Consider the following 57,671-nt stretch of genomic DNA (forward strand, 5'->3'; position numbering starts at 1 on the left):
AAGGTCAATTAGACGACCAGGCGTCGCTACCAAGATATCAACGTATTGACGTTCCAGCTCGTGCTGCTGAGTTTCATAGTTAGTACCGCCCATAATACAGACGCTATGTAGCGAGGTATATTTGGTTAATGCAATACAGTCATCAAATATTTGCTGAGCCAGTTCGCGAGTTGGCGCCATGACCACAGCGCGCGGCTCACCAAGATAGCGCTCTTCGTCATTGGTAAATGGACGCTTAAGTAAGGCTTCCATAATAGTCAGTAGAAAAGTCGCTGTTTTCCCTGTGCCCGTTTGTGCTTGTCCAATAGCATCTTGATGTGCCAATGTATGCGGTAGTATCTTTGCTTGAATGGGCGTCAATTCAGTAAAGCCTAGATCACTTACTGCGCGCAGGGTCGCTGTTGAAAGTGGCAAATCAGTAAACGTTGTAAAATTGCTCAAAAAAATATCCTTTTAAATGAATTGCTTGTATTTTATTAATTATAAATAGGCTCACAATGAACCTCTATAGTGTCAAATGTAGCGTTTGAACCGTAATCAGTAAAAGTAGCCTTATCGAGTCTGCGGAAAACCATCAGACATATAGGCATAAAAAAAGCCAAGCCCAAATCCAATCCTACCAAATATGCTGCAGTTCACTCAACATAGGTAAGATAAGAGGGGCTTGACTCAGTAGTATATCAGTAGTTTGTACAGACATTATAACTAAACCGCTTTAATGTCTGAGTAAATTACTCTTCTATCTTTCTGACTTCTTCAGCTTGCAGACCTTTGTCACCTTCTACTACGCTGAACTCAACTTTTTCGCCATCTTTTAGAGAACGATAGCCATCACCCTGAATCGCGCGGAAATGGACAAAAATATCTTCTCCGCTGTCACGTTGAATGAAACCAAAGCCTTTTGAGTCATTAAACCACTTAACGATACCTTGCTCACGAGCTGACATAATATTACTTCCTAAAAAAGTCCGCTTAGCCCTAGCTTCCTTTGCGACATTGCATATAAACAGGGTCTAAGATTATGAAATCAAAAATTAAGAGTATTACTACTCTACTTACCATCATCTATGTAGTGCTTTAATTACCTACATAGTGTGTCCATAACGAATTCGCCAAACGCACTTATCGTCATGAAATTCGATGATAGCAACAAACTTGCAATATTTATTGCATAAAAAATATCATAGCACGGGTTTTTAGCAACATAAAGACTTTTAATATGCTTTTTGATATCTAGATAATTTTTTAGACAAATTTTTATAACCTAGCTGGCAAGCTGTTATGATAAAGAGCAAAATGCGTTGAAGCCAATTTAGCTTGGCAGCTCGCGCCTTAAATTATTCATATATTATTATAAATTATTAACATCGCTCAATAGTTACCGAGACCATTATGACCTCCTCTACTCCGTCAAAAACAGCCGAACAATCGACTAACGAAAATTCAAATCAAATACTGACTCATAAATTACTACTGGTAAACGGCGTAAATCTGAATTTATTAGGCAAGCGAGAACCGCACATTTATGGTCATACGACACTTGCTGATATAGAAAAGCAACTAGTTGAGCACGCCGCTCGCCACGGTGTAGAGTTAATATGTATACAGTCCAACCATGAAGGTAAGCTAGTAGACGACATTCAGCATCATGGATTATTGGCGGATAAATCTGCGCAAGTTGATGCTATCATCATCAATCCAGCTGCATTTACGCATACTTCAGTGGCTCTGCGCGATGCGCTATTGGCCACCCAAAAACCATTTATAGAAGTACATTTATCCAATGTTCATGCCCGTGAGCCTTTCCGTCATCATTCATATCTAAGTGACGTTGCGGTCGGAGTCATTTGCGGCTTAGGACAATTGGGTTATCAAATGGCGCTTGATTACTGGTTGAGCAATATGTATGCAGTTGACACAAACAAATGATATGACTGTGCTTACTTTTTTGTAAATGATTACTCGCGTCTTCACACATTAGTCAAACAGTAATCTTGCAATTAAAATAATAGAATTACGACTGAGCAAACAACCCATTATACGGTGACATGAATGGCAAAATCGTCCGGAAAACGCTTTATGAAACTCGCTGGCATGACAGCGAGTATTGCTGGCAAAGCCGCTAAAAACTCATTTAAGCATCTCTCAAGTGACGAAGAAAAGCGTCTGCAAGCTCGCTCAGATCTGATGCAAGACGTGGGTGTTCAAATTGCCGAAACGTTGGGCGAGATGAAAGGCGCAGTAATGAAGGTCGGACAGATTGCTTCACAATATAAGGATGTGTTCCCGCCTGAGGTTGCGTCAGCGCTCGAAAAGCTACAGAAAGATGCGCCGCCAATGCCGTATGCGCAGATACAAGCTCAAGTTGAACGCGAGCTAAAAGCGCCTATCTTAGAATTGTTCAGCGAGTTTGAAGAGACACCTTTTGCGGCAGCATCCATTGGGCAAGTGCACAAAGCGACTTTGCCATCGGGTCAAAAAGTGGTAGTTAAAGTCCAGTATCCTGATGTCGATGAAAACTGTGATAGCGATCTCAAACAAGTGCGTATGGCATTAAAAATCGCTGGCGTGCTCAATATGAGTAAGCAATTACAAGAGCAGCTTTTCAATGAGATTCGCCAGAGTCTGCACGATGAATTGGACTATGTCAAAGAAGCTCATAACTTACGCGTTTTTGGTGCTTTTCATGCAGAAGATGAAGGCCTTATTATTCCAAAAGTGATTAGCAGCCATTCTTCTAGACGGATTTTAACGCTGACCGAAGAGATGGGAGAAACATTGACTGTCGCTGCGACGTGGGACAATGACGTCAAACAAAAAATAGCAGAGCGTCTGTTTCATTTTACCGCAGGTCAGCTGTTTGGGTTGTACCGTATGCACTGCGATCCTCATCCAGGTAACTTTGCGTTCCGTCATGATGGCAGTGTCGTGGCTTATGACTTTGGGGGTATCCGCAGTTACAGTGATAGCGAAGTGCAATTATTCAAACGCTTTGTCAAACATGCACTAAAAGGTGACGTCACTGCACTTGAACAAGATTTGATTGCGCTAGATATTCGCCGCGAAGATGACAAGAACATCCCTGGTGAGTTTTATGAAAAGTGGCTATCAATCGGACTCAAACCTTTATCCATTAGCCCGTATCAAGAAGGAAATTTTGATTTTGGTAGTAGCCAAGTCCATCATGAGGCAATCGCACAGATGCGTACGTCTTTGAAGTACTTCGGTCAGTTTCAACCCTCAGCCACCACTATGATGCTAGACCGTACTGTATCAGGACAATACTGGAATCTGGTCAATCTAGGCGTCGAGATCGACCTGTCACCACTGGTTGATGAATACATTGATGCGTAGATGCGTAGTAGGTATGTTGACTGCCACGATTAAATCTATCTCTAGATATGTAGCGCGTGCCCACAACGATCGCAAAAGTCTGCCCCTACTGCATGGCCGAACTTACCACAGTTGGGGCAAGTCACTGGGTTAAGTTGTGGACGCATGTTACGTGCTAGCTCTGACGTAAAAATACCTGTTGGTACAGCAATAATCGAATAACCCGTGATCATGACCATGGTTGCAATTGCTTGGCCGAGTGGTGTTTTGGGTGACATATCACCGTAGCCAACCGTCGTCATCGTGACAACTGCCCAGTAGATAGACAATGGAATACTGGTAAATCCATTTTCCGGCCCTTCTACCACATAAATAATTGAACCAAAGATGGTTACTAACAATACAAGCGATAGGAAGAAAACCGTAATTTTCTGCTGACTGGTTTTTAATGCGGATGCCAAAAACCCAGCCTGTTGCATATAAGCTTTGAGCTTAAGAACACGGAACACACGTAAAATACGTAATACCCGTATCACGAGTAGATACTGCACGCCTACAAACATTAGGCTCAAATAACTTGGCAATACAGACAGTAAGTCTACTATCCCAAAGAAACTAAAAGCATAGCGTAAGCGGTTGGGTGCTGAAAACAGCCTTAACGCATACTCAATGGTAAACAAAATGGTAAAAAACCACTCTGCATAAAAGAACAACGTGCCATACTGCAAACGCATATATAGCACACTATCAAGCATGACGACGGCCACACTGGCTAAAATTGCAATCAGCAATACAATATCAAAGAGCTTACCCAGACGAGTATCTGTGCCTTCAATAATGATATGCGTACGGTTACGCAAGTGTGTAAGAGCTTCGGCGGTTGGTTGCTTCATAGAATCAGTACTTTATAAAATCAATGGCTTGATAGCACGCAATGACTTAAAATGTGATGGATAAGGGCAAGTTGGTCAAAATAGCTAAAACTGGTTTATAATATCGCTCACCTATCACAGTGAATACAATCTATAAGTTGCCACAGTGTAGCAAAAAAGCACTCTCAACAACATACAAATCGTTAACGTGCCAGTAGCGCTACTACCTCAAATAGACAAAGTAATGATAGTATAAAATCAGGCAATCAGATACCGAAGGTTGTTATTGATCACTCTTTTTACCCATAAAAATAGTACGTAGAACTTAAGGATGTTATATGGCAGGCCATTCAAAATGGGCAAATATTAAACACCGTAAAGCCCGTCAGGATGCAGTAAGGGGTAAGATATTTACCAAAATTATTCGTGAAATCGTTTCAGCTGCCAAACAAGGCGATCCCGATCCTGACAAAAACCCACGCTTACGTGCCGTTATCGAAAAAGCCCTATCAGTCAACATGACGCGCGACACGATTAATCGTGCTGTGGACCGTGGTACAGGCGGCGGCGATAACGAGAATATGGAAGAAGTCAGTTACGAAGGCTACGGTGTTGGTGGTGTGGCTGTACTGGTCGAAACCATGACGGATAACCTTAACCGTACGGTCAGCGAAGTACGTCATGCTTTTACCAAGAATGATGGTAATCTTGGCACATCAGGCTCAGTGGCGTATCTATTTACTAAACGTGGTGAGATCACTTTTAACGATGTCAGCTTAGAAGATGAAGTCATGCTCGTTGCACTAGATGCGGGCGCCGTTGATATTGAAAATGATGGTGAAAGCTTACTCGTTATTACTGAATGGGAAAGTTTCGGTCAAGTCCAAGATGCCCTTAATGCGGCTGGTCTTATTTCTGACAATGCCGAGGTCACTATGTCACCATCTACCACGGCTGAGATCGACAATGTCGATGATGCTGAAAAGATTATAAAGATGATCGATATGTTAGAAGATGCTGATGATGTGCAAGAAGTTTATACTAACGTGAACTTCTCTGCTGACGTCATGGCTCAGCTTGAAGCATAAACTTATTAATTGTTCAGTAAAAAGGGCCAGATGCTAAAAGTATTTGGCCCTTTTTTATTAAGATAGATTTAGTTTTACATCCAACTTCCTTCTAGTGCTAGTAAATACTCTTTTTTATCTAGCCCGCCTGTATAGCCACCAAGCTTACCGTCGCTCGCAATCACTCGATGACAAGGCACGATAATGCTAAAAGGATTTTTGCCATTGGCCTGCGCAACCGCACGGAATCCCTTTGGACTGTTGACACGCTGCGCGAGTGTGGCATAGCTGATGGTTTCGCCGTACTCAATACCTTGTAGTGCCTGCCATACTCTTTGCTGGAACTCAGTACCCATAGAGAAGTCTAAAGGCAAATCCAATGTCTTACGTTTACCATCAGCATAGTCTTTGAGTTGGAAAATCGTTTCCATTAATAATGCTTGAGCAGGCTCACTCATGCTTAGGCTATTTTTATCTATAAAGGTAAAGTCTTCATCTGTCAGGCCATAGTACTTTTTAATTTTGGGTACAGATTTTGAACTATGCCATGAGTTACCTGCCAGCAGCCAGTTTGCTTCAACAAGCATAGGCTGACCATGCTCATTGACACGAGCAATCAGTGTTAATCGATGTGACCCAAAGGCTGCTGTGGTAACTATCATAGCGTCTACTTCCCTATTCTTCTAAAAATGATTTACCAGATAAAACTGGCCCTCTTATTCTTTATCATCGGTCTCGAACAAAGCGGCGACAAATTGCTTCGGACTAAAAGAACGCAAGTCATCGATCGACTCACCCACACCAATATAACGGATAGGCACATCTGTCGTTTCGGCAATATTAAACACCACACCACCTTTAGCAGTACCGTCTAGTTTGGTGATAGTAATGCCTGTCAGTGGCACAACTTTATTAAACAGTTCGACTTGGTTGATAGCATTTTGACCCGTGCCAGCATCCAGCACAATCATACCTTCATGCGGGGCACTTGGATCCGCTTTACGCATGACACGTACGACTTTCTCCAACTCTGCCATCAAATGTGTCTTGTTTTGCAGACGTCCCGCAGTATCGGCAATGAGTACATCAATATTTTTTGCTTTGGCTGACTGCATCGCATCAAAAATGACAGAAGCGCTGTCAGAACCATGACCTTGCGCTACCACTGGAATATGATTGCGCTCGCCCCAAATCTGTAGCTGCTCAGTAGCTGCCGCACGGAACGTATCACCCGCTGCCAGCATGACTGATTTGCCTTCACCTTGTAGACGCTTGGCAAGCTTACCAATCGTTGTGGTTTTCCCTACGCCATTGACACCTACTACTAATATAACGAATGGCTTTTTGCTAGTATCAATCACCAATGGCTCAACTTTTGGTGTGAGGATATCAACCAATTCACTTTGCAATGCTTTATATAAAGAATGTGCATAGATCAAGTCACCACGATCTGTTTGCTCGGTGAGGCTCTTGATGATACGGTTCGTCGCGTTGACGCCAATATCGGCTACCAATAGCTGATCTTCGACTTCTTCTAATAGCTCGTCATCAATCTCTTTACCACCGATTAAGATACTGACCATGCCTTCAGCTAAGTTTTTGCGTGACTTACTGAGGCCCGTTTTCATACGGTTAAACCAGCTGCCCTTTTTCTTATTTTCTTTAGTCTCTTGTGACTCTGTAGTAGGCTCTTTAGTAGTAGCTACCTGTGCGTCATTGTCAGCCACTGGGTTTACACTTGGTGTATCGCCCAATTGCTCTTGCAACGGCATAGCAGGAATGGTTGACGCAGTATTAGTTTGACTTGTAGCGGCTGTCTCTGTAGCGCTTGAAAAGCTTTCAGAATTACCTTTAGGGACGTTATGCTCTTCTGTCATAACAATTGGCGTCGCCAAAGCAATATTGTCCGCAGCAACATTACTAGAGACGTCTTGGTTTACCGTACTATCCTTTTGTGGAGCAACACTCTCTGTTTCATCAATAATGGGCACAGATTGCACCGGTAGACTGGGTAAGGTAATATCATCGTCATCTAAGTCATCAAGACCAGCATCAAGGTTAATGACTACGCGGTTGCTATTGTTTGGGTTGTTCATAAGTTTGCCCTAAAAGTTATCACGATCAATTATTTGTTTATTGTTAATGGATTTATAGGTTGTCATCTGGCTACGAGCGACATGACGCTTAATTTTGACCTATTTTAGCATAATTCAAGTCATGCTCAGCCCTTACCCTATTAGACTATCGTCAAAATTTATCTGTTTAAAAAATCACTTAATGATTTGAGAAAGTTTTGCTTAAGGTTTGGACACAAAATTCTGACCTGTTACTTGTCAGACTTCGCCTACTCTACCAAGACTTATTCGATAAATACTTATTAGGAATCCGTTATGTCATTATTCTCTAAGCACTACAAAAAAATCAGCAGCATCAGTGTGGCTGTTTTATTAGCGACGACTATATTGGTGACGGGTTGCACCACGACGCAAGAGTTTAGACCGACTGCTAGTGTTATGGTTGGTGCTCAGACCTCTTTGTAATGCCATTTATTACTATGATTAGCATTTAATTCTTCAGTTATTATTTTATATAAGTAGACCATACCATGTCATTGTCTTTACCTCTAGCAGCTGCGCCATTACGCATTGCTTGTGCCTTAGCAGTAGCAGCGTCACTTGCTGCATGTCAAACCAATACGATACCTACTAACTCTGCAACTGCGACAAGCTCAATCGCAACCGATAGCTTGGCTCAAAATATGTCAGATGAAAATAAAACGAGCAAAGACACACAGCCGTCTGAATTGACAATGGACATGTCAGGTCGACATGAATATCAGTTAGAAAACGGTCTAAAAGTCGTTATAAAAGAAGACCACCGTGCCCCAGTCGCTATGACACAAATCTGGTACCGAGTGGGCTCGGCAGATGAGCCTCTTGATAAAGGTGGTATCTCTCACTTGCTTGAGCACATGATGTTTAAGGGCACGACCAATGTCTCTAGTGATGATTATGAGCGGCTAATTGCTAAGTTTGGCGGCGTCAACAATGCCTTTACCAGCTATGACTATACCGGATACTACGAGCTGTTCCCTGCCAATCGTATGCCATTAGCGTTAGAGCTTGAAGCAGATCGCATGAAAAACCTTATATTTGATGACAAAGAATTTGCCAAAGAGCATCAAGTGGTCATGGAAGAGCGTCGCCAACGTACTGATGACAATCCCCTTGCCAAAGCGTATGAGTCATTTCGTCTGCTGGCCTTACCTGACAGCCCAAAAGGCGAATCTATCATTGGACCTATGAGCGAGCTAGAATCGATCAAACTTTCAGATTTAAAAGACTGGTATAAGACATGGTATGCACCAAATAATGCAACGTTAGTCATCGTCGGCGACGTGCAACCACAAGAAGTACTTACTCAAGTCAAACGTTACTTTGGTGATTTAGAAAAAAGCAACCTACCCAAACGTACCTCTGTGACTCAAAAAGGCTTCCGTGGTTATCAAAAGGTAGACTCTGAGCAAGCCGTTCAAGTGCCCGTTCTACTGATGGGTTACAACGTACCAAGCCTTGCCACGGCAGGCACCAACAATGAAAAACAAGCTTATGCCCTGTCACTTGCGCAAGATGTGCTCGATGGCGGCTTATCTGCACGCTTAGAGAGTCGACTGATACGTGAGCAAGGTCTGCTTACCACGGTTGGTACTTCTTACGACTTGTTAGATCGCGGAGATGGGCTGTTTTTAATACAAGCAACACCTCGTGAAGGCGTCAGCTTAGAGCAAGCACAACAAGCTATAACTTCGGAAATAGAAAAGCTAAAAACCGATCCTATTGCCGATGACGAGATCAGTCGCGCCAAGACCAATACGGTTACTGGTTTGATTTATGCGCAAGACAGCATGGAAGGACAGGCACGTATGATTGGCTCGTTACAATCTATCGGTCTAGATGACAGACTGCTTGCTAAGTTACCAGCTAAGCTCGACGGTATCAGTGTGGCTGACATTCAGGCTGCCAGCAAAAAATATTTGGTCAAAGACAACTTGACGGTGATGCATGTCGTGCCACCTAAAGACAGTAAAACCCCAGCGAAATAGTCGCTGCCTATTATCAAATGTCTCATAAAAATGGCCATAGCACCGTATTCTTAATAAGAAGAAACTCATGATTCAGAATAAATACGACTCTAAAGCAAAACCAAAATCTTTTAAAACTGCTTCAGCCTCTATAAGAAGCACTATCGCATCTAAAAAGGGATCTTATCTCAGTGCTAGCGTAATTTTTGCTTTTAGCATCTTGGCTACTACTGCTCAAGCTGATACAACAGCTGCTGAAGATTACCGCTCACCTGCTGCAGTCGATGCAAGTGCGCCAATTGCTGCTCTATCTAAACTGACCAGCTTAGCCGATGACAAACCTTTAAAAGTCACCGTACCGACCATTCAACAGTTTAAGACCAAGTCTGGCGTACCTGTTATGTTTGTACAAACGACCACCTTGCCAATTGTCGATGTTGATTTGCGTTTTAATGCTGGTAGCGCGCGTGATGGTAGTATCAAAAAGGATGGTTTTGGTATTGCGAATATGACAGCGACGATGCTCGAACAGGGCTCAAAAAGCCTAGATGAAAATGCATTTACTCGTGCAGTGGAAACGTTGGGCATCAATCTAAGCAGTAGCGCCTATAAGGATATGTTTATTGTTTCACTGCGTAGCCTATCTGATGATAAGCATCTCCTGCCAGCCATTGACCTAATGACACAGATGGTGAGTGAACCTACCTTTGACGAGCAAGTTCTAGCTCGCAATAAAGCAAGACTGTTGGTAGGCCTGCAGCAACAAAAACAAGATCCTAATAGCTTAGCAAGTATCGCTTTCAACGAGGCTCTATATGGTACTCACCCTTACGCGCATCCATCAGTCGGCACGCTAGAAAGCGTTCCTACGATTGAGAAGCAACAACTGATAGACTTTAAAAATAAATATCTAGTTGCAGCAAACGCGTCTGTTGCTATGACCGGCAACCTGACATTAAAACAAGCCAAAAAACTGGCAGAAGACATCACTGCTAAATTGCCTACTGGCCAAGCTGCCACTGATTTACCTGAGCCGAAACCGCTTACCAAAGCGCAGCACGTTCATATTCCATTTCCAAGCACTCAAACCACTGTACTCATGGGACAGCTGGGTAGCAAACGGGCAACCGACCCAATAGCACAGCAGCAGCAGACCAACTTTGCTGTTGGAAATGAAGTCATGGCAGGCAGTGACTTTAATGCGCGGCTAATGACTGAGGTGAGACAAAACCTTGGCTATACTTATGGAATCTCAGGATCGATGAATCCAATGCTCTCTCGGGGTCCCTACCAGATTGGTTTTTCAACACGTAATGACAAGGCGCGTGCGGCTATTGATGCAAGCTTAGCGGTTATCAATGAGACGCTAGACAAGGGTATCACCAATGAGGAGATGCGCTTAACTACAGATAATTTGAAAAACAGCTTCCCGATGGGGTTTGCGAGCAATGCTGGTATTAATAGCTTACTTGGAATGATGAATTTTTACCAATTGCCGAATAATTACTTAGCTGACTATACCAATCGCATTGATCAAGTCACACTTTCAGAGGTCAATCAAACCATGCGAGATACGCTAAAGCCTGATAACTTTTTAATAGTTACGGTTGGGCAAGAAGATCCTTGGAAAGAAAAGAAAGTGGTAGAAAAAACCAGTAAGAAATAAATCGCTAGGAAGCAATATTAGAAATAAGCGTTATCAATCCAATGGACGTATTATAAATGGTAAAAAATACTACTCATAATATGTCCATTAATATTTGAACGGCTATAATCTTTAAGTAAGAAGTGAAATATTAGGAATGCTTAGTATTAAGAATACTTGGCATCAGAAATTTTTAGCGCAACATCATAGACAAAATGCTCAGGCTTATGGGTAGCCCCGTTATAGCTCAAACGGATAACATGCTTATCATAAGACGTCACTTTATAATTACCATTGGCAAAGTTATGTAGCGTCGGCACAATTAATAGCGCTTCTATTTGACGGTTATCTACTTTAACATTGAGGCGCTGACCCTCTCGCGGATATAAGAAATAATCACAGTAGTCATTTACCATGACCTCTGATATACGTTCGATAACCTGATTACCTGTTTCTTCTTGAATTAATTTTGGACAGACATCAGAGCGCTTAGATGCCAAACGAGCATAAGAGTTCTTGATACTATCTTCTATCTCTTTAGAGCTTTGTATATGTCTATCAGCTTTATCCGTCACTATCATATTGTTTTCAGAGGACATCTCTGTACTACACGCATTAATCAATAATACCGATATAAGTGCAGAAGTAAACAAAGCGCCATACTTATAGTTCGAGTGCAAAAAACTTTGCTTCTCGTTATTTAATTTATGATAGTTTTTCATTGTCGAGCGCTGATTTTTCATAGTTTTCGCTTAAAGTAAATTTGGTGGTTTTCTTTATAAGCCATGAAAATATAAAGGCGATTGATAACAGATATTATTAAAGCATAGTTTTTAAAGACCAAACAAATTTTTAATGAACTCATGCATCTGTCCTATGAATCCTACCAAATAATTACAAAATTATTATTTTTAGTAAACACCGGAATAGTATATATAAAAATGAATATATATCTAGCGTTATCTCGGCTAACTTTATAATTATTTGAATTCTCGATTCTTGATAAATCAATTAATAGCGGCAAGAAGAGGAACTACTAGCGTGATTGAACCCCCACTTACGATAACCATCAGTATCTAAATGAATAGCCCCTGTCGCATATAATCCTAAGCCAAAGTTATAAGGCTGTCCTTGATACTGCCAAAACTGGCATAAGCCATCATGCATGGTACTCAAGCGCCATAAATTGTCTTCGTACTCAGGTACCCAGATATCGATAGCACTTGCATTCATATGCTTACTACCATCTGCCCCGCCTGCACAATCGTTCAAACCTGGGTTACGATATACCGAACGTATCTCACTGCTGAGTGGTAAAATACCTTGGTTTTTCAACTCACTATAAAGACGCAATGTTGGTACAATGTTAGACCATAGCTCTTGAGGTGGCAATTGATACGGCTCATACCCGCATTTACTCCAACTACGGGCAGTCGTCAGCAGTTGAGACAATGGCGGTACATTCTGCGACCCGACTCTTGCGCTGAGATAGCGTTCGTACTCTGCTACTTGTCTGGCACGATAGCTATTGCTATTTAACCACGCGTTAAAGTCCATACTCATAGAATCGTTATAAGCACCATTATAGGTGTTGTTTGCTGTACTATAAGTAGTACCACGTCTCACTACATTCACACGTTTATTTTCTTCAATGGACAACCTAGCATCAATCTCGAAATCACGCTGTTTTTGTACAATCAAGTTTTGCATACTGTCGCTATTTGATGCATTCGCACCACTCAACATGGTGACACCAGGACGCTGATTTGAGCTGTTAGTAGATGGCGTTATATAAGCATTACTGTTATTGCTTGTACTGCTACTTTGACGTATTTGAATACGGCGTTCACTATCATCACTGATGATAACGGCATGAGCACTGACACTGCCAGCACATAGGATAAGGGTGATGATAGGTTGGCAAATTTGCCTATACGCATGGATTTTTGATTTTATCATTGCAAGAAACTACCGCTAAAAACGTTTTATCGATACTATCAAATTTTCAACAAGCAGGCTAAACTATCGCTTCTAATTTGAAGTCCAATATTGATAATTAACACTTATCCTTACAACTTTTATAATTGAGTGACTTTATTATTATTTGTGAATGATATAGCCATTGCTTGCTCGCATATTTTTATTAAAGTCGGTACTTTTAAGTACGTTTCTCATCATTATTTATAATGAGATAATTTAGTTAGTACTTCCCTCCTACACCAATTGTTAGCCAAATTCTGCCTATGTCTTCTAACCCGCAATATCGTTTTTCACGTCAGAGCCATCATTTGGGTCAAGGTCATGCACCGACGCTATGGCAACGTATTCATATCGACCCATGGTTAACTTTACTGTTATTGACGGTTTGTTGTATTGGTCTGACGATTCTATACAGCGCCGCCAGCCAAGATATTGGTATGGTTATTCGCCAAATGGTCAGTTATGGAGTGGCATTCGCGGTAATGTTTACCATGGCGCAGATACCGCCCAGTCTCTATCGTACTTTTACGCCCATATTTTATGTCTTAGGACTTATATTATTGGTATTGGTAGATATTATCGGTGAAGTACGTATGGGTGCTCAGCGCTGGATCAATTTGCCTGGGTTCGGTAGTGTGCAGCCTTCAGAGTTTATGAAGCTTGGTATGCCAATGATGTGTGCTTGGTTTTTGTCTAAGCGTGATTTGCCACCGTCAGCGTCTAGCATTGCTATTACCTTGGCATTAATCATTGTACCAGTGCTATTAATTGCCAAAGAGCCAGATCTTGGTACATCACTACTGGTCGCTGCTAGTGGCATATTTGTACTTTTCTTAGCGGGCCTTTCATGGCGATTGATTTCTGCTGCTGTAATTTTAGCTGTACCGTTTATTGCTTTTGCTTGGAATTTTTTACTCCACGACTATCAGCGTACGCGGGTATTAACACTCCTTAATCCTGAAGCAGATGTGCAAGGCGCTGGGTGGAACATCATTCAATCGAAGACAGCCATTGGTTCTGGTGGCCTGACTGGAAAAGGCTATCTAGAAGGCACACAATCACACTTACATTTCCTACCAGAAGGCCATACTGACTTTATTATTGCTGCCTTCTCCGAAGAGTTTGGTTTACTCGGTGTGATGCTACTGATGTTCATTTATTTCTGCCTTTTATCACGTGCCTTATATATCGCTTTTACTCATCCTGATGTTTATAGCAGATTGTTGGCTGGTGCTATCGCCATGTCTTTCTTTGTTTATATATTCGTCAATGTCGGTATGGTTGGCGGCATTTTGCCTGTCGTAGGTGTTCCACTACCATTCATTAGTTATGGTGGTACGGCTATCGTGACTCTGATGGCAGGATTTGGCTTACTCATGTCTATCCATACACATAAATCTGGCTAACTGGAATAAGATACTTTCTGTATAATTCGTCTTTCGAGTATAGTCACTGCACTACAAAAGAGTTATGTTTTGGATGAATATCATAAAACAATTTAGATAAGTCATTTTCCATCCAACCTTGGCGTAAAAACTTCACTTGAGCCCACTTTTTCTCGATGGGATTTAAGTCAGGACTATAAGGAGGTAAGAATAATAGCCTGTGACCATGCCTGTTAAGCAGCTTTTGAACGCGCTTATGAAAGGCTGCATTATCCATAACGATTACACATTTTCTCTTAAGCTTTGGTATCAGCGTGAACTTGCACCAGTGATAGAAAATCTTTTTATTAATGTTGGTCTTTAAGCAATTGAGTGCAAACAGCATTTTGCCATATAGTGCACCAATGACGTTGGTTCGATCTTTGGCTTGCCAATTGTAACTGCCAATGCAGGGGCTACCAATGGGTGCATAACCACAAGGACGCATCGTTTCACTCTCAAACCCACTTTCGTCCATATAGACAATAGCAAAGCCTTGAGCAATGTAGTGGTTAAGCTTGGCTAGATAAGTCGCTCTTTTCACAGGACAGGCTTTGGGATGCTCAAGTGTCTTTTTTTTTGCTAACACCAATACGCTTTAAGGCTTTACTGATGCCTGTTGGGCTACAATCAAAACGCTGTGCTCGCTCATAGTGATAATCGTCAGGGTGGTCTTTGACATCTTGAGCTAAGGCTTCATCCTCTATTTTGTAGGGCTTAATATATCGAGTGGTTTTACTATGAAGACGCTTTTTCCACTTCTGGATAGTCGTTGGACTGATATCATAGAAAACAGCAGCTTCAGCAAAGGTCATGCCCTCATCTAAGCTTTTTAAGACTTGTTTGCGATAATCTAGGGAGTAAGTCATGGTTATTTATTGTGGTAATCGTTTAGTTGATTTATTTTATAACATTTTTGTGGTCAGGTGACTATAAGTCGTTCTGATGATTATGGTAGTATCATTAAAATAAATTGTTTTGTACTACTAATGATTTGATAAAAGACAATGAGCCATAGCGCGAAGAAGAGTTTTATTCTTAGCGCTATGGCTTTTTACTTTAATGGTCTTTATATAATGTATGTTCGTATTAATCAATATAATAGTAACAAATCCGAAATAATTATTCGTTTTAGCGCCTCTTATTTTTAATAGTAAATAGGCATAACTTCTAATATAAGTTAACCACCTATAAGTTCAGAAAGATTTTATTCCTTGTTTTTTACAAAAAATTGCGTTAACCTCGTTTTACTGTACTCTGATACATAACCCGTACATAGCTACTAATAAACTTTGCATTTAAATATATTTAGGTTGTAGCGTAGCCGTATAGTTAGCATCTTGTAGATTCCAGACTTTCAAATACACTACTTAATTAACGGTTTGATAACAAAGCGATACGCGATGTCCTCTGAACCTTTTATTAACGTAGCATTCTAAAAGAGTTTGTATATCGCACATCATGTAAATACGACATATAGTGACATTGTCACTCAGTCCTGATTTTGGACTTTGTATTCAATGCTTATCGCTAACTATCATTTAAGCGTATCGTCAGTCGCTTTAGCTCTATTTCTGCTGAACACTGATGATAATGAAATGAAAAATTACCATATATTAATATCTATAAGAGCCACGCATTAATCAATATGAAAACAATAGATTAATGCCATGCTCAATCTAAAATATTTAGAGTTAGGTTTTGATGTATAAGTTATAGAGGTATTTATGAACAAGCGTTTATCTGGTTTACTTACAATGTCAGCAATGTTATTTGCTGGCTCTGCAGTCGCGACCAATGCAAATGCTGTAGAAACAAAGACCACACTTGCTATGATTTCGCAAGATAACGCCTCCCACATTGACCGTGTACTTGGTGAACTAAGCCGTCAGCATGATGGTGCATCAAGTTTGGTAAAGTCAGCTCGTCAGCCGACTTCATTGGCACTTAGCAGCTCATTGTTAGCCAATGATACGACACAAGTTACCAATGATGAAGACGTACTAGAGCGCCTAACAGCTGTTGCCTCTAACTCTGTCAGCAAATTTAAGCAGACTGGCCTCGCGTCTTGGTATGGTCGTAAGTTTCATGGTCGCAAGACTGCCAGTGGCGAAACTTTTGACATGAACGGTTTAACTGCAGCGCATCGCTCATTACCATTAAACTGCTATGTCAAAGTCACTAACAAGACCAATGGCAAAAGTGTCGTGGTAAAAGTGAACGATCGTGGCCCATTCCATGGTAATCGTGTGTTAGATTTATCTTATGGTGCTGCCAAAAAACTCGGTATTACGAGTAAAGGCGTGGGTAACGTTGCTATTGAGCGCGTTGCAGGACCTTAATTTTAAATATCGGTTTTAGATACCAATAATATTGCTAGCCTATATAGCAAAAAAAGCCTAACTAATCATTAGTTAGGCTTTTTTATGGTTTATATTTATCGCTCTAGGCTAATAGTAGCGAATAAGCTACTCAAAACGAAGTACTATTAGTCCTATATACCTTATAACTCAAATGCGCTTTCGATGGCATCATCAAGTCGTTCAACAGCAATCACATTGATACCTTTAAACTGAGGCGCATCCTTAGCAGGTGCATTGGCCTTTGGAATGATGGCATGCTTAAACCCGTGCTTCATCGCTTCCTTTAGGCGCTCTTGTCCATTAGGTACTGGGCGGATTTCGCCCGATAGACCAACTTCGCCGAATACTGCTAATGAAGATGGTAACGCCTTCTCTTTGATGCTTGAAGCACAAGCCAACAGTACGGCCAAATCAGATCCTGTCTCTATGACTTTGACGCCACCAACGACGTTGACATAGACATCTTGTCCACTGGTATGTATTCCGCCGTGGCGATGCATCACCGCTAGTAGCATGGATAAACGCTGGAAGTCTAAACCTAGCGCCATTCTTCTAGGCGAACCTTGTGAATCATCGACCAAGGCCTGCACTTCTACTAGTAACGGCCTTGTACCTTCACGGCTGACCATTACTACAGAGCCAGCAACAGGTTTATCGTAACGACTTAAAAATATCGCTGATGGATTAGCGACTTCTTTGAGCCCCATATCAGTCATACCAAAGATGCCCAATTCATTAACCGCACCAAAGCGATTCTTAACCGCACGAATCATACGAAAACGCGAGTCAGACTGGCCTTCAAAATAAAGTACGGTATCAACCATATGCTCCAATACTCGCGGACCCGCTAACGTACCTTCCTTGGTTACATGTCCTACTAAAAATAGCGCTGTACCTGTTTGCTTAGCATAGCGCGTCAAAATCGCTGCAGACTCTCTAATCTGACTGACACCACCTGGTGCAGAGTTAATAGCGTCCGTATAAATCGTCTGAATAGAATCAATAATAGCGATGGCTGGCTGCTCTTGCGTTAATGCAGCACAGATAGTTTCTACGTTAGTTTCGGCCAGTACACGCAGTCTATCAGCAGGCAAATCTAAGCGTTTGGCTCGCATGGCCACCTGTGCAAGTGATTCTTCACCCGTCACGTATAGTGCACTACCTGCCAATGAATCGGCTCGTGCCATGTTGGTCGCCGTTTGTAGTAGAATCGTTGATTTACCAATACCTGGATCACCACCGATTAACACTACGGAACCCGCCACTAACCCACCGCCCAGTACGCGATCGAACTCACTGATACCAGTTGGTAGGCGTGTGTCGAGCGTCACACTTACTGCATTAAGCGGCATGACAGCACTGTGAGTACCAGAGTAGTTACCAGCTGGCGCACTGGTGCCACGATTAGCAGCTCGTGCGTTATTGGGCTTCGTGGTGCTCTTATTGTGATGTGGCATGCTGACATTTGGGGCTTCGACCAAGCTATTCCATTCCCCGCAATCCGTACACTGTCCAGCCCATTTACCAAAATGCGCGCCACAATGCTGACAGACATAGCTGCTTTTATTTTTTGCCATAGCTTATAAGCCTTATTCAGAGGATCAATCGAGAATAATGAAGGTAATAATGTCACGCTTTATAAGCGCTGATTCAAAAATATTTGTCATGATAAGTCAGCCTTTAGTTTTACAAGCTGTACTTGAAAGAGGATGATATTAATTGTAGAGATGTTAATTGTAGATATAAGTAGTAACTGGCTTATAAGCTCTATATAAAATAGTTTTAGCCAGCTCTATTAGTTAATCAGAAAACACAAAATTATTGGTATAAATTTTACACAGCGTTTAGAAAGCAAAATGCATAGGAAGTAAGGAAAACCTATACCAGCATAACTCTACTTTAGTGAGCCCATCTCAGATTCTGTGTAACTGCCATTTAGATTAAATGCCTGCTGATGCGATCATCAAACATAATCATAAAGCGATTAAGAGCAGACGTCCAGTTACGGATTGGCATCGACCACTTTTTGGATGCCTGCTGGGTTGCTAGATAGACTACCTTGAAAGCTGCGTGATCAGATGGGAACACCTTACGCTTATTCACCGCTGTCCGAATCACACTGTTCAGTGACTCAATAGCATTGGTGGTATAGATGGCTTTTCTGATGTCTTTAGGGTAATTAAAGAACACCGTTAAGCCCTCCCAGTTATTGCGCCAAGACTTAACCACATGCGGATACTTATCACCCCACACCTCATCAAAGTGCTCAAGATTAGCCTCAGCTATCTCAAGCGTATCAGCGCCGTAGATGGCCTTTAAATCAGCCGCTACGGCCTTTTTATCCGTCCACGGCACAAACTTCATTGAATAGCGCACCATGTGTACGATACACAGCTGAACCTGTGCCTTTGGATAGACGGTGTTAATGGCATCAGGGAAGCCCTTTAGACCGTCAACACAAGCGATTAAGATGTCTTGTACGCCACGGTTTTGAAGCTCGGTAAGAACACCTAGCCAGAACTTAGCGCCTTCATTCTCTGAGAGCCACATACCAAGCAGCTCTTTCTTACCGCTAAGATTGATGTCTAGGGCTAGGTAAATGGCTTTGTTGATGATCTGCTTGTCTTGACGTATCTTCACGACGATGCAGTCCAAATAGACGATAGGATAAACACTGCTCAGCGGCCGGTTCTGCCAAGCGGTGATGTCCTCTAATATATTGTCAGTGACTCTTGAGACAAGAGAGCTTGAGATGTCGACGTCATAGAGCTCTTTAATGCTCTCTACAATCTCGGTGGTGGTTTGACCCTTGGCGTAAAGGAATATGATTTTATCATCGAGACCTGAGATACGGGTTTGATGCTTACTAACGAGTACAGGCTCAAAGCTGCTATCACGGTCTCTTGGGGTAGAGATTTCAAGATCGCCTGTGTCACTGCGGACGGTCTTTTTAGTGTGTCCGTTGCGCTTGTTTGGTTTATCTGCTTTCTCATGCTTGGGGTAGCCGAGATGGTCTTCCATCTCAGCCTCTAAGGCAGTATCGATAAAGGATTGCATGAGCTGCTTTTGGAAGTCTTTGATGTCATCAAAGCTTTTCATGCTACCAGCCATTTGCTCGGCCAATTTTTTAATGTCAGATTGAGTAGTCATTGCTTATTCTCCTGTTAATGGATTATAAGCAGTTACACAAAGTTTGGGAAAGGCTCACTTTAGTAGCTCTGTTTTACTCTGAACCGATTTTATAAAATAGAGTATGAGATAAGAGATTTAATGCTCTCACTTATACCTGGAAGTCTTTACCTAGATAAACAGATTTTACTAAATCATTTTCTAACACTTCAGCCGAAGTGCCTTCTGCAATGATAGCGCCTTCTGATACGATATAAGCTTTTTCACAAATAGCCAGTGTATCTCGAACATTGTGATCGGTGATCAAAACGCCAATGCCGCGATTTTTAAGCGTCAAAATAACGTCTTTGATATCGCCGACAGAGATAGGATCTACCCCTGCAAAAGGTTCATCCAATAATATAAACTTAGGATCAGCGGCCAATGCTCTCGCAATCTCACAGCGTCGACGCTCACCGCCTGACACGCTCATACCCTGAGACTTGCGCACATGTTCTAAATGGAACTCGCCAATCAACTTTTCAAGTTCTTGCTGCTGTTCAGCTTTACTTAATTCTGTACGAGTCTGTAGGATAGCTAAGATATTGTCTTCGATAGATAATTTACGAAAGATTGATGCTTCTTGTGGTAGATAGCCGATACCCGCACGCGCTCGCTCATGCATTGCGTATTTAGATAAATCCATTTTACCTAACGTAACGCGGCCCTTATCCATATTGACCAGTCCCACCACCATATAGAAGCTTGTCGTTTTACCAGCACCGTTAGGCCCCAACAGTCCGACGACTTGACCCTGTTCGACAGAAAATGAAACGTCTTTGACTACCCAACGCTTTCCATAGCGCTTGCCTAAATTTTGCATAGTCAATCGAGCGACAGGCGCCGTATTGGTATTTGATGCCGATAGGTCTAGATTTTTATCATCGCTCATAACTTACTCTTACTTTCACAAAATTTAAGCATTGCTAAAGGCAGACTTATTTACTCATAGCCTGTTTATTTGGATTAACGTACGCCACTTTGGTTTGTACCATTGTTAGGCGGGAATACCAGTTCAACGCGCTGATTGCCGCCAGCAGTCGCTTCAACATCACCTGCTTTTAGGCTATAACGAATGACGTTACCAGCGAAGCTTGCACCATTCTGAACCAGTTTCGCATTGCCAGTTAGCGTAATAATCCCAGACACTGCATTGTAGTCAATCTTATTAGCCTGCCCTTTTGCCAAGCCCTTTTCTTGCGTGACTACTTGCTGCATAGTCGCTGGACGGCCAGTTGCTACCGCCGAGTTAATGCTACGCTGCTGAGAAAGATTGACCGTGATGTTGTCAGCCGTCATCTTAAACGTACCTTGGGTAATAATGACATTACCTGCATAACTGGTCACGCCGGTACGCTCACTATAAGTGGCTTTATCTGCTAGCAATTTAATCTGCTGATTAGAATCTGATGGCAACGCATGACTATATAGCGGTAGCGCCAATAACATCACCATTGGCAGTGCGCACAATTTGTGCAAGCAGAGTGATGATGCGCGTAAAGTAGGCAAAAATTTAAGTTTCATATAAATAACTCATTTCATAATAGGTGGTAGGATTTGCAAACTTTATGCTAGCTGCTATTTTTTGACACAGTAAATAAGAAAGACTTTGATTAAAACAATGCTTTGTCTTGGCGTTCAGATGGAGAAAATGCAACAGCCACTTGGCCAAATTCATACTCTCCCGTCTCAAGATTGGCAGTCATACTAGAGGCTTCAAATCGATTCATGCCTTGTTCGATTTTCACAGGCGCGTCACTGTATACTTTGCCTGATTTCGTATTACCTTTTAGCGTACTACCAGTTACTTTTATCGGTTCAATATCAGGGGTACTCTTATTGCCTTCGCTCACCAGTGTAAATCCACCTGATAAACCAAGCTCCCCTGTCTGTTGACTAATGGCTGCACTGCCCGCTTGAATACGATAGCGTTGCTCTGCAGATGGTTCCCAATTCATGGTAATGCCTGACATTTCATCCTGATTGGTCTCAGGATTATGTGTCAAAGACTCAGCGGTAAGCTCGTATTCGGTTTCACCTTGTTCATTGGTCTGTACGGCTTTGATATCGGTGGCTTCATAATCGACATCTGTCGTTTCAATATTGACTGGCGGCGTTACGTCGCCTTGCTGCTGAAAAAACCAACCCGCAATACCGGCAATAATTAAGGCTAATACAATTAAGACACGTGTATTCACGACTGGTTATCCTGAGTTTGTGCCTCATCAAGCGTGTAATGCGCGATAAAGTCTTGATAATGTCCATGACCTTTTAAGATAAGATCACATATCTCGCGCACCGCTCCAGTACCGCCAGCACGAGTCGTTACCATGTCACTGCGCTTGATAACTTCAGCATGCGCGTTAGGTACGGTTGCCGCGAATCCTACTGTTTGCATTGCTTTGATATCCGGTAAATCATCGCCCATATAGGCACAGTCGGCAGCAGTAATATTCAAAGCAGGATCTAGAGACGATAGTAGCTCGTTTAGCGCAACAAGCTTATCATCACGGCCTTGCACCACATGGTTGACGCCCATTTCTGCTGCGCGCTTGTTTACCATCGCACTACTACGGCCCGTAATGATGGCTGTCAAAATACCGTAGCGCGCTAGCGACTTAACACCCACACCATCCTGTACGGAGAACGCTTTGGTCTCAACACCATTGGCATCATAGATAATTTGACCATTGGATAAAATCCCATCAACATCCATGACCAATAGTTTTACTTGTCCAGCTTTCTGTATCAAGTCCTGCATTATTTGTCTCTTTTTAATATTTATTTTCGAAGCGTCATTCTATATAGCTTAACTATTTCAACGGCAACTCACAAACCTTATTTGACCCCAGCTTGCAGCAAATCATGCACGGTAATAATAGCTTCTAAACGATCTTCATTATCAATGATCAATAACTGGCTAATACCACTCTCATTCATGACACTCAGCGCATCTGACGCACGCATCGTTTTACTGATATGGCGTGGATTACTGACCATCACTTCATGCATTGGCGTTTGTAGATCGATGCCTTTTTCTAACCCTCGGCGTAAGTCACCATCTGTGAACACACCGACGACCTTGTTGTTATCGTCAGTCACTACTGTCATGCCCAGTCGTCCGGCAGACATAGTAAACAAAGCTTGTTGCAATGGGGCCTGCTGATGAATCAAAGGCAAGTCCTCTGAGTTGGTATGCATTAAATCTTCGACACGTGTCAATAGCTGACGACCCAGGGCACCAGCAGGGTGCGATAATGCAAAATCTTCAGAAGTAAAATTACGTGCATGTACTAAAGCAACCGCTAACGCATCTCCGAGCGCTAAAGTAGCCGTCGTACTGGAGGTAGGCGCTAGATTAAGTGGACAAGCCTCTTGCGACTGACCAAGGGTCAATACAATGTCAGCTGCTCGTGGCAACATACCGCGCTTATCACGACTGATACTGATAAGAGGGATATTTAGATGCTTGACAACTGGCAGTAGCATCTTGATTTCATCTGACTCACCTGAGTTTGAAATAGCAAGCAGCACATCACCTTTTACAAGCATCCCCAAATCACCATGCCCTGCTTCACCAGGATGCATAAAAAAAGCAGGCGTACCAGTTGAGGCAAAAGTCGCTGCTATCTTGCGTCCAATTAATCCTGATTTGCCCATGCCCGTGACCACCACTCGACCCTTGCAAGTCAGAATGATGTCACATGCTTGTGCAAATCTGTCGTCAATCTGCTCTGTTAGTAGTGCTAACGCAGATATCTCTGTGTTAATGGCCTCGATAGCAGTGGTAATAAATTGCTCATGGGTTAAGTTGTTTTTGGTATCACTCATGAATCCGCTCTGTTTTTATAATGAATCAATACGCTATTTTACTACACTATGTTTCATATTAGTAATGGTCTACAAAATCTACACTAATATAGTGCGTTGTACCAAATAAAGAGCATGCTGCTATTTATACAAAAAAAACCCACTATTATCAGCAGGTTTTAAACGAATAAATCATGTCTTAATATTTTTTTAGAAAACATGCTCGACTATGGCAATGAGTTAGCTGTTGCTATCATTAGAACCATCGTTTGGCTTATCTTCGAAGCCTGTATTATCTGCCGTGGCATCAAACCCACGATCTTGACCAAAACCACCACGCTCAAACCCGCGCTCTTGTCCTTGACCGAAGCTACCGCGTTCAAAACCACGATCTTGACCTTGGCTAAAACCACCGCGATTAAATCCACTGCGACTCGATGCAAATCCGCGCTCTTCAAAACCGCCAGCAGCAGGATTGCTACCACGTTCAAAGCCACCGCCTTGATATCCAGTCGGTGCTGCGCTCTGAGGCTGAGCACTTGTACCTGTCGTCGTACTACTACGCGGGTTACGCGCTGGCACGACTGTTGAGATGGCATGTTTATATACCATTTGGCTCACTGTGTTTTTTAAGAGAACGACATATTGATCAAATGATTCAATTTGGCCTTGTAATTTAATACCATTTACCAAAAAAATAGAGACAGGAATGCGGTCTTTGCGCAGCGAGTTCAAGAACGGATCTTGTAAAGTTTGTCCTTTTGACATGAAATCTCTCCTAAATATTATATAGTTATGTTTTGAGTGCCAATTATTTTAAGTGTTAATTTAATTATAATGGCTAAAAGGTAGATACAATAAGGTGTTTTCTTTATAAAACGTATCTAAATAAATATTCGTTGCTCTTAAGTGATTCCACTTTATCGCGAATACGTTATTATTGTAAATAATTAAGTAACTGGTTGTTTCGTTAATACTTTTTGTCTACAAAAGTTCATAGGTCAGACATCGTAACGATGCTCAATGCACTGAGCCAAATTATAACAGCTATCTATGTCAATTTTTGAAACTAATTGTGTTAGCTATCATTGCACCTTAAGACAAGTACTCTCGTGCTTCGGCCATGGTTTCAAACGTTTGTAATATCATACGACTGCTAGCATCAGCCCCGCTCTCAGATTCTACTACCCCAGTTGATGATGTGCTAGGCAATTGCATTACCTTTCTTAGCCATGTGTACTGTCGTTTTGCTAGCTGTCTTGTAGCATATAATGCCTTATTTTGCATTTCCTGACAAGCAAGCGCCTTGGTCTCTTGATTAGCCATGTTTGGTTGAGCAGCTGACTGAGCAACATTATCTGAAATTTCTTTTTTTTCGTTGACAGCTATATGCTTTTCAAAAACGTCATAAAATTGAGCTTTATCCAGATGAGTCTCATCAAATATCGGATGGTCAACACGCACCAAGTATTCTAGTACTTGCCTGTAACCCACACAGCGCATCGAAGGCATATTAGGCGTGAGCGGATACTTTTTTAGTAAGTCTATGACTTCAGTCACCAGCCCTTCATTCCACATGATATCTAGGCGTTGTTCGATACGATCATGTAGCCATAGACGATCTGGCATTACCGATAGCGCGTGCCACTGTTGATTCGGATTATGTGCCAATGCTTGCTTTGGCTTACGCTGCCAGTCACTTATTGGAATACGTGTTTGTAGATAGACTTCAATTGCTCGCGTGATACGCTGAGTATCAGTAGCATTCAAGCGCTCATGACTTATAGGGTCTATACTCCCCAAATAATCATATAGAGCGCTAATACCTTCTTCTTGACGCCACTGCTCTACGCTCGCCCGTACGCTGTCATCGCTATCGGGCACAGGAGACAACCCATCGAGTAGCGCCATGTAATACATCATGGTACCGCCTACTAATAATGGTATCTTGCCATTTCTGTGACACTCATCAATGAGGCGAGCGACGTCACTGACAAACTCCGCCACGCTATAGCTTTGCGTAGGATCGATGATATCGACCAAATGATGTGGATAACGCGCCAGCTCAGCCGCTGTTGGCTTGGCTGTGCCAATGTTCATGTCACGATATATCAGCGCTGAGTCCACAGAAATTAATTCAAAACGACCTGTATCGTATAGCTCGTATGCCAGTGATGTCTTGCCGCTAGCAGTTGGTGCCATAAGACAAACTACGCTATTATCCGCCAGCTTGTGAGGTAGGCTATCAGACGAATGTTGCATAAAGTGGCCTTTCATAATATATGGATAACTCAGATATCGATTGGTTTAATTGCTTTAAGATGTTGTAATTATTTTCAGATATTCAGGATAGCATTAGCTTTACTAAGAGGTGACTGTCTATCGCTTTAATAGCATTGTTCATGATTATTTCAGTAAGATCATTTGCAAAAACTATTGAATCTTGCGCAGACATTTGCGTATTGACAATAATAAGTTGCTGATTAATCTCAGTAGCACTGCTTGGCAATCTATCTTTTTTGAATACTTGATGACTAGAGGTAAGTGATTCGAACAACTGGCTTACTTTAAACTGCCAGTCTTTAGCACTTATCAGTGCACACTGCCCTTGGTGATAAAATAATAACCAAGGTAGACTTTTATCCTCTATGCTTGAATCAATACCAATAGTCTCTACGTTTTCAATGATATCTAAGCAAATTGGCAAAGATGCAGAAGTAGCTGCTCCATCAGAATAATGTGACGTGCTGTTGTTACTGTTGTTACTTTGGTCTGATCGTTCATTGATATGAGATTGCACTGACTCTTGCAATGAAGGATTATCTGAAGATGATTGGTTTGCAGTAGACTGATAAGACTGCTTATTAGATTCTACTTGATTATTCTGCCTTTGGTTATTGCTAAACTGACTACTTGAGATGGGCATTTCAGACGAACGACCTTTAGAAGCATTATTACTTGTAGAAGCATTATTACTTGCTCGTTCCGCAGATTTGTATTGGCTATCAGTTTCGGTCGTCGCTACGGACGCAGATGCAGACTCAGACCCAAACTTAGCTACATCAATCGTTTTCAACTGCGTACGAACTGTATGACCTAAGTGCGCCATAATATTATTCAATGGACTGATTTTGATACGTTGTTTAGATGGATGCACATTGATATTTAACCACTGAGTTGGTAAATCAAAATACAGTGCATACCCCATACCTGCTAGCTGCGCACCTTGTGCCAGTTGACGTATTTGATTGCTAATCAATGCTTCTTTTACCAGTCTGCCATTTACATAGAGCAGCTTGGGTAAGTCAGATTTGTCATGATGTAGCGGCCATAACCAACCACTAATCGCTACCTGATTAACATTGCTATTATCGTACCCTACAGACGACTGCACCAGACTCGACAAATCTATCGATATTGCTAATGCATTATCTGTCAATGCCATACCAGTCGCTTGTTCTAGACGCGGCAGTGGCAGGCGAATATTATTATTGTCATTGTTACCACTAATACTCGTAGCACTTGCAGATAATGATAGCCGCTGTTTATTGTCATGAAAAAGTGTCAAAGCAACATCGGCACGCGCCAGTGCGACTTCTCGGACAATGGTCTCGATATGACCGAACTCAGTAGCAATAGATTTCAAATTACCGCGGCGCGCAGGCACGTTAAAATACAAATCTTTTACGACAATCGTAGTACCACGGTTATGCACAACTGGTAACAGTTTCGGTGTGTCATCTAATACGCCAGCGACCTGTAATTGACGACCGATACCGCTCTCATCATGACTACTGGTTAAGGTCAAACGAGAGACAGCAGCCATCGCCGCTAACGCTTCACCGCGAAAACCCAATGTCGTAATACCGTGCAAGTTAGCAACATCGGCAACCTTACTGGTCGCATGACGAGTGATGGCCATGACCATATCATCAGGATGAATACCGACCCCATTATCCACTACCTCAATCAGGCCCATACCGCCTTGAGTGATGCGTACCTCAATATCGGTCGCGCCAGCATCGATGGCATTTTCAAGCAACTCCTTGACCACTGCTGCTGGACGTGTCACCACCTCACCTGCTGCTAATTGATTGATTAGCAGCGGCGATAGTTTTTTAATACGGGTATTAGGATGATTATCTGGCATGGATATATGTCATGTTTTTGGAAAGTAGCGATTGGTATAATTTAGATGTTCGTTTAGATGATAAGTTGCGATAGATCCAAACCCTGCGCTTGACTTGCCTTTGACAACCTCAACTGCACTTGGCGAGCTTCAGTGTCGTTATCATCGCTTACACTTTGAGTCATATCGATGAATAACGTGGGCGGCGGAAGATAGCTATCAGCACGGCTAGCCCATTCGATGATGACTAATGCTTCAGGCTCATCGAGATACTCATCAAACCCAATAAAAGACAGTTCTTCTGGATCTTGGAGACGATATAAATCTGCATGATAAACTGGCTTGATTGAACCATCTTTTCGCTGAATACTGTAGGGCTCAACCAAGGTATAAGTTGGACTTTTTACCGCACCTGTATGACCAAGCGCTTGTAACCAATAACGCGTCAATGTCGTTTTACCAGCGCCCAAGTCCCCTGCCAGCCACACGCTACCTGTCAGTGGTAATGTCGCTAATTGCTTAGCCAATGATTGAGTATCTTGCTCAGAGTTTAGTATCAGAGTCTTTAAGTATTTGCTATTTTCTATAGGTTGACCATCACACATCAGACTGAACCTGCTTGTACTTGCTCTGTCTGTACCTGCATGGTCACAGTTGGATTGGTAAAGCTTTCACCGCGAATCAGTTTGGCATACAGCTCAGAGTCAGTCCACTCAGCACGGACCTGCTCACTGAATTCAAAATCTTCTAAGACCAGCTTACCCATTTGATCGTTTGCAACATCATCAGCAAAGCACTGCGCATACCCAGTCGCCGTCTCATGGGCAATCACTGAGTACACGCTGACATCTGCTTCACCATTTTGCATTTGTGTCTGTCGCAGTATTTCTTGCGCCCAAAAGAATATCACTCGTGAAAACTGCTCTGCCGATGGTGAAACTGGTAGGCTTATCCAACGTGCGCTAAATTTCTTACACGCTGCGACATACTCAGGATCATCTTTGTTCCAAAAACAAATCGCATGATCAAAGCTATCAATGATGTCTTTTATGGAAGATTTTAGCAAACCAAAATCATAAACCATTTGCCCATGGTCTAAACGAGTGGCTTCAAGGATCAGCTCAATTTGATAGCTGTGGCCATGAATCGAGTGCTTACAACGCTCAGAACTACAGTTACGAACGATGTGAGCATTTTCAAATTTGAACAGTTTACGAATACGCATAATAATTTGACCAAAACAGTAAGCACTATGGTGCTAAATGTTAATAAATAAGAGTTTGCCGCGTTTATAAATCGGTTTATGACGCATTATAGCAAATCGCCATGTATCCGTAAGTAAGCACTTATTAATACAATGATTGATTGAACGAATCAATTGGTGAACTAGGACTAACCATAAACATAAAGAATTTAAATGATACTTGAATCGTAGACGAATTGTGCGAGCGCTATCTATTACTAAAGCTTAAGCCTATACTCTATTCAGTAAACAGCTATGTTAGCTGTATTCACACTGTCTTGAATTCGCTTAACTTTGCGTAATGAGTAGTGTGCTGTAAAAAAGGAAACGATTATGAGCAAAGGTCAAGATAGTAAGAAGAACGTTAAGAAAAAGCCTCTTTTGACTGCTAAAGAGAAGAAAGCTGCCAAACAAGCCAAGAAAGACGACAATGGTAGTATTTTAGGCAAACATTAATAATCAATATATTAATATACTAATCCGACCTAGCCGTTCGATTGGTATTTTTTTGGTTCGTCATTGGCCTTTAGCTAAGCACTGCCTTTAATTAAGCTTAGGTTTTTATTAAGCTCCGCGCGGCGCAAACATAATAATCGCCATTCCTAATAGCGCAACTATCGAACCCACTATGTCCCACATGGTTGGTCGTATGCCATTGACCGTCCACAACCATAAAATCGCCATACATATATAAACGCCACCATATGCAGCATAGACCCTGCCCGCAGCAGTTGGATGTAATGACAGCAGCCAAACAAACGCGACTAAGCTCAGCGCACCAGGTATCAGCAGCCAGATTGACTTGCCTTCTCGCAGCCACAGATAAGGCAGATAACATCCTGCAATCTCAGCCAATGCAGTAAGCGCAAATAGCCCAACCGTCTTTAATTCTGTCAAAAATCACTACTCCTCATCTACTACTTTTCTAACCTGCTAAAACCAGTCAGGTATTGTACGGCATTTCCCAGAATAATCACTTTATCTCTGTCACCACTTATAAAAAGCTATTTTGTCTGACATTACAGTCAAAATCACAGTAAAATCTATCATAACAAACAAACCTCTTAGATAACTATCTATCGAGGCCATACCGACATTGTAAATAGGAAGTTAGCATCATGATGCGTATTGGATTATTTTTATTAACCAACTTAGCAGTGATTGTGGTATTTAGCATTGTGTTTGGTATTTTATCGAGGTTTTTTGGAATCGGTGGTGTGCACAGCGCAGGTGGTCTTAACTACATTAGCCTTGCTGTTATGTGTGGTATCTACGGTATGGTCGGCTCGATGGTGTCGCTATTTATATCAAAGTGGATGGCTAAAAGATCCACTGGCACAGTAGTCATAGAATCGCCACGCACCGCTACTGAGCAATGGCTAATCGATACAGTCGCCAAACAAGCGCGAGCCGTAAATATCGGTATGCCTGAGGTTGGTATTTTTAATAATTCGCAGCCAAATGCTTTTGCGACTGGCTGGAATAAAAATAAAGCCCTAGTAGCAGTGTCGTCTGGCTTACTACAAAATATGAATCAAGATGAAGTCGAGGCCGTATTGGCACATGAGATTGGTCATGTGGCTAACGGTGATATGGTAACCCTCGCCCTCATTCAAGGCGTAGTCAATGCGTTTGTAATGTTCTTTGCACGCATTGTCGGCAGTTTCGTTGACCGTACTGTGTTCAAAAACACCAGTGATCGCCCAGGTATTGGGTACTTTATCACTAGTATTGTAATGGATATCTTACTTGGGTTTTTGGCGTCTGCCATCGTGATGTGGTTCTCACGCTTACGTGAATTCCGTGCGGATCAAATGGGCGCAAAATTGGCCAGCCGCGAAAAAATGATCAGTGCGCTTGATGCGTTGCGTCCTTCTGCACAGCGACCAGATCAAATGCCTGAGAGTATGAAAGCATTTGCGATCTCATCAGGACAAACGCAAGGCTTTAGTATTGCCAACCTATTCCGTTCACACCCAACGCTTGATGACCGTATTGCGGCGTTGAGAGAATATAATCCTAATTAATGACAATCGATTTAAAACCAACTTGCTACTTGTTAGCAGGTTGGTTTTAAAAAAATACTTTATATAGAAAATTAGAAGTTAGAGTATGAATACTCAGTCACTATCATTTTATTTAGTAGTAAAAGGCTAAACATTAGCGCTAGTTTAAATAAAAGAGATATTACTTCTTTTCCTTAGACGGAAAAAGCGATACCAAACCATCTCCTATGATTCCTCGCCAAGCAAAGTAATCATGTCCTGCAGCATACTCTTGATAATGTGTATCGTACCTTTTTGCCAATAAAACATCTCGCAGATGACGGTTGGTTCCCAATATACCGTTGCTACCACTTTTACCACGAGCCGTTTCAAACACGCCTGCGCTCAAAAAGAAACGAACGGGTGCCTTATCCATTTTTATTACCTCAGACGCTACGAAGTGTTTATCTTCTGCTGTCTGATCTTTTGGATGCCACCAGTAAGACCCAGACATAGAGATAACATTGCCAAATATGTCGGGGTGACGTAGTGCGATAGTCGTCGCTGCTAAACCGCCATAACTTGACCCTGCAATGACCGTTCTATCCGTTGGTATCGCTACTGGCAATCGTTTATTTATTTGTGGTACTAACTCATTGGCCAATACATCTGCAAACATTGGGTTGGCAGGTAATTCACGTGCACGGGCATCATTATCAGGATTGCTAATAAACACCGCTGTCACTGGTGGAACCTTACCTTCTGCAATCAAATTATCTAAAATCGTGGGCAATCCAACCGTATCAATATAGGCTTCCGCATCAAAGATATATAACAGCACCGCATCATCTTTACTATTCTCCTTGTTGTTATTAACAGTTGGGGAGTAAATGGTGATATCGCGAGTATTGTCCAATGTACTATTGGTAAATTTAAAGGTAGACAACTCTCCTTTGGGAACCTCTGCCTGTCTTTTTATCCAACGCCTATTTGGTGCGTCTTTTAACGTAATAGTAGATTTGGTTGTGTACTTATCAGTGGCTGAACGTGGCCATGAATGGTGATTATAAGGATCGGCTTGAGCCACGGCTTTTATGGCGACTCTACGAGCAAACTCAGACAGAGGTGGCTCAGGGGTATTGGGAGCAATCTGATAGGATAAGTGCGTGTTGTTTGGCACAATAAAGCTTTTGTACCATGTATCAGAGTCTACCAATCGTTGCAATGCATCATGATTGGTGGACGGGCCACCCATTAACTTGACATTGCGATAGTCTCCTCGCGCTAAAAACGTCATCACAGTGCCCAAAGCTGTGTCTTCAATCAGCGGTGTACCTAATACTTCCACTTCCGCCCAAAAGCGATCTGTACTCTGCCCTTTCTGCAATGACTCAAGTAATGCCGATACTCTGGGGCTGAGTAACGTGTCAGAACTGTCTAGAGAATTTCCTAAAGAACCTTTTAAATCTTGCTCTGCTAAACTAACACGTTGTTCGAGCACTATCTGATAAGCACCTGAGCCAGACAGTCGCCAGGTCTCTACACAGTTTTCGGCTACTGAATAGAAGTGTTGTTTGCCACTTTTATTATCAATCAAACGGCGCGATACTTTTCCTGTGGCATCGATAACATCTAGCGTCATCATACTTCTATTACTCTCAACATATCCGGTTAGATAATCGCCTGTATCGCAAGGAACGCTAAAATCTAATGACTTATGCTGTGGCTTGATATCAGCGTTTTCCCTGTTGGAATGATTTAAATCGCCTTTTAAGGGACTTTCAATCGTTAGCATCGTTGCCTCCGAACCAAATGCAGGAAATGACGCCGAATATAATAAAAAGGTAAAGCCTGCTATGGCCCATTTCTTCTTAGGAAGAAATCGTATGTATCTCATTCACTACTCCCTCATTTATTCACTGACAAACATCTAATTTCTACCTTTACAGAATGTCTAGCGAATGATACAAAAGTGAAATACTACCTTATTTTTAATATAGATGATATTGAAAATCATTATCGTTTGATAATTTATTCTGTATAATTAAATAGACAATGACAATTTATTTTTTCTTTATAAAATAAAAAACCCACCTGACTCAATTAAAGTCAGATGGGCTTTTAGAATAGATATAATGACTAACTAAATATCAAACTCAAGCGCTCTATCGCCTTCGCTATCTTTGATACGCGTTGGCAGACCAATCTTGTTGAGCAGATTGATAAATGGCTTAGCATCTAGCTCTTCGACATTGACCATCTTGCCTGCATCCCATTCGCCAGTTGCGACCAGTATCGCAGCAGCAACGGGTGGCACGCCTGCGGTATACGAGATACCTTGGCTACCAACTTCATTGTAAGCATCTTTATGATCTGAGACGTTATAGATAAACACTTCAGTCTCAACGCCATTGATTTTGCCTTTGACTTTGTCACCGATACAGGTCTTGCCTGTATAGTTCGGTGCAAGTGAGCTTGGATCTGGTAGTACTGCTTTAACAACTTTTAGTGGTACAACTTCTTGGCCTTCAGCAGTCATCACTGGCTGCTCAGACAACAATCCCAAGCTCTGTAGGACAGTGAAGACATTAATGTAATGCTCACCAAAACCCATCCAAAAGCGAATATTTGGTACATCTAGATTGGCTGACAATGAATGCACTTCATCATGGCCACTTAGATAGCTGTTTTGCACGCCCACAACTGGCAAATCGTCCGTACGTTTGACTTCAAACATTTTGTTAGACTGCCACTTGCTGTCTTGCCAAGAGTAAACCGTACCGGTGAACTCACGGAAGTTAATCTCTGGGTCAAAGTTGGTCGCAAAGTACTTGCCATGGCTGCCCGCATTGATATCAATGATATCGATATCCGTCACAGATCCTGCATCCATCATGTCATAGCCAAGACGCGCATAAGCGTTGACCATACCAGGATCAAACCCTGCACCTAAAATGGCCGTAACATTGTTGTCTGCACAGCGCTCTTTACGTTGCCACTCATAGTTGTTGTACCATGGCGGTGTCTCACAAATCTTACGTGGGTCTTCATGAATAGCCGTATCTATGTAGGCAGTACCTGTCTCAATGCAGGCTTCTAGTACGGTCATATTGATAAATGCCGAACCAACATTGATGACTATTTGTATTCCGGTGTCTTGTATCAGCTGCACGAGTGCTTGGCTGTCCATCGCATCGACTTGATGCGTATGCAAGACCGCAGCCTGCTTAAAGCTGTCTTTTTCTTTTACACTTTGGGCGATGGCATCGCATTTGTCTTTTGTACGTGAGGCGATATGAATCTCACCAAGTACATCATTGTGCATCGCACATTTATGCGCGACCACTTGAGCGACACCGCCTGCTCCGATGATCAGTACGTCTTTTTTGTTAGATTTGGCTTGTTGGTTTGTGTTCAATGAACAATCCTCCTTTGTGTCCCTGTCGATACCATTGATAGCGGCTATGCAAAACAGAAACGAGTGAATGATATGCGTGAATTAAAAAGGAAGACCGAGGAAAACCCACGCACCCGTCGGGCAAATAATACTCCATTATTTGCCCGACGCGATTATAACAATTTTTATTCCCTTATCGGTAAAAAATATGTATAAAAAGCAGAGATATTAAAATATCTACTAATACAGGTTAAGTATTTGTTTTTTAATAATTAAAATACAAAAACCCGACAATAGCATAGTCTTAAAAGCTAAGGCTTAAGATAGGCTAGCTTTATAATCTTGATAATCAAACTCACGCTGGATATCGATACTACCATCCAATCGGCGGATCACTATCGCTGGCATATTGACCCCATTGAACCAGTTTTTCTTGACCATCGTATAACCGGCAGCATTACCAAAGGCAATCTTATCGCCTATCTGCAAATTATTCGGTAATGCATACTCACCAAAGATATCCCCTGCTAAGCAAGAGCGACCATAGATAATGGTATGGTCTGCCGACTCAGCATTAGCTTCAGACGGTGCGGCTTCTGCAGGATTACCGATAGGCGCAATATCGGCAGGACTATTATTGATCGCAGCAATCGGTGCTGACTCACGGTAAATTAGTAGATCAAGCATGTGTGCTTCAATAGAAGCATCAACGACGGCGAGATTTTTTTGATTATGCATTGTGTCTAACACCGTCGTCACCAACGTGCCCGCGCCGTGAATACTTGCCTCACCCGGCTCAAGATAGACTTGCACGCCATAAGTTTCGCTAAACACTTTTAGTCTGTCGGCGAGCTTTTCGAGCGGATAATCAGGCGCGATAAAGTGAATACCACCGCCCAGACTAACCCACTCAAGCTGCGCTAAGATATCACCAAATCTTTCTTCGATATCAGCCAAGCTTTCACTAAAGGCTTCAAAACTGTCATTTTCACAATTATTATGAATCATGACGCCAGTGATATCGCCAAGTACTGCTGCGATCTTATCTTTATCGTGCTCACCAAGACGGCTAAATGGACGCGCAGGATCAGCGATCAAAAAAGATGAGTTACTGGTTTTTGGATTGAGTCGTAGACCTACAGGTATATTTTGTGCGGCAGCTTGCGCTTTAAAAGCGTTGAGCTGTGAGATTGAGTTAAAGATTATTTTATCCGCATAGTTCAGCACTTCAGGGATTTCGTCTGCACTATAGGCGACGCTATAAGCATGCGTTTCTTTTTTATCGCTACTACTGGCATCATCGTTATTACCAAAGGTTTCATAGCCCAATCTCACTTCATTAAGTGAAGACGAAGTCGTGCCATGCAGATAAGGCTGCATCACATCAAAAACACCCCATGTGGCAAAGCATTTTAGTGCCAATAATGCTTTTGCACCAGACAGCTCACATAGCCTAGCGATGATTTTCATATTGGCAACGATAGCCGCTTCATCGAGCACGTAGTAAGGCGTTGGTGGCAATGTCGCGTTGATAGAATTCTCTAGATTTTTTGCATTCATAATAGATTACCTAATAGACACTCTGCTGTTGCTATCTTGACAGACAGATATAAATATTTGCGCTATAGTAGACTAAATTCATCATAATTAGAATATCTTATGGCACTCTCAACCGATTATTCCACCTCAGCCAGTCGATCCCATTCATCACAATTGGATCCGAAAAATATAGATTTGACTTATCTAGATCCTGATGCGCGTGCCGTGTTGGATTTTTGGTTTGATAAAAACAATGAAGCTTACTGGTTTGAACAAAACGATCGTTTTGATAAGCAAATACAAGATAAGTTTGGCGATATTTGGCACGCAGCAAAACAAGGCGAATGTGTCACTTGGCGTATCGCAGAGTCTTCATTGGATGGTAATAGCTCGATAACGGCGTTGGCAGGACGCTTGGCAGAAATTATTGTGCTGGATCAGTTTTCACGCAATTTATGTCGCGGACAAGCAAGTTCATTTGCGCAAGATGGTATGGCATTAGCACTCGCCCAAGAAGCCATTCAACAGCCTTATTTTGATACTCTACCGATGCAATGGCGTAGATTTATTATCATACCGTTTATGCACTCTGAGTCGGCCATGATTCATAAGCGTTATCTACCGCTATTTGAACAATTAGATGATGAAAATACATTAGATTTTGAACATCGTCACAAACAAATCATCGATCAATTCGGGCGATATCCACATCGCAACGAGGTACTAAATCGCGACTCAACCGAAGATGAAAAAAACTTTTTAAAACAGCCTAATTCATCGTTTTAAGCCACATTTCTAGTATTGCATTAAGATAATCAAAGTTATTACACAAAAATTATAGTATAAAAAGAAGGTCTGAATCATATCACTGGTTCAGACATTCTTTTTTACGATAAATATTTAGAGAGTATTAGATACTTATTAGTAATTTACCTTACCAGTAGTAAACGTAAATGACTGCTGCTCTAATGTTTTATCGTCAACCAAAATATCAAAGCTGACCCCATCATATCTTTAAAACGAGATAATGCATGTTAGAAATCAGCTTTCTATCTACTTCTTTTATAGCTACTGTATTTCTAGCGCTTTTCTTACTGGTGCAAAACTACGTCTATGCGTTGGCAAGACGCCATATTTTTCAATCGCCTCCATGTGCGCACGCGTTGGATAGCCTTTGTGTTTGGCAATACCATATTCCGGATACTGAGTATCCAGTGCATACATCGTCTCATCACGACTTACTTTTGCTAATATACTGGCCGCTGCAATACTAGTATGACGCGCATCGCCTTTTACCCATGCTTGACAATCAACTGCAAATGGCGCTACCTCTAAATTTTTAAAACTATCATAGTTCAAGTCAGGGCAACGATTTCCATCAAACAGTACTTCGACTTTAAATTGATCGAGCGACGTGCTGTTAACATTTCCAGTAGTCGAAAAGCTTTTAAAAATCACTTCTAGCAATGATTCAGTACATAAGCGCATACCAAGCATTGTTGCTTGCAAGATGTTTACTTGGTCGATCACTGCTGCTGGTATATCAGCGATGATATAACCGATAGCATGCTGCTGAACCAATGGATAAAGGATATCGCGCTTTTTTTCACTCAGTTGTTTGGAGTCTGTCAGTATCGACAACGGCGTGTCTTTAAGCGGTTGTTCCTCAATCAAACCTGACCAAGTCGCAGGTAATATTGCCGCCGCCACATTGACACTACCTAGTAATGGGCCGCGCCCTGCTTCATCAACGCCGATTTGTAGTATTGACTGCTCCGTCTCTTGGTTATCATTAGTCAGATATTGAGTAAGCAGCTCAGCGGTATTCATTTGCCCATATAAACGTATGGGCGCTGCTAACTGAATATATTGTCCTTTGACATCAATGTGCTCAATATTGATGTCAATTATTTGAACTGAGCTTTCTGTATGTTGGTTGATATGCATAATATTAGGAGGTCTTTCTCATTTAATTGGGATTAATAGTATCGGTATTTTGGATAAACCACTGTTCAATCACGCTGTTTGCAGGCTCATGGTTGCTTTGCTGTTGTAGCGACTGCTTTGTCACTAGTAAGTCGTGTAATTGCTCGGCATAAGCGCGTGGTTGCAGCAATCGCATCACGGTACGGCAGATATTGTCACCGCTCGCCTGCTCTTGAATCAGCTCAGGCACAATCGGTGCATTAGCCAATATATTAGGCAATGCCACATATGGCACTTTTACCAGACGCTTGGCTATTTGGTAAGTCAACTGATTTAATTGATAGACCACTACCATCGGCCGTTCAAGCAGCATTGCCTCCAGCGTTGCTGTCCCAGATGCCAGCATCACGATATCTGATGCCGCCATGGCATGTTGGCTAAATTCTGGCTGGGTATCATCGTAGACCACCACAATTGCTGCACGCAGCTGCTCTGAGCGTTGGTCGATCACTTCTTGCACGATATATTGATGGTTTTGATCAACCGTTGGAATAATAAAGCACAGCTTAGGATCTAATAGGATTAACTTTTGGATACCATCAAGCATCAATGGCAGAATAGCTGTAATTTCACCGCGCCTAGAGCCTGGCATCACACAAATAAGCTGACTCACATCATCAAATCGTTCGATGAAGAACTGCTGCAACCCATCATTGTCCCAAACGAGCTCACTGCGACGTTGATTGATTGGTGTATCGATAAGGGTCTGATCAATGGTTCGTAGTAAGGGATGACCCACACAGATCGCTGGATGGTTATGTCGCTCATAAACTGGCAACTCAAACGGGAATAGACATAGCACCAAATTGGTCGCCGCTTTAATATTATGGATACGTGACTCGCGCCACGCCCAAATAGAAGGGCTGACGTACTGCACACAAAACACGCCTTGGGGCTTTAGTTTTTTGGACACGCGTAAATTGAAATCAGGTGCATCAATACCGACGAACCAATCAATATTAGCAGCCTTAAATGCGCTCAATAGCTCGCGACGTGCTTTGAGCAAATCCGGTAGCTGCGACATGACCTCAACCAGACCCATCACTGCCAAGCGCTCTAACGGAAAAATACTCTGTAGCCCTTGTGCTTGCATCTTTGTACCGCCCACGCCTACCCAGACAATATCATCACGTAGATTATTCATTTGCCGCATAAAATCTGCGCCTAAGCTGTCACCAGATACCTCACCTGCGACGATGCCTATCACTAGCGGCGTAGCATTTATATTTGCTACTTGAGAATCCTTCTCGGCTTGATGAATGAGGTCAGTATGGTGATGAGACGTAGCAGAATCTGTCATGACAAGCTCTCGATATTAGAAATACACAAAATAAAATAAACCGTTATTATAAAATATAACGCAATAAATCAGCGATACGACCTCATGAATAATATGCGCACTCATCCGTACTGTTTTAATGACACAGTTTAGGCTACCCATCGCTAATGTTGCTATCATACTTGACGATGATACAAATAGCGAAATTCACACATAAAATCTGAGCGTTATGCACCAAAAACTCAACCAACTCTTATTAATAGATAGAAAAACCAAATGCTAAACGTGCATTTAGAACGTCAAATATCACGCTAAGTCTCTATAAGTATAACTAAGTTTTAGTTTTCTCATTCCAGTTATCAGTCAATTAACTGCTCGACTACCCTTGTCAACCAACACTTTTGTCCGCATAATGAATGTTCCTATAAATCAGCTAGACGATATATAACCATGACAACATCAGTTACCCATAATGCAGATATTGACGACGTGAATATTGAAAAATTTATTCCTTTGATTACCCCCGCCGAGCTAAAAGCCGAGCTGCCTCTGTCAGACGACGCGTATAACACTGTACTAAAAGGTCGTAATACTATTCAAGATATCTTGGATGGTAAAGACAAGCGTTTGTTTGTGGTCATTGGCCCTTGCTCTATTCACGATATCAAAGCCGCTCACGAATATGCCGATCGTTTAGCCGTATTGGCAAAAGAAATCGAAGACAGTGTATTTGTGGTCATGCGTGTTTATTTTGAAAAACCTCGTACAACGGTTGGCTGGAAAGGCATGATCAACGATCCTGACATGAATGACAGCTTTGATATAGAAAAAGGCTTGCGCACGGCTCGTAAATTGCTACTTGACTTGAATGAAAAGGGTCTACCTTGTGCAACTGAAGCACTTGATCCAAATACGCCGCAGTACATCCAGGATCTAATCAGTTGGTCAGCCATTGGTGCACGTACCACTGAGAGCCAAACGCATCGCGAAATGAGCTCTGGTTTATCATGCCCAGTTGGCTTTAAGAACGGTACTGATGGTGGTATGACGGTTGCTGTAAATGCCATGCAAGCGGTTAAAGAAGGTCATAGCTTCTTAGGTCTATCATCAGATGGTAAAGTCTCTATCATCAAATCTAAAGGTAACCCTTACGCGCACGTGGTACTTCGCGGTGGTAACGGTAAACCTAACTATGATGAAACTGCAGTAGCTCAAGTTGAAAATGAGCTAGCAAAAGGCAAAACCAATAGCAAGATTATGATTGATTCTAGTCATGCCAACTCAGGTAAAGACCCTTACCTACAACCGATGGTTATCAAAAACGTTGCTGAACAAATTCAAAATGGCAATAAATCAATTATCGGTATGATGATTGAGAGTCACTTAAAAGGCGGCAATCAAAAATTGACTGCTGATTTAAGCCAGCTTGAGTACGGCAAATCGATCACCGATGGTTGCCTAGATTGGGATAGCACCGTCACAGCATTACGTGACTTACGTGATATGGTAAAAGATGTGCTACCAAATCGCTAATAGCTATCCGCGATAATTTATCGTCGAGCAAACCATAAAAAGCCCCTTTCGCACTGATGCGAAAGGGGCTTTTTATTTTACTAAATTCCCTGTTGCTAGCATATTACTTGCTTTATTTAAAAGATTCACATATTTTTGTGTGTTTTTTCCAATCCCATAAAATATAGTCCATAGATCGTCAATATCTGAAAACACTGGAACTGTAACTGGATCAGGTAATAACAACCTTAAACGTATAAGCTCATTAATGTATGTAGCTATATCTTCCTCATTCCAACTAGTGTCCTTATAACTTTCACTTGTAGCTTCTAATCGTCTGTAAGGTATGTCTGTAATATCTGAAATATTATTGTTATGCGTTGTTAGATAAAAATCTACTAGATCATCATCTAAATTTTTTGTAGCTCGGATAAAGTTTACTTTATTTAACTCGTTAAAATCATCTTTATTGCAATATAGTAATGCTAGTGCCATCATAACCCTATTGCTTGTAGTTTGAAGAATAGCATCTGCATAATTTACTAAGAACCTCTCCCCTTCTTTGCTATTTATAAAGTTATTCAGCTCCTCGTTATCTTCGACGCTCATGGTCTCATAATTAGTATCAACATGACTTAAAAACTCTGAAAATCTTCTTATTTGAATTTGCTCACGAGCTTTTATAAAAGTTTCAAAAACTTTTGGGGTTGACTTCAATACACTATATGCTACTTGGCTAATCGGTTCCATTTCTAAGTCTCGCGTAAAGCTATATATATTGACTAACGTTTTTATTGAATAATCTAAAGACTAATCCAGTTAACTGAATTAGCCTTTTATAATCTTCAAAAAAACATGACCTGACTGAATAGAAATCAGCTATTTGCAGCACCTAGCACGCTCTCTAAGCTTTCGAGCACATGCTTAGATGAGACATTCTTTTGTAAATCTATCAGCTGCTCATGCGCCATTTGACGACGCTGCTCAGCCAACGTATTCCAGCGGGCTAGTACTTGCAGTAAGCGTGAGGCTAATACAGGATTGGCATCATCTAATTTCTGAATCACGCCTGTATACATCTCTAGACCTTCTGCCGTCCAGAGTACCGTCGGTTGCGAGCTAAAAGCGCTGATAACCGAACGGACACGATTAGGCGTATTCCAATCAAAGTCTGTGTGCGTCAGCAGCGACTTGACCATATCAGGCGTTACGTCGTCAGCCGCAGCTTGGACACTAAACCACAGATCGATAACCAGATCGTTTGCTTGGAAACGCTCATAGAAGTCCGCTAAATACTTATCTGCACCTGCCAATTGGTGATTGACCATGGCCTTCAGTGCACCAAAGCGCTCAGTCATACAGCTGGCATTATCATACTGCTGTTGTGCCCAGTCTGCTGCAGCATCTACATTGGCAGTCAACGCCATATCGAGCACGACATTACGCAGCGCACGAATACCTCGAGCTTCAGCGCTATCCTCATAAGACTGCATTGGCAGGTTGTTGTACAGCTCAGCCCATTGGCCTTTTAACTTATCAGCCACTTGCTTGTATAGCCCATCGCGCTGCTCTTTAACCAACACTGGATCGTAGTCTTTAGAAATAGCAGAAGCCAGCTCTTGCGCTGATGGAATATCAAGCAATCGTGCCGCTAGCATCGCATCGTCAGCCGCTAAGACAGGCAACGTCTGCGCCAATGCTTCCAAATATACATCAGGGCTGCTCTTCGTACCTTGGCCTTGCAGCAAAATACGATTTACCAGCATTTGAGTTACTTGCCAGCGGTTAAATCCATTGGTTTCATGCTTAAGCAAAAACGCTAAATCTGCATCCTGATAGTCATAGTTGAGCTGTACTGGCGCACTAAAGTCACGTAGTAATGACACAACAGGCTCACTCGCGACATTCTCAAACACAAACGTTTGCGACGCCTCGTCAAGCAATAACATACGTTCAGCGACGATAGCGCCTGAGTCTTTGTCAAATAAGGCGGTTGCTACAGGTATCGGCAATGGTTTTGGTGCATCAAAGCCTTTGACATGGCGTGTCTGCTGATTCAAGGTAATGGTCAGCGTCTGTGCTGCGCTATCATAGGTTTGAGAACCTGATACCACTGGCGTACCAGGTTGACGATACCAATCAATAAAATTCTCGATTTTATCATCAGTGATACTGAGTGCTGATAAAAAGTCCTCAACCGTTACTGCTTGTCCATCATAACGACGGAAATACTCATCTGTCCCTTTACGGAAGTCATCCGGCCCTAACGTATTGGCAATCATACGTACAATTTCAGCGCCTTTCTCATAGACAGTCGTTGTATAAAAATTATTAATCTCAACGAAGCTCTCTGGACGTACTGGATGCGCTAATGGACCTGCATCTTCGCTGAATTGATGGGCACGTAGGGTGGCTACGTCATCAATGCGCTGTACCGCACTTGACTGTTGATCTGCTGAAAATGACTGATCACGGTAAACGGTAAAGCCTTCTTTCAAACAAAGCTGAAACCAATCACGGCAGGTGATGCGATTGCCTGTCCAGTTATGAAAGTACTCATGAGCAATAATGGCTTTTACGCTAAAGCTGCGCGCATCGGTGGTCGTCTCAGGGCTAGATAACACACAGGCGGTGTTGAAAATATTGAGACCTTTATTTTCCATTGCACCCATATTAAACTGGCTGACCGCCACAATCATATAGCGATCTAGATCGTAGGCTCGCCCGTAATTGACCTCATCCCATTTCATCGCATCTTTCAAAGCTTGCATACCGACATCGCATTTATCGATATCAGCAGACTTGGCGTACAACTCAAGCAATACTTCTCGACCTTCGCTGGTCGTATAAGAATCTGTCAATACATCTAAATCGGCAACCACACAGGCAAATAGATAGCTTGGCTTATTGGTTGGATCGTGCCAGATGGCATAATGACGGTCGGGCGCATCGGCTACTTCACCTGCTTCGACTAAGTTACCATTGGCCAACAACGTCGGATAGCGCTTATCCGCTTCGAGTCGCGTGGTAAATATCGCCAACACATCAGGGCGATCCGGATAAAAAGTAATCTTACGGAAACCCTCTGGCTCGCACTGCGTCACAAACATCGTGTCGTCGCCACTGCCCGCCATGTATAAGCCTTCAAGCGCGGTGTTGGTCTGTGGGCAGATACGTACTTGAATATCTAAAGTAGCTCGCTCAGGGGCATTATAAATCGTCAGCTTACCCACTTCCTGCTGATAATCATCAGTGCTCAGCGTCTTACCATTCATCGTAATCGTTAGCAGCTCTAATGCCTCACCAAATAAGACGATATCCCCTGCTGTCTGACGTACCATCTCAAGCGTACTGTCTACCTGCGCGTAGTCTTCAAACAGTTTGATATCTAAATGTACCGTATCGACATCAAAACTTGGTTTGGTATAGTCTTTTAAGTTAATCTTGCTTGGCGCATGGGGCGGCACATCTGGCATTTCAGGATTGATGATTTGTGCATCAGTTTCAGCAGTAGACATATGGTGTCCTATTATTATCGATGGTTTGGTTATAAGTTATTTTTACTGGGGATAAGTAATATAGTAATGAGCAATATAATAATGAGTAATATCATTTCGCTATTTGCAGGTGACTCTAGTGCAAATAAAGACTTAGTCTTTAGGCTAACTAATCAGCTAAGCACTTAGTAAACTAAGCACATAGACAAAGCTTTGCAATGATTAAGCTAATTTTTATTACTAATTTGACTTTCTCGTTAAGCTTATAGCTAGATTGACCTAAATCGCCAAATTTCAAGTATGTAAAGTAAGATATCGTCAGTTCAAGATGATTTGAATATGAAACATACGTTATCAATTGGATAATGTCGTTGAAAATGATTTAATAGTCATACTGATGACCAATCATTTAACTAACGGCTTATTATATGACAAAAAATACGGTGAAACGCGCAGACATTACCCTACCTTTGCTTATAGAGTATGTTGACGCGCTACTACCCTCATTGACGGCTCAGACAGAACAGTCACCTGAGCATAACAAAGATAATAGTGAAGCATTATGGGTAACACATAACCATGCGGATTTATTAGCACTACAAGCACAACTTGACGATACTACATCTATTAATGAGAACACTGAAGCGAAGCTGAACGCACGACACTTATCAACGTTATCAGATCTTGCTAAACAGCATGTACCTGATCGTTATGAGCTTGCTTGCTTTTGGCTACCCACCTTGTCAGAAGAGCTAACTCAGCACTATGTACCGCTACTCATGCGCTACCGTGACCTGTATGCCGCGCACTTGCTTATTGCATTGGACAGCTCTGTAGACTTAAAACCTTATGGCTTTACACCATTTGATATATTGAATGAGCCGTCTCTAAATATTGATGATATTCAATCTATTACCTCATCAGCCGTTACTGCGACGCTTTGGCAATTTAATCTATATGACTACAAACAACTACCAAATTGGCTCAATGCTGATTACTGGGCCAACCCTGAAAACTGGGGCAAGCACCGCTGGTAATACGCTCGATTTTATCTATCGTAATTTACAGTAAAAATACTTACATAAATTAACATTTAGTATATTATAGATAGAGATTGCCTAAGTTTTATCGGAAGCAGTTTAAAAAAACAAATTTAATTAAAATTTTAGGAGCTCGTCATGTCAATCAGTTTTTCTAAGATCGCTGTTCTTGCTGTATTATCAAGCGCCGTTGCACTAACCACTGGTTGTGCTACCAAGCGCACTACTTCAGAAGTTGTCGTTGCCCCGCTAGGTATTCCAGGTGGACAAGTTGGCTACAATGGTGCGGTTATCGTTGATAACTCAAACGCTGTCATCACGGGCGCTGAGAATATTCAAGCAGTGGTCTACTTTGCCTTTGATAGCAGCGAAATTACTGCTCAATCAGCGAGCGTCCTTAACCAACACGTAAGCCTGTTAAATTCAAACCCAGCAGCGACTGTCGTTATCGCAGGTCACACTGATGAGCGCGGTAGCCGTGAATACAACATGGCACTAGGTGAGCGACGCGCACAAGCTGCCCGTAACTACCTAGCTGCTCAAGGTGTCACTGCAAACAACATCCGTGTCATTAGCTATGGTGAAGAGCGCCCTGCAGCAGCTGGTAACACTGAAGACGCGTATGCACAAAACCGTCGTGCTGAGCTGTCTTACTAAATTGTGACTTAGCGTTATTTATAGCGTTCGATGATTAAATAAAAGCCCAGCAATAGTATATTGCTGGGCTTTTGATATTTTTGACCAGATAATTAAATATAGATTATTTAGATAATACATAGCGTTTAGACTTATACAATTTTATATACTCAACTCCAAAATAATCTTTTTTGATGACTATTAATATATGCTGACTTCCAACCTTACCCAGATACAGTACACTCAACTCGACACTACGACATGGTGTGTGACGGCTCAAGTGAGCGAGTCAATCAGTCATTTAGTCACTGGAAGGTTGTGGAATAAGTCATTATGGTTGTCATCATGCAATACGTCATATAAAAACATAATCAAGTTCAGTAGCTTAAACTGGCAATATCAGGTGGCGACAGCAGCACCTAGACACTCAGTACCTGCTCTAGCACGTAAACAGCGTCAGCAGCAGCGGCAAGGCGTCAGGCAACTATTACAAGAGCTGCTCAAAAAATTAGAAATAGATGACACCTTGGATGAGTCAAGCTTTCCCTATCGGCTCGTTAATAGTCAGCATTATGTATGCTTCAGCCATACAGACGCTAGTAGTTCAAAGCAAACCACAGAATCGAATCAGACAAATTTTACGCGTTTACACAGTAAAATAGCGGTTGTTATTAGTCGTCAGCGTCCTGCCGGTATCGATATAGAGACCAATAATATTGCGTGGCATGTAGTCAAGCGTTTCTATTCAGAAAGCGAGCTAGCCATTTTACAGGAGCTATCTACAGATCAGCGAGAACGCACTGCCAAACTGTTATGGCAAATAAAAGAAAGCTTTATCAAAGTCAACCAATATACATTAGCTCAAGGTCTGGGTATGGATTACTCTCACCTTATTCCTAGCTTAATCGAGAATGATAAAGAGATTAACTCTACCTCTGTACCCAATGATAGTGAGGATGCTAACTGCCAATCTGTTTACCGCATTGCCGCGTTACAATCTCAGCAAACTGTCATCGTTTTTTGAGCAAGGTCTTTTGAGTAAAGTTCAAACCTGATTTTTAGCATATCTTTTAATACTTTATTTTAAGCATAAAAAAAACGACCCTAAAAAGGATCGTTTTTTTACTTTCTACTAACGACAGTCTTTAAACTGTGATTAGATTAGAAACGGTAAGTTGCACCAAGTTTAACAATTGGGAACCACTCTAACCAATCTTTATCTTCTAAGTCTGCTTCTGCCTTACGAGCTGCGTCCTGTGCCGCGACAGTGTTACCTTCCTCACCAGTGTAACGTACTGTTGCATCTACTTTACCCAAATAAGCTGCACCAACTTCACCAAATACACCAAAGTTATTGGTAATGTTAGGACGGAAACCTACCGTTAGATAAGGAGCAAGTTTATTACGATGTTCTAGAGAACCTTCTAAATTGCCAACATTTTGGCCACCAAAATCATCAGCATTTGCTTGTTCAACTTCTGCTGTGCCAGCATAATATTTTTGGCCATCAATACTATAGTAGCCTTCACCTTCAGCATTTGCACGCACATCAATATCATTGTCAGGAACGATGATACCAGCACCCATCGTAAACCAGTTACCAGTAGGACGCAATTGCACACCTAAGTAAGGATTGCTAAAATCACTATCAACATCATAATTGATGTCATTTGCGTCAAAATCACCGCCGAAAAGGTCAGCTACATCGCCACCTGCCCAACCAGCTTGCAATTCAGTTTTTTCGTTAAGTGACCAACCGATGTTCGCACCATAACCTAGAGTACCAACTTCAGCGCTAACTGATGCTGGGTTGATAGCTGTTTGGAACAAAGTTTTAGTGCTACCAAGTACCGCACCAGTAGTGTTGCGTACTACACCAGCGTCAGCATTGTATGCATAAGCAGCAGGTTCTGCTTGATAAGCTACAGCAACTGGCTCAGCTTCATATGCAACTGCAGCGTTGTTATCAACAACAATAACTGGATCAGCAGCTAGTGCAGCAGTTGATGCTAGAACAGCAGCAGAGATTGCCGTCAATTTAATCAATTTCATAATTATTCTCCTAAAGTGTGAAATAAACCCGCCCATAAAAAACGATGATTGTGCTTTTTTTAAACCATCATTTTGTTGAGGTGATTAAAACAATTCTGACTTGAAAAGTCACCCCTACTGATGCTGTTTTTATTTGCCATTATGTAAAGATTGCATAGGTACTGTAATAATTGCTACACCAATCTGTAAAAATTCGCTTTTATGTTACATAACGTCCTTAAAGTAACCAAACAGCGTAAACATGAGACTTCGCTTGCTTAATGTTTATGTAAGGGTATTGCAAAACATGTCCGCATAATTATCTAGAACGTACTTTGAATCAATGACAGTTATATGGCTTAACCTTACAGAATAGTGTGCCTTGTTAGTTGACGTATCTATTGTTACTTATATAAGAAAATCTACACCAACAAATAAAACGATATAAATGATCTCATATAACGCGACTAACGCTTGCCTCAAGCGGATATTATGCTAAATTAGTTGTTATAATAGATTTGTTATAGAACGTCAGTATTGTCACCATTTGTCTTATTTATGAAAGTCTTGTGATACTACCTGCTCTATTTCTTTACTCCTACTGAGTCATATATATGCCTAAAGTATCGTCGATTACCCGTGTCCTAGAAATCATCGAAGCAGTGTCCTATGCTTCAAAACCGCTTTCTCCACTAGAGCTCTCACAAGAGCTAGATATCCCTAAACCGACCATTCATAGATTGATTCAAAACTTGGTTGATGATGGTTTTTTGACTGTTGATATTGGTGGCGGTGTTATCCCTGGTAAGCGCGTACGCAATTTGAGCGTTGAGCTATGGCAACAGCGTCTGTTTTTTAATGAGCGACAGATGATTTTGCAAAAACTCGTTGATGAGCTCAAAGAAACTTGTGGCATCGGTATTCCTTATCATATGAATATGATCTACACCAACCGAGCACAGACGACGTTACCGCTACAAATATATCTTCCTGTAGGTGCAAAATCTCCGATGTGGTGTACCGCGACAGGCAAGCTTTATTTAAGCCAATTGTCTAAGAGCAGCCGCATGAAAATACTGCAGGGTTTGCCATTAGATAAGTTCACCAAAAACACCATCACTGATATCGATGCATTGAATATCGAGCTGGATCATATCGCTGCCACTGGCGTCGGTATCGATAATGAAGAATTTATATCTGAGATGGTGGCAGTCGCTGTACCTATCTTGGATAAAAAGCAACGCTATCTGGCCTCACTCTACTTACACGCACCAACCATACGCGTCTCATTAGATGATCTACTAACTCATGTACCATGCCTACAGAAAGCAGCTCAAGACGTGCAAACGCTCGTCTACGATCTGCAAAGCTAATACTATCTATTAGTCATCAAAAAAGGTCTACGCTATGATTTTAGCGTAGACCTTTTTCTTTTTAGCAAATGCATTTTTTTAATTAACGCCACTTACTAGTGATACGAAAAATTCTTAATATTAGTATGTTTAAGACAATAATGAGACATCATGACGTCCGATAATACTAGAAAAATCTTTATCACCATTCTCTACAGTATGTGAGGCATATAACTCTGTTGCTTTGGCACCCATTGGCGTTTCTACTTCAGTGTCTTGAGCTGTCTGCATCGCAAGGTTCAAATCTTTTTGCATCAATTTGCTCATAAAACCGCCTTGATAGCCATTGCTAGAGGGCACATTTTCCATGACTTTCGGGTAAGGGTTATAAACTTCTAGTGTCCAGTTACGCCCTGAGCTCTGCAGCATGATGTCTGATAGCACCTTGGGGTCTAAACCATTCTTGACGCCTAGATTAATCGCTTCTGCCGTGCCTGCCATCAGAATACCTAACAGCATATTGTTGCAAATTTTTGCGACTTGTCCTGCGCCGTGCTCTCCAGCATGAAAGATGTTTTTTCCCATCACGGCAAGTATTGGCTCAGCCTTAGCAAAAGCGGCAGCATCGCCGCCGACGATAAAGGTCAAACTACCAGCAACTGCCCCACCTGTACCACCAGAAACTGGTGCATCCAAGAAGTCTATACCAAGCTTATCTGCCGCCTCTGCCACTGTCCTTGCATCAGCCGCCGCAATCGTACTACTGTCAATCACAAGCGTGCCTTCTGGCAACTCTGCTAGCAGACCATCAGAGCCACTATCACCCAAGTACACCGAATGTACATGCTGACCTGCAGGCAACATACTAATCACAACTTGAGCATTACTTGCAGCATCTTTAGGACTTTTTGCGACACTAGCCCCTGCTTGTGCTAGGCGCTGGGTTGCAACCTCAGATAAATCAAAGACAGATAGCTCGTAACCTGCCTTTAATAAGTTCTCTGCCATTGGCGCACCCATATTCCCAAGTCCAATAAAGGCAATACTTGGTTTAGAGTTATTATTATCCATCGTACTTGTATCCTTTGTACCCATCTCATCACTCCTTGATGATTTATGATGTAGCTATTGCTACATATTATCTAACAGTATTTATTAGTGAATATTGCTTATTAATGAATGCTGCTATCTTATGTCTTAGCATCATTCTTCAAAGCGTTATAAAGTCGCTGACTGTTTTACGTTATAAATTTCTTTTAGGCAGTTAGCGGACATACTGACTACCCAAGGCGTCATTACCCAGCCAATCGCCCAAAGGATGCTCACCTTTTGAATAAGGATTGACAAAATGCTGGTCGATATACGCCTGCCCTTCTACACTGAGACAGTCTACTAATGAGCGCGACCATTTAGGACTTCTATCTTTATCAATCAATAGCGCCCGCACGCCTTCTTTAAAATCAGGATTGGCCGCACAATGTACTGCGACGTTGGTTTCTAAATACAGCACTTGTTCGATAGATAGGTCAGCGACTTTATAATAGAGCGCATAGGTCAATGCTGCCGTCACTGGGCAGCCATGGCGATAGGTGGCGACTGCGCGCTGCATCCAGCTGTCTTCTGCAAAGTCTTGGTTTAGCTGTGCGAGCGCTGCATCGCTTTGTAGCAGCGCATCGATATCAGCCAGACCACCACTATTCATCAGTTGCTGAATAGGCTGCCAGTATGTTGCAAGCTTACTATCTGGCAGTTCGGCTACTGGCAACTCAGCAAGCGCACGGCTGACAATACTATGCGCACTATTGTCATGGCACTTATTTGAACTGCTCGTGTTATCGACTGCCTGCCAGTCGCTCTGTCTTAGGCGCTGCATGACGGTATCATAATCCTGACTGGCAACGGCATACTCTGCCAGATTGGCCAATAGCGCATCGCTGCCATTACACATCGCGCCAGTTAGACCTAAAAACAAACCCGTCTTAGCAGGCATGCGCTGCAAAAACCAACTGCCAGAAGCATCGGGAAACAGCCCAATGGTGACCTCAGGCATGGCAAAACGTGTGCGCTCAGTGACCAGACGATGACTACATCCTGCCATCAGCCCCATACCGCCGCCCATGATGATGCCATCGCCCCAAAGTATTAATGGTTTCGGATAAAAGTGCATTTGACGATAGAGACGGTACTCGTAACTAAAAAACTCAGTAGCATACGGGTTTGGTATTGGCGCATCAGTAGACATGCTGTCATAGAGCTTACGAATATCGCCGCCCGCACAGAACGCTTTGTCGCCTGCACCTTTTAATACGAGCGCCACCACTTGATTATCATCTTGCCACTGCTCTAGCTGCGCTGATAGCAATTGACACATATCAACGCTGAGCGCATTAAGTGATTTGGGTGTATTGAGTGTCATGACTCCAATCAAGTGCCCGCAATCTGTCGGTTCAGTACTGAACAATACAGAGGCCTCTTGCTCGGTATTGTTCGAAGAGTTTTGGGTATCGTCGGTAGCTGCTGTCATAAAAGTGACCTACAAAGTTAAAAAGTTAAATAATGTCATGAGTGTTATGACCCAAGCATTTTAAGCAATGCTTATTTGTTTTGCCAATTGGGTTTGCGTTTTTCTAAAAAGGCCTGTACCCCTTCGCGCTGATCGTTGGTATCAAACAACTTCACGAAAGCTTCACGCTCATGGATGAGGTTCTGCGCAGGCGGGGTGTCTCTAGCCGCTTGAATAAGTTTCTTGGAATAACTGACGGCGACGGGTGATTGCTTAGCGACTTTTTTTGCCAAGGCCTGAGCGACTGGTAAACCTTCACCTTTTGCAGCGACCTCTTCAACCAGACCGATACGCAATGCCGTATCTGCATCGACCCGCTCACCGCACAGTATCATGCGCTTAGCCCAACCTTCCCCTACTAACATAGCTAGGTTCTGTGTGCCGCCAGCACATGGCAATAATCCCACGCCCGTCTCTGGCAGTGCCATCTGGGCGTGCGCTTCTGCGATACGGATATCACATGCGAGCGCACACTCTAGCCCGCCGCCCATCGCATAGCCATTGATGACAGCGATACTGACGCCACGATAGGTAGATAGCGATTCAAATGCTTCACCAAATGCAATCGCCATACTTATTGCGCGGCCTTTATCGCCGTCTGAGAAGTTGTTTAAATCTGCACCAGCTGAGAAGAATTTTTCGCCATCTCCATGCACGATTAATGCGTAAACATCGTCGTTGGCATTGAGATCTGTGATGAGCTGCTTAAGTGCTTGCAGACTGTCCATCGTCCACGTATGTGCCGGTGGGTTGTTCAACGTCAACGTTGCGGTATGGCCATCAATTGATAGCTGTAGATTTGTATAATCTGTCATAAAACATCCTTGTTTCAGTAAAACGAGATAAATTAGCGTAGCTGGTTTAGCCCTTCATCTTGTAGAACTTGACGTGAAATAATCACACGCATGATCTCATTGGTACCTTCCAGAATTTGATGGACACGTAAGTCTCGTACATGGCGCTCAAGCGGATACTCATTTAGATAACCATAGCCGCCGTGCAACTGCAGGGCCTCATTAGCAACATCGAAACAAAGGTCGGTGGAGAGACGCTTGGCCATTGCGCAGTAGGTAGACGCTTGTCCATCGTTGTTGTCAACTTTATCAGCTGCTAGATACAGCATTTGGCGTGCAGCGATGGTCTGGGTCAACATATCAGCAAGTTTAAACTGTACCGATTGTAAGCTAGCAATCGGGCTACCAAACTGGCTGCGCTCTTGCACATAACTGGTTGCGGTCTCTAACGCCGCTTGTGCCGTACCTACCGCACAAATACCGATATTAATACGACCACCATCCAGTCCTTTCATCGCGATACGAAAGCCTTGACCTTCCTCGCCTATTAAGTTCTCTACTGGAACTTTAACGTCTTTAAAACTGATTGTCCGTGTCGGCTGTGCTTTCCAGCCCATTTTGTGCTCGTTTTTGCCATATTCGATACCAGCACTATTGGCGTCTACAACGAACGCTGACACGCCTTTGGGCCCAGCGCTACCAGTACGTGCCATTACTACCAATACATCGGTTGAGCCTGCGCCAGAAATGAAGGTTTTTTCACCGTTTAGTACGTAATGCTCGCCTTGCTTCTCCGCTTTGGTACGTAAGGAGGCTGCATCAGACCCTGCATTTGGTTCTGTTAGGCAATAGCTGCCAAGCCACTCACCGCTGACCATATTGGGTAGATATTTTTTGCATAGCGTATCGCTACCATATTCACCAATCATCCATGCCGCCATATTATGAATACTCATATACGCTGCTACAGCCGTGTCGCCCCATGCAAGCTCTTCGAATACCATCGCTGAGTCCAGTCTTGGTAGGCCCAAGCCATCATATTCTGGATTAGTGTATAGCCCCAAAAAGCCAAGCTCACCAGATTTTTTGATCACATCTATTGGGAAATGCGAGTTGCGATCCCATTCAGCAGCATTTGGCTTTAGCTCTTTTTGCGCAAACTGCCGAGCCGTTTGGCAAAAAGCAACTTGATCATCGGTCAATGAAAAATCCATAGGGTCATCCTTGTTCTTATAGATCAAATAGAGGGATTAAATCTCAGATAAACGTTAATAAAAGCGCTAATGAAGATATTGGTCAGAGATTTTATAAGACATTAGCGCGACATGATAGCGGCATAACGATAATAGAATTGCGTTTAATAGTACCGCAAGTCGCATTATCGTCATACCGAAAACACAAAATGTCATACTGAAACAACAATGAGCTGACGATTACATTGAAATCGTTGTATTGACACCGCGGCTCGCTTCATCATCAAACCAACGTGCAGTCACGGTCTTCGTCTGAGTATAGAACTGTACGGCTTGCTTGCCATAAGGACCTAGGTCGCCAAGCTTACTGCCACGTGACCCTGAGAAGGAGAACATTGGAAGTGGCACTGGAATCGGCAAGTTAATACCGATTTGACCAACCTGAATGTCTTGCTGGAATTTATGTGCAGCTGCCCCTGACTGAGTAAATATCGCCGTACCATTGCCATGTGGATTGGCATTCAATAGTGCAATCGCTTCGTCCAAGCTGTTAGCACGCATAATACATAGTACTGGACCAAAGATTTCTTGTTGATAAATTTGCATATCACTTGTGACATTATCAAAGATAGTTGGGCCAACGAAGTTACCTTTCTCGAACCCTTCAACGGTAATTCCGCGACCATCTAGTATCAAGCTCGCGCCCTCTTCTACCCCAGTCCCAATCAAATGCTCGACACGGGCCTTCGCAGCAGGCGAAATCAACGGCCCCAAATCCTTGTCATTTTTGCCAGCTGAGACGACCAAGCTTTCTGCTTTTGCTTTAATCTCATCAATCCACTCACCAGCTGCGCCTACTAGTACGACGACTGACAGCGCCATACAGCGTTGACCAGCTGCACCAAATGCTGCGCCTGCTAACTGATTGAGCGTTTGCTCTTTATTGGCATCTGGCAGGATAACGCCATGGTTTTTGGCACCCATCATGCACTGGGCACGCTTACCTGATTGACTGGCACGCTCATAGACGTGTTTGCCTACATGAGTAGAGCCTACAAAAGAAACGGCTTTGATATCTGGATGGTCGCAGATAGCATCGACGGTTGCTTTGCCTCCATGTACCACGTTTAGAACGCCTTCTGGTACGCCCGCTTCAATCGCTAGCTCAACCAAACGCATAGTCACCATCGGATCTTGTTCAGACGGTTTTAGGATAAATGTATTACCCGTAGCAATCGCCATTGGGAACATCCATAGTGGAATCATCGCTGGGAAGTTAAATGGTGTGATACCAGCGCAAACGCCGAGTGGCTGCCAAATACTATAAGTATCGACACCTGACGCCACGTTTTCTACGAAGTCGCCGATTTGCAGATTGGCAATACCAGCGGCATGCTCTACCACTTCTAGACCGCGGAACACATCACCGCGTGCATCTGCAATCGTTTTGCCTTGCTCTGCGGTCAAGATTTCTGCCAGCTCATCCATATGATCACGAATCAAAGATTGATACTTTAAAAAGATACGCGCACGCGTGGTAATTGGCGTTTTGCGCCATGTCTCAAACGCAGTCTGTGCGGATGCAACCGCTTGGTTAATCTCATCATTGGTGGTTTGTGGCACTTTGGCGATGACTTCTTGCGTCGCTGGATCAGTAATATCAATCCATTCATCGGTGTTTGATTGTACGAACTGACCATTGATGAGCTGTTGAACGTGGTGCATAAGATATCCTTATCTTTTTTGCGAGACTACCGTGTGACGGCACCTAGATATTTATTAGAAAAGTAAAAGCGATGAGGGTTTGTCTATAAAACATTCATAAAAAATTGAATTTTAAAATGATTTATTTTGTATCGTTATTGACTATAACAATAAATCAATTTTACGGTCAAGCGCTTTATCAAAATTTTATCTAAGTTTGTTTTGATGACACGTGTTTCTATAAAAATTGTTTAAATAACGAAAACAAAAAAGCCCATGATGACTCATGAGCTTTTTGAGATTAAATTTATTTGTTATGTGAAATAAAGATCATTGCTGACTTATAGATGATTGGCTTATAGGTGGTTGGTTTATAGATCGATATATTGCACCGATCAATAATCCTTCATCGCTTGCTTAATCGCATCAATAGCGGTTGGATTATCAAGCGTTGACATATCTCCTGTTGGCTGGTCTTCCGCTAAAGCACGAATTGAGCGACGTAATATTTTACCAGAGCGGGTCTTTGGCAGCGCCTGCGGGAAATAAATCGCAGCGGGTCGGGCAATGCCACCCAAAGATTTGACGACTGCGCCTATCACTTGCTGCTCAATACGAAAACGGTTTTCGGTGGTTTCAATTTGCATCTGATCTTTTAGGACACAGAATGCAATAGGTAGCTCACCTTTTAGCTCGTCTTGAATACCCACTACGGCACACTCTGCCATCTCTGGATGCGTACTGATTGCCTCTTCAATCTCTTGCGTGCCTATACGATGTCCTGCGACGTTTATCACGTCATCGGTACGCCCCAAGATGTAAAAGTAACCGTCTTCATCTGTCACTGCATAGTCTGAGGTAGAATACTGCTGGCCATCAAAGAGACCAAAGTAACTGCTGACAAAGCGCTCATCGTTGCGCCATACCGTGGTAAGACAACCAGGTGGTAGTGGCGCTTTAATCGCAAGCAATCCTTTTTCACCCGCGCTGCAAGGTTCACCTGTCTCTTCATTGATGACTTGCGCCTCATAACCGTACATAGGATAACCGGGCGAGCCCTGCTTATGCGGCTTATGATTGAATTTTGGCGTATGGCTCAAGATTGGCCAACCAGATTCTGTTTGCCAATAGTGATCTAAAATTGGCACGCCTAGGTGCTGAGTCAACCAACTAGCTGTCGATTCATCAAGCGGTTCACCTGCCAAAAAGAACGACTTCACACTGGAAACGTCGTAGCGCGTCATCCAGCTTTCATCTTGTTTTTTGAGCATACGCACGCCTGTGGGTGCGGTGAATAAAATATTAACTTTGTTAGCTTCAACGATACGCCACCAGATACCAGGGTTTGGCATATGCGGCAAGCCCTCATACATAATACTAGTCATACCCGCCAGTAACGGCGCATAGATCGTATAAGAGTGTCCTACAGCCCAACCAATATCAGATATCGCCCAGAACGTCTCGCCAGCCTTACCATCATAGACATAGTCTATCGACGTCGTCAGCGCGACGGCATGACCACCCGTATCACGCTGCACCCCTTTTGGTGTGCCAGTAGTACCAGAAGTATAAAGCAAATAGGACGGGGTATTTGACTCAAGCCAAACGGGCTCTACGACTGCATTGGCCTCGCAGCTATGACGACGCTCAGTTGCATAATCAACATCGATTGCTTTGGTTTCGAATGGTAATATACCGCGATTGACCACCAGCACATGCTCTGGCTTGACAGTCGCTTGCTCGACGCCTTGATTGACGAGGTTTTTATAATTAACAACCTTACCACCGCGTAGCCCTGCATCTACCGTAATGACCATTTTGGCTTCGGCATCATCCATACGGATAGCCAAGTTATGGGCGGCAAACCCACCAAATACGACTGAATGTACGGCACCAATACGCGCACACGCCAGCATGGCATAAGCCGCTTCCAATATCATTGGCATATAGATGATAACACGGTCACCCTTGCCAATATCGTGACGCTGTAGCACATCGGCAAAATAATTAACTTCTTTATATAAGTCATTATAAGTTAGGCGACGCTT

The 57,671-nt window shown here is 42.5% G+C and carries 51 protein-coding genes and 1 pseudogene (2 of these 52 only partly in view); 16 read left to right on the forward strand and 36 right to left on the reverse strand.

What is annotated here, in order from left to right; all coding sequences use genetic code 11:
* Both ACS8FA_RS22260 and ACS8FA_RS22265 read right to left on the reverse strand, forming a co-directional pair.
* Positions 1–441, reverse strand: partial view of a DEAD/DEAH box helicase gene (locus ACS8FA_RS22260; RefSeq protein ID WP_439265465.1) — the start only. The gene continues 714 nt to the left of window position 1, outside the view; 441 of the gene's 1,155 nt are visible here — the first part of the coding sequence; the start codon lies at positions 439–441; its stop codon lies off the left edge, out of view.
* Between the two features lie 290 nt (positions 442–731).
* The gene (locus ACS8FA_RS22265) at positions 732–947 is read right to left on the reverse strand and encodes a cold-shock protein (RefSeq protein WP_057760416.1); all 216 of its coding nucleotides are present in this window, start codon (positions 945–947) and stop codon (positions 732–734) included.
* Between the two features lie 445 nt (positions 948–1,392).
* On the opposite strand from ACS8FA_RS22265, the gene aroQ reads away from it, so the two are divergent.
* Entirely contained in the window at positions 1,393–1,929 is a 537-nt protein-coding gene (gene aroQ / locus ACS8FA_RS22270) for a type II 3-dehydroquinate dehydratase (RefSeq protein ID WP_427568294.1), read from the forward strand.
* Positions 1,930–2,052: 123 nt separating this feature from the next.
* Positions 2,053–3,354: an ABC1 kinase family protein gene (locus tag ACS8FA_RS22275; RefSeq protein WP_439265468.1), complete on the forward strand. Its 1,302-nt coding sequence runs from the start codon at positions 2,053–2,055 to the stop codon at positions 3,352–3,354.
* A gap of 41 nt (positions 3,355–3,395) precedes the next feature.
* Here ACS8FA_RS22275 and ACS8FA_RS22280 read toward each other — a convergent pair whose 3' ends face one another.
* The gene (locus ACS8FA_RS22280; RefSeq protein ID WP_057760421.1) at positions 3,396–4,226 is read right to left on the reverse strand and encodes an ion transporter; all 831 of its coding nucleotides are present in this window, start codon (positions 4,224–4,226) and stop codon (positions 3,396–3,398) included.
* A 317-nt stretch (positions 4,227–4,543) separates the two neighbouring features.
* On the opposite strand from ACS8FA_RS22280, the gene ACS8FA_RS22285 reads away from it, so the two are divergent.
* The gene (locus ACS8FA_RS22285; RefSeq protein WP_341609230.1) at positions 4,544–5,293 is read left to right on the forward strand and encodes a YebC/PmpR family DNA-binding transcriptional regulator; all 750 of its coding nucleotides are present in this window, start codon (positions 4,544–4,546) and stop codon (positions 5,291–5,293) included.
* Between the two features lie 74 nt (positions 5,294–5,367).
* Here ACS8FA_RS22285 and ACS8FA_RS22290 read toward each other — a convergent pair whose 3' ends face one another.
* Together ACS8FA_RS22290 and ftsY are read right to left on the reverse strand one after the other, a co-directional pair.
* On the reverse strand, positions 5,368–5,934 hold the full coding sequence (locus ACS8FA_RS22290; RefSeq protein WP_439265470.1) for a methylated-DNA--[protein]-cysteine S-methyltransferase: 567 nt from the start codon (positions 5,932–5,934) through the stop codon (positions 5,368–5,370).
* A 54-nt stretch (positions 5,935–5,988) separates the two neighbouring features.
* Positions 5,989–6,900 (reverse strand): signal recognition particle-docking protein FtsY, encoded by a 912-nt coding sequence (gene ftsY, locus ACS8FA_RS22295; protein WP_227526712.1) that lies wholly within the window; start codon positions 6,898–6,900, stop codon positions 5,989–5,991.
* Between the two features lie 762 nt (positions 6,901–7,662).
* Between ftsY and ACS8FA_RS22300 the strand changes: the two genes are divergently transcribed.
* The 3 genes from ACS8FA_RS22300 (at position 7,663) to ACS8FA_RS22310 (ending at position 11,019) form a co-directional block, all read left to right on the forward strand.
* Positions 7,663–7,812 (forward strand): hypothetical protein, encoded by a 150-nt coding sequence (locus ACS8FA_RS22300; RefSeq protein WP_439265472.1) that lies wholly within the window; start codon positions 7,663–7,665, stop codon positions 7,810–7,812.
* A 65-nt stretch (positions 7,813–7,877) separates the two neighbouring features.
* Entirely contained in the window at positions 7,878–9,374 is a 1,497-nt protein-coding gene (locus tag ACS8FA_RS22305) for a M16 family metallopeptidase (RefSeq protein ID WP_439265474.1), read from the forward strand.
* Between the two features lie 67 nt (positions 9,375–9,441).
* Positions 9,442–11,019, forward strand: a complete 1,578-nt coding sequence (locus tag ACS8FA_RS22310; RefSeq protein WP_439265476.1) for a M16 family metallopeptidase — start codon at positions 9,442–9,444, stop codon at positions 11,017–11,019.
* A gap of 146 nt (positions 11,020–11,165) precedes the next feature.
* Here ACS8FA_RS22310 and ACS8FA_RS22315 read toward each other — a convergent pair whose 3' ends face one another.
* Together ACS8FA_RS22315 and ACS8FA_RS22320 are read right to left on the reverse strand one after the other, a co-directional pair.
* Positions 11,166–11,741: a hypothetical protein gene (locus tag ACS8FA_RS22315; protein ID WP_439265478.1), complete on the reverse strand. Its 576-nt coding sequence runs from the start codon at positions 11,739–11,741 to the stop codon at positions 11,166–11,168.
* Between the two features lie 268 nt (positions 11,742–12,009).
* Complete coding sequence (locus ACS8FA_RS22320) at positions 12,010–12,957, reverse strand: D-Ala-D-Ala carboxypeptidase family metallohydrolase (protein WP_439265480.1); 948 nt, start codon at positions 12,955–12,957, stop codon at positions 12,010–12,012.
* Between the two features lie 284 nt (positions 12,958–13,241).
* On the opposite strand from ACS8FA_RS22320, the gene rodA reads away from it, so the two are divergent.
* On the forward strand, positions 13,242–14,384 hold the full coding sequence (rodA, locus tag ACS8FA_RS22325; RefSeq protein ID WP_057760433.1) for a rod shape-determining protein RodA: 1,143 nt from the start codon (positions 13,242–13,244) through the stop codon (positions 14,382–14,384).
* 43 nt (positions 14,385–14,427) lie between these two features.
* On the opposite strand, the gene ACS8FA_RS22330 is transcribed toward rodA, so the two are convergent.
* On the reverse strand, positions 14,428–14,991 hold the full coding sequence (locus tag ACS8FA_RS22330; protein WP_520934442.1) for a transposase: 564 nt from the start codon (positions 14,989–14,991) through the stop codon (positions 14,428–14,430).
* On the reverse strand, positions 14,966–15,271 hold the full coding sequence (locus ACS8FA_RS22335) for an IS630 transposase-related protein (RefSeq protein WP_075103765.1): 306 nt from the start codon (positions 15,269–15,271) through the stop codon (positions 14,966–14,968). Before ACS8FA_RS22335 ends, ACS8FA_RS22330 begins: the two co-directional genes overlap by 26 nt.
* Positions 15,272–16,402: 1,131 nt before the next feature.
* Here ACS8FA_RS22335 and ACS8FA_RS22340 point away from each other — a divergent pair.
* A pseudogene (locus tag ACS8FA_RS22340) lies at positions 16,403–16,744 on the forward strand (septal ring lytic transglycosylase RlpA family protein); the annotation flags it as partial.
* 161 nt (positions 16,745–16,905) lie between these two features.
* Here ACS8FA_RS22340 and radA read toward each other — a convergent pair.
* The 12 genes from radA to ACS8FA_RS22400 form a co-directional block, all read right to left on the reverse strand.
* On the reverse strand, positions 16,906–18,342 hold the full coding sequence (gene radA, locus ACS8FA_RS22345) for a DNA repair protein RadA (RefSeq protein ID WP_439267484.1): 1,437 nt from the start codon (positions 18,340–18,342) through the stop codon (positions 16,906–16,908).
* A 358-nt stretch (positions 18,343–18,700) separates the two neighbouring features.
* The gene (locus ACS8FA_RS22350) at positions 18,701–19,915 is read right to left on the reverse strand and encodes an IS256 family transposase (protein ID WP_522901996.1); all 1,215 of its coding nucleotides are present in this window, start codon (positions 19,913–19,915) and stop codon (positions 18,701–18,703) included.
* 130 nt (positions 19,916–20,045) lie between these two features.
* Positions 20,046–20,756 (reverse strand): LPS export ABC transporter ATP-binding protein, encoded by a 711-nt coding sequence (lptB, locus tag ACS8FA_RS22355; protein WP_379544987.1) that lies wholly within the window; start codon positions 20,754–20,756, stop codon positions 20,046–20,048.
* Between the two features lie 143 nt (positions 20,757–20,899).
* Positions 20,900–21,457: a lipopolysaccharide transport periplasmic protein LptA gene (lptA, locus tag ACS8FA_RS22360; RefSeq protein ID WP_102078866.1), complete on the reverse strand. Its 558-nt coding sequence runs from the start codon at positions 21,455–21,457 to the stop codon at positions 20,900–20,902.
* Positions 21,458–21,546: 89 nt separating this feature from the next.
* A complete protein-coding gene (lptC, locus tag ACS8FA_RS22365; protein WP_439266999.1) occupies positions 21,547–22,131 on the reverse strand; it encodes an LPS export ABC transporter periplasmic protein LptC in 585 nt (194 codons plus the stop codon).
* Positions 22,128–22,694, reverse strand: a complete 567-nt coding sequence (locus ACS8FA_RS22370; RefSeq protein ID WP_102078867.1) for a KdsC family phosphatase — start codon at positions 22,692–22,694, stop codon at positions 22,128–22,130. The genes lptC and ACS8FA_RS22370 overlap by 4 nt, the downstream gene beginning before the upstream one ends.
* 77 nt (positions 22,695–22,771) lie before the next feature.
* On the reverse strand, positions 22,772–23,764 hold the full coding sequence (locus tag ACS8FA_RS22375; protein WP_101205038.1) for a KpsF/GutQ family sugar-phosphate isomerase: 993 nt from the start codon (positions 23,762–23,764) through the stop codon (positions 22,772–22,774).
* 219 nt (positions 23,765–23,983) lie between these two features.
* Complete coding sequence (gene hfq / locus ACS8FA_RS22380) at positions 23,984–24,511, reverse strand: RNA chaperone Hfq (protein WP_160022674.1); 528 nt, start codon at positions 24,509–24,511, stop codon at positions 23,984–23,986.
* Positions 24,512–24,838: 327 nt separating this feature from the next.
* Positions 24,839–26,005, reverse strand: a complete 1,167-nt coding sequence (gene miaA / locus ACS8FA_RS22385; protein ID WP_439267002.1) for a tRNA (adenosine(37)-N6)-dimethylallyltransferase MiaA — start codon at positions 26,003–26,005, stop codon at positions 24,839–24,841.
* 82 nt (positions 26,006–26,087) lie between these two features.
* Positions 26,088–27,893, reverse strand: coding sequence for a DNA mismatch repair endonuclease MutL (gene mutL / locus ACS8FA_RS22390; RefSeq protein WP_439267004.1), 1,806 nt, complete (start codon positions 27,891–27,893; stop codon positions 26,088–26,090).
* A gap of 53 nt (positions 27,894–27,946) precedes the next feature.
* Positions 27,947–28,477: a tRNA (adenosine(37)-N6)-threonylcarbamoyltransferase complex ATPase subunit type 1 TsaE gene (gene tsaE, locus ACS8FA_RS22395; protein WP_439267006.1), complete on the reverse strand. Its 531-nt coding sequence runs from the start codon at positions 28,475–28,477 to the stop codon at positions 27,947–27,949.
* Positions 28,477–29,097: a 6-pyruvoyl trahydropterin synthase family protein gene (locus ACS8FA_RS22400; RefSeq protein WP_102091507.1), complete on the reverse strand. Its 621-nt coding sequence runs from the start codon at positions 29,095–29,097 to the stop codon at positions 28,477–28,479. Before ACS8FA_RS22400 ends, tsaE begins: the two co-directional genes overlap by 1 nt.
* A 351-nt stretch (positions 29,098–29,448) precedes the next feature.
* Here ACS8FA_RS22400 and ACS8FA_RS22405 point away from each other — a divergent pair, with 351 nt between their 5' ends.
* Complete coding sequence (locus tag ACS8FA_RS22405) at positions 29,449–29,571, forward strand: hypothetical protein (protein WP_021815223.1); 123 nt, start codon at positions 29,449–29,451, stop codon at positions 29,569–29,571.
* 108 nt (positions 29,572–29,679) lie between these two features.
* Here the strand turns inward: ACS8FA_RS22405 and ACS8FA_RS22410 are convergent, their stop codons facing one another.
* Positions 29,680–30,012 (reverse strand): YnfA family protein, encoded by a 333-nt coding sequence (locus ACS8FA_RS22410; RefSeq protein WP_102091506.1) that lies wholly within the window; start codon positions 30,010–30,012, stop codon positions 29,680–29,682.
* A gap of 221 nt (positions 30,013–30,233) precedes the next feature.
* On the opposite strand from ACS8FA_RS22410, the gene htpX reads away from it, so the two are divergent.
* Entirely contained in the window at positions 30,234–31,142 is a 909-nt protein-coding gene (gene htpX, locus ACS8FA_RS22415) for a protease HtpX (RefSeq protein WP_439267008.1), read from the forward strand.
* Between the two features lie 160 nt (positions 31,143–31,302).
* Here the strand turns inward: htpX and ACS8FA_RS22420 are convergent, their stop codons facing one another.
* The 3 genes from ACS8FA_RS22420 to ACS8FA_RS22430 form a co-directional block, all read right to left on the reverse strand.
* The gene (locus ACS8FA_RS22420; protein WP_439267009.1) at positions 31,303–32,997 is read right to left on the reverse strand and encodes an alpha/beta hydrolase-fold protein; all 1,695 of its coding nucleotides are present in this window, start codon (positions 32,995–32,997) and stop codon (positions 31,303–31,305) included.
* 246 nt (positions 32,998–33,243) lie between these two features.
* Positions 33,244–34,518 (reverse strand): saccharopine dehydrogenase family protein, encoded by a 1,275-nt coding sequence (locus tag ACS8FA_RS22425; RefSeq protein ID WP_439267010.1) that lies wholly within the window; start codon positions 34,516–34,518, stop codon positions 33,244–33,246.
* 297 nt (positions 34,519–34,815) lie between these two features.
* A complete protein-coding gene (locus ACS8FA_RS22430; protein ID WP_439267012.1) occupies positions 34,816–36,057 on the reverse strand; it encodes a carboxynorspermidine decarboxylase in 1,242 nt (413 codons plus the stop codon).
* Between the two features lie 99 nt (positions 36,058–36,156).
* Here ACS8FA_RS22430 and ACS8FA_RS22435 point away from each other — a divergent pair, with 99 nt between their 5' ends.
* Positions 36,157–36,822 carry a DUF924 family protein gene (locus ACS8FA_RS22435; RefSeq protein ID WP_439267014.1) on the forward strand — a complete coding sequence of 222 codons (666 nt, stop codon included), beginning with the start codon at positions 36,157–36,159 and terminating at the stop codon, positions 36,820–36,822.
* A gap of 282 nt (positions 36,823–37,104) precedes the next feature.
* Here ACS8FA_RS22435 and rnhB read toward each other — a convergent pair whose 3' ends face one another.
* Positions 37,105–37,983 carry a ribonuclease HII gene (gene rnhB / locus ACS8FA_RS22440; protein ID WP_439267016.1) on the reverse strand — a complete coding sequence of 293 codons (879 nt, stop codon included), beginning with the start codon at positions 37,981–37,983 and terminating at the stop codon, positions 37,105–37,107.
* A gap of 22 nt (positions 37,984–38,005) precedes the next feature.
* Positions 38,006–39,322 carry a lipid-A-disaccharide synthase gene (lpxB, locus tag ACS8FA_RS22445; protein ID WP_439267018.1) on the reverse strand — a complete coding sequence of 439 codons (1,317 nt, stop codon included), beginning with the start codon at positions 39,320–39,322 and terminating at the stop codon, positions 38,006–38,008.
* A 429-nt stretch (positions 39,323–39,751) separates the two neighbouring features.
* Between lpxB and ACS8FA_RS22450 the strand changes: the two genes are divergently transcribed.
* A complete protein-coding gene (locus ACS8FA_RS22450; RefSeq protein ID WP_102078467.1) occupies positions 39,752–40,834 on the forward strand; it encodes a 3-deoxy-7-phosphoheptulonate synthase in 1,083 nt (360 codons plus the stop codon).
* 72 nt (positions 40,835–40,906) lie between these two features.
* On the opposite strand, the gene ACS8FA_RS22455 is transcribed toward ACS8FA_RS22450, so the two are convergent.
* Positions 40,907–41,563: a hypothetical protein gene (locus tag ACS8FA_RS22455; RefSeq protein ID WP_160022652.1), complete on the reverse strand. Its 657-nt coding sequence runs from the start codon at positions 41,561–41,563 to the stop codon at positions 40,907–40,909.
* Between the two features lie 125 nt (positions 41,564–41,688).
* Positions 41,689–44,289: an aminopeptidase N gene (gene pepN / locus ACS8FA_RS22460; RefSeq protein ID WP_439267053.1), complete on the reverse strand. Its 2,601-nt coding sequence runs from the start codon at positions 44,287–44,289 to the stop codon at positions 41,689–41,691.
* Between the two features lie 449 nt (positions 44,290–44,738).
* Between pepN and ACS8FA_RS22465 the strand changes: the two genes are divergently transcribed.
* The 3 genes from ACS8FA_RS22465 to ACS8FA_RS22475 all read left to right on the forward strand — a co-directional run bounded on the left by ACS8FA_RS22465 (position 44,739) and on the right by ACS8FA_RS22475 (position 47,010).
* Positions 44,739–45,347: a DUF6231 family protein gene (locus tag ACS8FA_RS22465; protein ID WP_439267020.1), complete on the forward strand. Its 609-nt coding sequence runs from the start codon at positions 44,739–44,741 to the stop codon at positions 45,345–45,347.
* Between the two features lie 141 nt (positions 45,348–45,488).
* Positions 45,489–46,007: a peptidoglycan-associated lipoprotein Pal gene (gene pal, locus ACS8FA_RS22470; protein ID WP_261870698.1), complete on the forward strand. Its 519-nt coding sequence runs from the start codon at positions 45,489–45,491 to the stop codon at positions 46,005–46,007.
* 187 nt (positions 46,008–46,194) lie between these two features.
* Positions 46,195–47,010 (forward strand): 4'-phosphopantetheinyl transferase family protein, encoded by an 816-nt coding sequence (locus ACS8FA_RS22475; protein ID WP_439267023.1) that lies wholly within the window; start codon positions 46,195–46,197, stop codon positions 47,008–47,010.
* Positions 47,011–47,147: 137 nt separating this feature from the next.
* On the opposite strand, the gene ACS8FA_RS22480 is transcribed toward ACS8FA_RS22475, so the two are convergent.
* Entirely contained in the window at positions 47,148–48,038 is an 891-nt protein-coding gene (locus ACS8FA_RS22480) for a hypothetical protein (RefSeq protein ID WP_439267025.1), read from the reverse strand.
* Positions 48,039–48,631: 593 nt separating this feature from the next.
* Between ACS8FA_RS22480 and ACS8FA_RS22485 the strand changes: the two genes are divergently transcribed.
* Positions 48,632–49,390, forward strand: a complete 759-nt coding sequence (locus ACS8FA_RS22485; protein ID WP_439267027.1) for an IclR family transcriptional regulator — start codon at positions 48,632–48,634, stop codon at positions 49,388–49,390.
* Between the two features lie 129 nt (positions 49,391–49,519).
* On the opposite strand, the gene mmsB is transcribed toward ACS8FA_RS22485, so the two are convergent.
* The 6 genes from mmsB to ACS8FA_RS22515 all read right to left on the reverse strand — a co-directional run.
* Entirely contained in the window at positions 49,520–50,464 is a 945-nt protein-coding gene (mmsB, locus tag ACS8FA_RS22490) for a 3-hydroxyisobutyrate dehydrogenase (RefSeq protein WP_439267028.1), read from the reverse strand.
* Positions 50,465–50,633: 169 nt separating this feature from the next.
* Positions 50,634–51,893, reverse strand: a complete 1,260-nt coding sequence (locus ACS8FA_RS22495; protein WP_439267030.1) for an enoyl-CoA hydratase/isomerase family protein — start codon at positions 51,891–51,893, stop codon at positions 50,634–50,636.
* A 71-nt stretch (positions 51,894–51,964) separates the two neighbouring features.
* On the reverse strand, positions 51,965–52,747 hold the full coding sequence (locus tag ACS8FA_RS22500) for an enoyl-CoA hydratase (protein ID WP_439267032.1): 783 nt from the start codon (positions 52,745–52,747) through the stop codon (positions 51,965–51,967).
* A gap of 32 nt (positions 52,748–52,779) precedes the next feature.
* Positions 52,780–53,940, reverse strand: coding sequence for an acyl-CoA dehydrogenase family protein (locus ACS8FA_RS22505; RefSeq protein WP_439267034.1), 1,161 nt, complete (start codon positions 53,938–53,940; stop codon positions 52,780–52,782).
* Between the two features lie 219 nt (positions 53,941–54,159).
* Positions 54,160–55,644 (reverse strand): CoA-acylating methylmalonate-semialdehyde dehydrogenase, encoded by a 1,485-nt coding sequence (locus tag ACS8FA_RS22510; RefSeq protein WP_439267036.1) that lies wholly within the window; start codon positions 55,642–55,644, stop codon positions 54,160–54,162.
* Between the two features lie 374 nt (positions 55,645–56,018).
* Positions 56,019–57,671, reverse strand: partial view of a propionate--CoA ligase gene (locus tag ACS8FA_RS22515; RefSeq protein WP_439267037.1) — the 3' portion only. 369 nt of this gene lie beyond the right edge of the window; only the last 1,653 of its 2,022 coding nucleotides appear in the window; its start codon lies off the right edge, out of view; the stop codon is at positions 56,019–56,021.

Source organism: Psychrobacter sp. 1Y1 (genome assembly GCF_051847395.2).
Lineage (GTDB): Bacteria > Pseudomonadota > Gammaproteobacteria > Pseudomonadales > Moraxellaceae > Psychrobacter.

Excerpts from the sequence above, each read along its gene's own strand:
- ACS8FA_RS22265 (WP_057760416.1), bottom strand. The coding sequence starts at position 947 with ATGTCAGCTCGTGAGCAAGGTATCGTTAAGTGGTTTAATGACTCAAAA.
- aroQ (WP_427568294.1), top strand. The coding sequence starts at position 1,393 with ATGACCTCCTCTACTCCGTCAAAAACAGCCGAACAATCGACTAACGAA.
- ACS8FA_RS22275 (WP_439265468.1), top strand. The coding sequence starts at position 2,053 with ATGGCAAAATCGTCCGGAAAACGCTTTATGAAACTCGCTGGCATGACA.
- ACS8FA_RS22280 (WP_057760421.1), bottom strand. The coding sequence starts at position 4,226 with ATGAAGCAACCAACCGCCGAAGCTCTTACACACTTGCGTAACCGTACG.
- ACS8FA_RS22285 (WP_341609230.1), top strand. The coding sequence starts at position 4,544 with ATGGCAGGCCATTCAAAATGGGCAAATATTAAACACCGTAAAGCCCGT.
- ACS8FA_RS22290 (WP_439265470.1), bottom strand. The coding sequence starts at position 5,934 with ATGATAGTTACCACAGCAGCCTTTGGGTCACATCGATTAACACTGATT.
- ftsY (WP_227526712.1), bottom strand. The coding sequence starts at position 6,900 with ATGAAAACGGGCCTCAGTAAGTCACGCAAAAACTTAGCTGAAGGCATG.
- ACS8FA_RS22300 (WP_439265472.1), top strand. The coding sequence starts at position 7,663 with ATGTCATTATTCTCTAAGCACTACAAAAAAATCAGCAGCATCAGTGTG.
- ACS8FA_RS22305 (WP_439265474.1), top strand. The coding sequence starts at position 7,878 with ATGTCATTGTCTTTACCTCTAGCAGCTGCGCCATTACGCATTGCTTGT.
- ACS8FA_RS22310 (WP_439265476.1), top strand. The coding sequence starts at position 9,442 with ATGATTCAGAATAAATACGACTCTAAAGCAAAACCAAAATCTTTTAAA.
- ACS8FA_RS22315 (WP_439265478.1), bottom strand. The coding sequence starts at position 11,741 with ATGAAAAATCAGCGCTCGACAATGAAAAACTATCATAAATTAAATAAC.
- ACS8FA_RS22320 (WP_439265480.1), bottom strand. The coding sequence starts at position 12,957 with ATGATAAAATCAAAAATCCATGCGTATAGGCAAATTTGCCAACCTATC.
- rodA (WP_057760433.1), top strand. The coding sequence starts at position 13,242 with ATGTCTTCTAACCCGCAATATCGTTTTTCACGTCAGAGCCATCATTTG.
- ACS8FA_RS22335 (WP_075103765.1), bottom strand. The coding sequence starts at position 15,271 with ATGACTTACTCCCTAGATTATCGCAAACAAGTCTTAAAAAGCTTAGAT.
- radA (WP_439267484.1), bottom strand. The coding sequence starts at position 18,342 with ATGGCAAAAAATAAAAGCAGCTATGTCTGTCAGCATTGTGGCGCGCAT.
- ACS8FA_RS22350 (WP_522901996.1), bottom strand. The coding sequence starts at position 19,915 with ATGACTACTCAATCTGACATTAAAAAATTGGCCGAGCAAATGGCTGGT.
- lptB (WP_379544987.1), bottom strand. The coding sequence starts at position 20,756 with ATGCAAAATTTAGGCAAGCGCTATGGAAAGCGTTGGGTAGTCAAAGAC.
- lptA (WP_102078866.1), bottom strand. The coding sequence starts at position 21,457 with ATGAAACTTAAATTTTTGCCTACTTTACGCGCATCATCACTCTGCTTG.
- ACS8FA_RS22370 (WP_102078867.1), bottom strand. The coding sequence starts at position 22,694 with ATGCAGGACTTGATACAGAAAGCTGGACAAGTAAAACTATTGGTCATG.
- ACS8FA_RS22375 (WP_101205038.1), bottom strand. The coding sequence starts at position 23,764 with ATGAGTGATACCAAAAACAACTTAACCCATGAGCAATTTATTACCACT.
- hfq (WP_160022674.1), bottom strand. The coding sequence starts at position 24,511 with ATGTCAAAAGGACAAACTTTACAAGATCCGTTCTTGAACTCGCTGCGC.
- miaA (WP_439267002.1), bottom strand. The coding sequence starts at position 26,005 with ATGCAACATTCGTCTGATAGCCTACCTCACAAGCTGGCGGATAATAGC.
- mutL (WP_439267004.1), bottom strand. The coding sequence starts at position 27,893 with ATGCCAGATAATCATCCTAATACCCGTATTAAAAAACTATCGCCGCTG.
- tsaE (WP_439267006.1), bottom strand. The coding sequence starts at position 28,477 with ATGTGTGATGGTCAACCTATAGAAAATAGCAAATACTTAAAGACTCTG.
- ACS8FA_RS22400 (WP_102091507.1), bottom strand. The coding sequence starts at position 29,097 with ATGCGTATTCGTAAACTGTTCAAATTTGAAAATGCTCACATCGTTCGT.
- ACS8FA_RS22405 (WP_021815223.1), top strand. The coding sequence starts at position 29,449 with ATGAGCAAAGGTCAAGATAGTAAGAAGAACGTTAAGAAAAAGCCTCTT.
- htpX (WP_439267008.1), top strand. The coding sequence starts at position 30,234 with ATGATGCGTATTGGATTATTTTTATTAACCAACTTAGCAGTGATTGTG.
- ACS8FA_RS22420 (WP_439267009.1), bottom strand. The coding sequence starts at position 32,997 with ATGAGATACATACGATTTCTTCCTAAGAAGAAATGGGCCATAGCAGGC.
- ACS8FA_RS22430 (WP_439267012.1), bottom strand. The coding sequence starts at position 36,057 with ATGAATGCAAAAAATCTAGAGAATTCTATCAACGCGACATTGCCACCA.
- ACS8FA_RS22435 (WP_439267014.1), top strand. The coding sequence starts at position 36,157 with ATGGCACTCTCAACCGATTATTCCACCTCAGCCAGTCGATCCCATTCA.
- rnhB (WP_439267016.1), bottom strand. The coding sequence starts at position 37,983 with ATGCATATCAACCAACATACAGAAAGCTCAGTTCAAATAATTGACATC.
- lpxB (WP_439267018.1), bottom strand. The coding sequence starts at position 39,322 with ATGACAGATTCTGCTACGTCTCATCACCATACTGACCTCATTCATCAA.
- ACS8FA_RS22450 (WP_102078467.1), top strand. The coding sequence starts at position 39,752 with ATGACAACATCAGTTACCCATAATGCAGATATTGACGACGTGAATATT.
- ACS8FA_RS22455 (WP_160022652.1), bottom strand. The coding sequence starts at position 41,563 with ATGGAACCGATTAGCCAAGTAGCATATAGTGTATTGAAGTCAACCCCA.
- pepN (WP_439267053.1), bottom strand. The coding sequence starts at position 44,289 with ATGCCAGATGTGCCGCCCCATGCGCCAAGCAAGATTAACTTAAAAGAC.
- ACS8FA_RS22465 (WP_439267020.1), top strand. The coding sequence starts at position 44,739 with ATGACAAAAAATACGGTGAAACGCGCAGACATTACCCTACCTTTGCTT.
- pal (WP_261870698.1), top strand. The coding sequence starts at position 45,489 with ATGTCAATCAGTTTTTCTAAGATCGCTGTTCTTGCTGTATTATCAAGC.
- ACS8FA_RS22475 (WP_439267023.1), top strand. The coding sequence starts at position 46,195 with ATGCTGACTTCCAACCTTACCCAGATACAGTACACTCAACTCGACACT.
- ACS8FA_RS22480 (WP_439267025.1), bottom strand. The coding sequence starts at position 48,038 with ATGAAATTGATTAAATTGACGGCAATCTCTGCTGCTGTTCTAGCATCA.
- ACS8FA_RS22485 (WP_439267027.1), top strand. The coding sequence starts at position 48,632 with ATGCCTAAAGTATCGTCGATTACCCGTGTCCTAGAAATCATCGAAGCA.
- mmsB (WP_439267028.1), bottom strand. The coding sequence starts at position 50,464 with ATGGGTACAAAGGATACAAGTACGATGGATAATAATAACTCTAAACCA.
- ACS8FA_RS22495 (WP_439267030.1), bottom strand. The coding sequence starts at position 51,893 with ATGACAGCAGCTACCGACGATACCCAAAACTCTTCGAACAATACCGAG.
- ACS8FA_RS22500 (WP_439267032.1), bottom strand. The coding sequence starts at position 52,747 with ATGACAGATTATACAAATCTACAGCTATCAATTGATGGCCATACCGCA.
- ACS8FA_RS22505 (WP_439267034.1), bottom strand. The coding sequence starts at position 53,940 with ATGGATTTTTCATTGACCGATGATCAAGTTGCTTTTTGCCAAACGGCT.
- ACS8FA_RS22510 (WP_439267036.1), bottom strand. The coding sequence starts at position 55,644 with ATGCACCACGTTCAACAGCTCATCAATGGTCAGTTCGTACAATCAAAC.